The organism is Micromonospora sp. LZ34, from assembly GCF_052981855.1.
Genome location: NZ_JBRIQN010000017.1, coordinates 1 through 57,120, shown reverse-complemented (window position 1 = coordinate 57,120; position 57,120 = coordinate 1). Strand labels below are relative to the sequence as shown.

52 protein-coding genes (1 of these 52 only partly in view) are annotated in these 57,120 nt (G+C 74.0%); 31 read left to right on the top strand and 21 right to left on the bottom strand.

The window, feature by feature from the left end; genetic code table 11:
• Positions 1–340, bottom strand: partial view of an ABC transporter substrate-binding protein gene (locus ACVCAH_RS19240; protein ID WP_447137548.1) — the beginning only. The gene continues 950 nt to the left of window position 1, outside the view; 340 of the gene's 1,290 nt are visible here — the first part of the coding sequence; the start codon lies at positions 338–340; its stop codon lies beyond the left edge, outside the window.
• 135 nt (positions 341–475) lie between these two features.
• Here ACVCAH_RS19240 and ACVCAH_RS19235 point away from each other — a divergent pair, with 135 nt between their 5' ends.
• From ACVCAH_RS19235 to ACVCAH_RS19220, 4 genes are all read left to right on the top strand, one after another.
• A complete protein-coding gene (locus ACVCAH_RS19235; RefSeq protein WP_447137547.1) occupies positions 476–1,237 on the top strand; it encodes a FadR/GntR family transcriptional regulator in 762 nt (253 codons plus the stop codon).
• Positions 1,238–1,458: 221 nt separating this feature from the next.
• Positions 1,459–2,253: a hypothetical protein gene (locus ACVCAH_RS19230; protein ID WP_447137546.1), complete on the top strand. Its 795-nt coding sequence runs from the start codon at positions 1,459–1,461 to the stop codon at positions 2,251–2,253.
• Positions 2,250–2,636 (top strand): VOC family protein, encoded by a 387-nt coding sequence (locus ACVCAH_RS19225; RefSeq protein ID WP_447137545.1) that lies wholly within the window; start codon positions 2,250–2,252, stop codon positions 2,634–2,636. Before ACVCAH_RS19230 ends, ACVCAH_RS19225 begins: the two co-directional genes overlap by 4 nt.
• 104 nt (positions 2,637–2,740) lie before the next feature.
• Positions 2,741–3,169 (top strand): PPOX class F420-dependent oxidoreductase, encoded by a 429-nt coding sequence (locus ACVCAH_RS19220; RefSeq protein ID WP_447137544.1) that lies wholly within the window; start codon positions 2,741–2,743, stop codon positions 3,167–3,169.
• A gap of 78 nt (positions 3,170–3,247) precedes the next feature.
• Here the strand turns inward: ACVCAH_RS19220 and ACVCAH_RS19215 are convergent, their stop codons facing one another.
• The 4 genes from ACVCAH_RS19215 to ACVCAH_RS19200 all read right to left on the bottom strand — a co-directional run bounded on the left by ACVCAH_RS19215 (position 3,248) and on the right by ACVCAH_RS19200 (position 7,702).
• Entirely contained in the window at positions 3,248–4,033 is a 786-nt protein-coding gene (locus ACVCAH_RS19215) for a maleylpyruvate isomerase family mycothiol-dependent enzyme (protein ID WP_447137543.1), read from the bottom strand.
• A 9-nt stretch (positions 4,034–4,042) separates the two neighbouring features.
• Positions 4,043–5,326 (bottom strand): MFS transporter, encoded by a 1,284-nt coding sequence (locus ACVCAH_RS19210; protein ID WP_447137542.1) that lies wholly within the window; start codon positions 5,324–5,326, stop codon positions 4,043–4,045.
• Between the two features lie 195 nt (positions 5,327–5,521).
• Positions 5,522–6,469: a membrane protein gene (locus ACVCAH_RS19205; protein ID WP_447137541.1), complete on the bottom strand. Its 948-nt coding sequence runs from the start codon at positions 6,467–6,469 to the stop codon at positions 5,522–5,524.
• 96 nt (positions 6,470–6,565) lie between these two features.
• Complete coding sequence (locus tag ACVCAH_RS19200; RefSeq protein ID WP_447137540.1) at positions 6,566–7,702, bottom strand: hypothetical protein; 1,137 nt, start codon at positions 7,700–7,702, stop codon at positions 6,566–6,568.
• A gap of 3 nt (positions 7,703–7,705) precedes the next feature.
• Between ACVCAH_RS19200 and ACVCAH_RS19195 the strand changes: the two genes are divergently transcribed.
• On the top strand, positions 7,706–9,229 hold the full coding sequence (locus ACVCAH_RS19195; RefSeq protein ID WP_447137539.1) for a sensor histidine kinase: 1,524 nt from the start codon (positions 7,706–7,708) through the stop codon (positions 9,227–9,229).
• A gap of 37 nt (positions 9,230–9,266) precedes the next feature.
• Here ACVCAH_RS19195 and ACVCAH_RS19190 read toward each other — a convergent pair whose 3' ends face one another.
• Positions 9,267–10,127 (bottom strand): SPFH domain-containing protein, encoded by an 861-nt coding sequence (locus ACVCAH_RS19190; RefSeq protein ID WP_447137538.1) that lies wholly within the window; start codon positions 10,125–10,127, stop codon positions 9,267–9,269.
• Between the two features lie 154 nt (positions 10,128–10,281).
• On the opposite strand from ACVCAH_RS19190, the gene ACVCAH_RS19185 reads away from it, so the two are divergent.
• From ACVCAH_RS19185 to ACVCAH_RS19110, 16 genes are all read left to right on the top strand, one after another.
• Complete coding sequence (locus ACVCAH_RS19185; protein WP_447137537.1) at positions 10,282–10,824, top strand: YbaB/EbfC family nucleoid-associated protein; 543 nt, start codon at positions 10,282–10,284, stop codon at positions 10,822–10,824.
• Positions 10,716–10,991, top strand: a complete 276-nt coding sequence (locus ACVCAH_RS19180; protein ID WP_447137536.1) for a type VII secretion target — start codon at positions 10,716–10,718, stop codon at positions 10,989–10,991. The genes ACVCAH_RS19185 and ACVCAH_RS19180 overlap by 109 nt, the downstream gene beginning before the upstream one ends.
• A gap of 128 nt (positions 10,992–11,119) precedes the next feature.
• Positions 11,120–12,130 (top strand): WXG100 family type VII secretion target, encoded by a 1,011-nt coding sequence (locus tag ACVCAH_RS19175; protein ID WP_447137535.1) that lies wholly within the window; start codon positions 11,120–11,122, stop codon positions 12,128–12,130.
• Positions 12,131–12,140: 10 nt separating this feature from the next.
• Positions 12,141–12,332, top strand: coding sequence for a DUF4926 domain-containing protein (locus ACVCAH_RS19170; RefSeq protein WP_447137534.1), 192 nt, complete (start codon positions 12,141–12,143; stop codon positions 12,330–12,332).
• A gap of 136 nt (positions 12,333–12,468) precedes the next feature.
• Positions 12,469–13,161 carry an RraA family protein gene (locus ACVCAH_RS19165; protein WP_447137533.1) on the top strand — a complete coding sequence of 231 codons (693 nt, stop codon included), beginning with the start codon at positions 12,469–12,471 and terminating at the stop codon, positions 13,159–13,161.
• A gap of 199 nt (positions 13,162–13,360) precedes the next feature.
• On the top strand, positions 13,361–14,494 hold the full coding sequence (locus ACVCAH_RS19160) for a peptidoglycan recognition protein family protein (protein ID WP_447137532.1): 1,134 nt from the start codon (positions 13,361–13,363) through the stop codon (positions 14,492–14,494).
• A 128-nt stretch (positions 14,495–14,622) separates the two neighbouring features.
• Complete coding sequence (locus tag ACVCAH_RS19155; protein WP_447137531.1) at positions 14,623–15,036, top strand: VOC family protein; 414 nt, start codon at positions 14,623–14,625, stop codon at positions 15,034–15,036.
• 286 nt (positions 15,037–15,322) lie between these two features.
• Positions 15,323–16,402: an endonuclease/exonuclease/phosphatase family protein gene (locus ACVCAH_RS19150; RefSeq protein ID WP_447137530.1), complete on the top strand. Its 1,080-nt coding sequence runs from the start codon at positions 15,323–15,325 to the stop codon at positions 16,400–16,402.
• An 80-nt stretch (positions 16,403–16,482) separates the two neighbouring features.
• Positions 16,483–17,703: a PP2C family protein-serine/threonine phosphatase gene (locus ACVCAH_RS19145; protein ID WP_447137529.1), complete on the top strand. Its 1,221-nt coding sequence runs from the start codon at positions 16,483–16,485 to the stop codon at positions 17,701–17,703.
• Between the two features lie 53 nt (positions 17,704–17,756).
• Positions 17,757–19,331 carry an FMN-binding glutamate synthase family protein gene (locus ACVCAH_RS19140; protein ID WP_447137528.1) on the top strand — a complete coding sequence of 525 codons (1,575 nt, stop codon included), beginning with the start codon at positions 17,757–17,759 and terminating at the stop codon, positions 19,329–19,331.
• Between the two features lie 56 nt (positions 19,332–19,387).
• On the top strand, positions 19,388–19,912 hold the full coding sequence (locus tag ACVCAH_RS19135) for a GNAT family N-acetyltransferase (protein WP_447137527.1): 525 nt from the start codon (positions 19,388–19,390) through the stop codon (positions 19,910–19,912).
• Positions 19,913–19,950: 38 nt separating this feature from the next.
• On the top strand, positions 19,951–20,322 hold the full coding sequence (locus ACVCAH_RS19130) for a hypothetical protein (RefSeq protein ID WP_447137526.1): 372 nt from the start codon (positions 19,951–19,953) through the stop codon (positions 20,320–20,322).
• A gap of 113 nt (positions 20,323–20,435) precedes the next feature.
• A complete protein-coding gene (gene dinB / locus ACVCAH_RS19125; RefSeq protein WP_447137525.1) occupies positions 20,436–21,623 on the top strand; it encodes a DNA polymerase IV in 1,188 nt (395 codons plus the stop codon).
• Positions 21,624–21,776: 153 nt separating this feature from the next.
• Positions 21,777–23,633 carry a GH39 family glycosyl hydrolase gene (locus ACVCAH_RS19120; RefSeq protein ID WP_447137524.1) on the top strand — a complete coding sequence of 619 codons (1,857 nt, stop codon included), beginning with the start codon at positions 21,777–21,779 and terminating at the stop codon, positions 23,631–23,633.
• Between the two features lie 241 nt (positions 23,634–23,874).
• Positions 23,875–25,434: a GH39 family glycosyl hydrolase gene (locus tag ACVCAH_RS19115; protein ID WP_447137523.1), complete on the top strand. Its 1,560-nt coding sequence runs from the start codon at positions 23,875–23,877 to the stop codon at positions 25,432–25,434.
• Entirely contained in the window at positions 25,431–26,963 is a 1,533-nt protein-coding gene (locus ACVCAH_RS19110) for an alpha-amylase family glycosyl hydrolase (protein ID WP_447137522.1), read from the top strand. Before ACVCAH_RS19115 ends, ACVCAH_RS19110 begins: the two co-directional genes overlap by 4 nt.
• A 58-nt stretch (positions 26,964–27,021) precedes the next feature.
• Here the strand turns inward: ACVCAH_RS19110 and ACVCAH_RS19105 are convergent, their stop codons facing one another.
• The 5 genes from ACVCAH_RS19105 to ACVCAH_RS19085 are packed head-to-tail and all read right to left on the bottom strand — an operon-like array spanning position 27,022 to position 33,631.
• A complete protein-coding gene (locus ACVCAH_RS19105) occupies positions 27,022–28,911 on the bottom strand; it encodes an ABC transporter ATP-binding protein (protein ID WP_447137521.1) in 1,890 nt (629 codons plus the stop codon).
• Between the two features lies 1 nt (position 28,912).
• On the bottom strand, positions 28,913–29,842 hold the full coding sequence (locus tag ACVCAH_RS19100) for an ABC transporter permease (protein ID WP_447137520.1): 930 nt from the start codon (positions 29,840–29,842) through the stop codon (positions 28,913–28,915).
• A 31-nt stretch (positions 29,843–29,873) separates the two neighbouring features.
• A complete protein-coding gene (locus ACVCAH_RS19095; protein ID WP_447137519.1) occupies positions 29,874–30,869 on the bottom strand; it encodes an ABC transporter permease in 996 nt (331 codons plus the stop codon).
• A 60-nt stretch (positions 30,870–30,929) separates the two neighbouring features.
• Complete coding sequence (locus tag ACVCAH_RS19090) at positions 30,930–32,603, bottom strand: ABC transporter substrate-binding protein (RefSeq protein WP_447137518.1); 1,674 nt, start codon at positions 32,601–32,603, stop codon at positions 30,930–30,932.
• Positions 32,600–33,631 (bottom strand): LacI family DNA-binding transcriptional regulator, encoded by a 1,032-nt coding sequence (locus tag ACVCAH_RS19085; RefSeq protein ID WP_447137517.1) that lies wholly within the window; start codon positions 33,629–33,631, stop codon positions 32,600–32,602. The genes ACVCAH_RS19090 and ACVCAH_RS19085 overlap by 4 nt, the downstream gene beginning before the upstream one ends.
• A gap of 119 nt (positions 33,632–33,750) precedes the next feature.
• Between ACVCAH_RS19085 and ACVCAH_RS19080 the strand changes: the two genes are divergently transcribed.
• A complete protein-coding gene (locus ACVCAH_RS19080; RefSeq protein ID WP_447137516.1) occupies positions 33,751–36,159 on the top strand; it encodes a beta-galactosidase in 2,409 nt (802 codons plus the stop codon).
• A gap of 6 nt (positions 36,160–36,165) precedes the next feature.
• Here ACVCAH_RS19080 and ACVCAH_RS19075 read toward each other — a convergent pair whose 3' ends face one another.
• Positions 36,166–36,405, bottom strand: coding sequence for a hypothetical protein (locus ACVCAH_RS19075; RefSeq protein WP_447137515.1), 240 nt, complete (start codon positions 36,403–36,405; stop codon positions 36,166–36,168).
• 179 nt (positions 36,406–36,584) lie between these two features.
• Here ACVCAH_RS19075 and ACVCAH_RS19070 point away from each other — a divergent pair, with 179 nt between their 5' ends.
• Positions 36,585–37,457: an alpha/beta fold hydrolase gene (locus tag ACVCAH_RS19070; RefSeq protein WP_447137514.1), complete on the top strand. Its 873-nt coding sequence runs from the start codon at positions 36,585–36,587 to the stop codon at positions 37,455–37,457.
• Here the strand turns inward: ACVCAH_RS19070 and ACVCAH_RS19065 are convergent.
• Genes ACVCAH_RS19065 through ACVCAH_RS19055 form a run of 3 tightly spaced genes read right to left on the bottom strand, consistent with a single transcriptional unit; the run spans position 37,454 to position 39,521 of the window.
• Positions 37,454–38,176 carry a class I SAM-dependent methyltransferase gene (locus ACVCAH_RS19065; RefSeq protein WP_447137513.1) on the bottom strand — a complete coding sequence of 241 codons (723 nt, stop codon included), beginning with the start codon at positions 38,174–38,176 and terminating at the stop codon, positions 37,454–37,456. The two genes, ACVCAH_RS19070 and ACVCAH_RS19065, sit on opposite strands and share 4 nt — an antisense overlap.
• On the bottom strand, positions 38,173–38,850 hold the full coding sequence (locus tag ACVCAH_RS19060) for a TIGR04282 family arsenosugar biosynthesis glycosyltransferase (RefSeq protein WP_447137512.1): 678 nt from the start codon (positions 38,848–38,850) through the stop codon (positions 38,173–38,175). Before ACVCAH_RS19060 ends, ACVCAH_RS19065 begins: the two co-directional genes overlap by 4 nt.
• Positions 38,847–39,521, bottom strand: a complete 675-nt coding sequence (locus tag ACVCAH_RS19055) for a glycosyltransferase family 2 protein (RefSeq protein ID WP_447137511.1) — start codon at positions 39,519–39,521, stop codon at positions 38,847–38,849. The genes ACVCAH_RS19060 and ACVCAH_RS19055 overlap by 4 nt, the downstream gene beginning before the upstream one ends.
• Positions 39,522–39,667: 146 nt before the next feature.
• Here ACVCAH_RS19055 and ACVCAH_RS19050 point away from each other — a divergent pair, with 146 nt between their 5' ends.
• The gene (locus tag ACVCAH_RS19050; RefSeq protein ID WP_447137510.1) at positions 39,668–41,062 is read left to right on the top strand and encodes a hypothetical protein; all 1,395 of its coding nucleotides are present in this window, start codon (positions 39,668–39,670) and stop codon (positions 41,060–41,062) included.
• 47 nt (positions 41,063–41,109) lie between these two features.
• Here ACVCAH_RS19050 and ACVCAH_RS19045 read toward each other — a convergent pair whose 3' ends face one another.
• The gene (locus ACVCAH_RS19045; protein ID WP_447137509.1) at positions 41,110–42,171 is read right to left on the bottom strand and encodes an NAD-dependent epimerase/dehydratase family protein; all 1,062 of its coding nucleotides are present in this window, start codon (positions 42,169–42,171) and stop codon (positions 41,110–41,112) included.
• Between the two features lie 164 nt (positions 42,172–42,335).
• On the opposite strand from ACVCAH_RS19045, the gene ACVCAH_RS19040 reads away from it, so the two are divergent.
• The 7 genes from ACVCAH_RS19040 (at position 42,336) to eccCb (ending at position 53,649) form a co-directional block, all read left to right on the top strand.
• Positions 42,336–43,697 carry a molybdopterin-dependent oxidoreductase gene (locus ACVCAH_RS19040; RefSeq protein WP_447137508.1) on the top strand — a complete coding sequence of 454 codons (1,362 nt, stop codon included), beginning with the start codon at positions 42,336–42,338 and terminating at the stop codon, positions 43,695–43,697.
• The gene (locus ACVCAH_RS19035) at positions 43,690–44,154 is read left to right on the top strand and encodes a hypothetical protein (protein WP_447137507.1); all 465 of its coding nucleotides are present in this window, start codon (positions 43,690–43,692) and stop codon (positions 44,152–44,154) included. Before ACVCAH_RS19040 ends, ACVCAH_RS19035 begins: the two co-directional genes overlap by 8 nt.
• A 158-nt stretch (positions 44,155–44,312) precedes the next feature.
• Positions 44,313–44,705: a hypothetical protein gene (locus ACVCAH_RS19030; RefSeq protein ID WP_447137506.1), complete on the top strand. Its 393-nt coding sequence runs from the start codon at positions 44,313–44,315 to the stop codon at positions 44,703–44,705.
• 1 nt (position 44,706) lies between these two features.
• Positions 44,707–47,148, top strand: a complete 2,442-nt coding sequence (locus ACVCAH_RS19025) for a DUF4132 domain-containing protein (RefSeq protein ID WP_447137505.1) — start codon at positions 44,707–44,709, stop codon at positions 47,146–47,148.
• A gap of 10 nt (positions 47,149–47,158) precedes the next feature.
• A complete protein-coding gene (locus ACVCAH_RS19020) occupies positions 47,159–48,772 on the top strand; it encodes a hypothetical protein (RefSeq protein ID WP_447137504.1) in 1,614 nt (537 codons plus the stop codon).
• Positions 48,773–48,852: 80 nt separating this feature from the next.
• A complete protein-coding gene (locus ACVCAH_RS19015; RefSeq protein WP_447137503.1) occupies positions 48,853–49,302 on the top strand; it encodes a hypothetical protein in 450 nt (149 codons plus the stop codon).
• A 3-nt stretch (positions 49,303–49,305) separates the two neighbouring features.
• A complete protein-coding gene (gene eccCb / locus ACVCAH_RS19010; RefSeq protein WP_447137502.1) occupies positions 49,306–53,649 on the top strand; it encodes a type VII secretion protein EccCb in 4,344 nt (1,447 codons plus the stop codon).
• Positions 53,650–53,659: 10 nt separating this feature from the next.
• On the opposite strand, the gene ACVCAH_RS19005 is transcribed toward eccCb, so the two are convergent.
• From ACVCAH_RS19005 to ACVCAH_RS18985, 5 genes are all read right to left on the bottom strand, one after another.
• A complete protein-coding gene (locus tag ACVCAH_RS19005; protein ID WP_447137501.1) occupies positions 53,660–54,145 on the bottom strand; it encodes a hypothetical protein in 486 nt (161 codons plus the stop codon).
• Positions 54,135–54,449, bottom strand: a complete 315-nt coding sequence (locus ACVCAH_RS19000) for a hypothetical protein (protein ID WP_447137500.1) — start codon at positions 54,447–54,449, stop codon at positions 54,135–54,137. The genes ACVCAH_RS19005 and ACVCAH_RS19000 overlap by 11 nt, the downstream gene beginning before the upstream one ends.
• Before the next feature lie 147 nt (positions 54,450–54,596).
• The gene (locus ACVCAH_RS18995; RefSeq protein WP_447137499.1) at positions 54,597–55,376 is read right to left on the bottom strand and encodes a MerR family transcriptional regulator; all 780 of its coding nucleotides are present in this window, start codon (positions 55,374–55,376) and stop codon (positions 54,597–54,599) included.
• 46 nt (positions 55,377–55,422) lie between these two features.
• Positions 55,423–56,184 (bottom strand): ABC transporter permease, encoded by a 762-nt coding sequence (locus ACVCAH_RS18990; RefSeq protein WP_447137498.1) that lies wholly within the window; start codon positions 56,182–56,184, stop codon positions 55,423–55,425.
• Positions 56,181–56,990 carry an ABC transporter ATP-binding protein gene (locus ACVCAH_RS18985; RefSeq protein WP_447137634.1) on the bottom strand — a complete coding sequence of 270 codons (810 nt, stop codon included), beginning with the start codon at positions 56,988–56,990 and terminating at the stop codon, positions 56,181–56,183. Before ACVCAH_RS18985 ends, ACVCAH_RS18990 begins: the two co-directional genes overlap by 4 nt.
• Positions 56,991–57,120 lie beyond the last annotated feature (130 nt).

Here is a 57,120-nt window from a genome sequence, read left to right as displayed (position 1 = left end):
TGTCGGTCAGGTCGGCGAGGTACTTGTTCTTGGCGAACAGCTTCCCCTCCTGCAGCGGCCGGTACATCATCACGTCCAGGTCGCTGGACCCGGCGTTCAGCTTGACGTTGTACTGGTCGGAGAGCTGGTCCTCGCCGAGCTGGGTCACCTCGACCTTGAGGCCGGTCTGCTTCTCGAACTCCGGCAGGGCCTTCTTGATGTTCTCGGTCCAGACGTGGTTCACCAGCGTCACGCGCAGGGTGTTCGACCCGCTGCCGCCGTCGTCGCCGCCGCCGCAGGCGGCCAGACCCATGGCGGCGACCACGGCCAGAGAAGTGCCGATTATCGATCGACGTCGCACGCTTGTCTCTCCTTCTGTCCCGGTCGCTGCCCGGAGTGGGCGCTACCTCGGTGTTTACATCCGCTTAACGTCGGGATGCTAGGCCGAAAAAGCGGATTTATTCAAGAGGTTGATCTAACTGATATGATCCGTGGCGTGGAACGGTACTCCTCCGGGGGCGCAGCCGCCCAGAACGCCCCTGCTGAGGCCGGGCTGCACGCACGTGTCCTCGACCACCTCGGCACGGCCATCTGCGGCGGCGACCCGGCCCCCGGGGCGGTCCTCAACATCGACGAGCTGGTCGAGCGCTACGCGGTGTCCCGCTCGGTGATCCGCGAGGTGCTCCGGGTCCTCGCCTCGATCGGGTTCATCGAGACCCGCCGTCGGGTCGGGGTGATGATTCGCCCGGCGCACGACTGGAACGTCTTCGACCCGCAGGTGATTCGCTGGCGGCTCGCCTCAGCCGGCCGGATCACCCAGCTCCGGTCGATCACCGAGCTGCGCACCGCCGTCGAGCCGCACGCCGCCTGGCTGGCCGCCAACCGGGCCGGTCACGACGAGGCGAGCGATCTCGTCGGGCTCGCGGCGAAGATGTGGGCCGCCGGCAAGGCCGGCGACGAGGAGCGGTTCCTGCGCCTCGACATCGAATTCCACCGCCAGGTCCTGGTTGCGTCCGGCAACGAGATGTTCGTCCGGTTGCAGGACCTGATCGCGGAGGTGCTCACCGGCCGGCACAAGCACCACCTCATGCCGCACCACCCCAGCGACGAGGCCCTCCAGCTGCACGCCGACGTCGCCCAGGCGATCCAGCGGCACGACGGCGAGCGCGCCCGGCAGGCGATGGTGCAGCTCATGGAGCAGGCGTTCGACGAGATGAAGTCGATCTGGGAGCAGAGCGCCGAGCCGGACGGAGCCTGACCCCCCACCGCCTCCGCGCGTCCTTCCCCGAAGTCCCCCCGCCCGGCGTATGCTGGTGGCGGCGCCGTCCCGCGCCCCACCTCCTTTCCGGTGCTCACGCCGCCGGCGTCGCGGAGGCAAAGGGAACCAGGTGTTCTCGGGATGCCGTGCCACATGCCTTCTCCGGCGCGGTCGACGGGAGCGTGAGTCCCTGCGGCCGTGCCGTTGACAGGGAGCATGTGATGACGCATCAGCGCACCTTCAAGTCCCGGGTCCGCACCCGGATGGCCAAGACCGGCGAGAGCTACACCACCGCCCGCCGGCAGCTGCTCGCCCGCGCCCAGACCACCGCGACCGAGCCCGACACCGCAGCTGAGCCGACCGCACCCGCCGAGCCCGTCGCCCCGACCGGGTCGGCCGCCGGCCCGGCCGGCCAGCCGCCGGCGGCGGCCCCCGCCCCGACCGCCGGGGGCACCGCGGAGCAGACCGAGCGGATCTCCGACGCGCTGCTCGGCGAACGCACCGGCCGCGGCTGGGCGCAGTGGTTCGCCCTGCTCGACGACTGGGGCGGCACCGGGCGTACGCACACCGAGATCGCCCGCTGGCTGGTGACCACCCACGAGGTGCCCGGCTGGTGGGCGCAGACGATCACCGTCGGGTACGAGCAGGCACGCGGCCTGCGGGCCCCCGGCCAGCGGCGCGGCGGCGGGTTCTCGGCCAACGGCTCGCGCACCGTCGCGGTGCCGGTGCGGCGGCTCTTCGACGCCTTCGCCGACGACACGCTGCGCCGACGGTGGCTGCCCGACGGGGTCTCGGTCCGTACCGCCACCGCGCCGAAGACGTTCCGCGCGGACTGGGCGGACGGGTCGACCCGGATCGTGGTCGGCTTCGCCGCGGTGGGCGAGTCGAAGTCCCGGGTGGCGGTGCAGCACGAGAAGCTCGCCGGCGCGGAGGAGGCGGCGCGGTTGAAAGCGTACTGGCGGGAGCGGCTGGCCGCGCTGAAGCAGCTCCTCGAATCGGACGGAGACCCGCGATGACGACGACCTTCATCAACCTGCCGGTCCGCGACCTGACCACCTCCACCGAGTTCTTCCGGATCCTCGGCTTCACCGCCGGCGACCTGTCGCCGGACGGCGCCAGCATCCAGCTCGCCCTCACCGACACGACGCAGCTGATGCTGCACACCACGAGCACCTTCGCCGGATACACCGGCGTCGGCGTCCCGGACACGGCGACCGCCCGGGAGGTGATCGTCGGCCTCGCCCTGGACAGCCGGGAGGAGGTCGACGACCTGATCGGCCGCGTCATGGCGGCCGGCGCCGAGCCGCTCGCCGAGACGCAGGAGCAGGGCGGGCTCTACATGCGCGGCTTCCGCGACCTCGACGGCCACCAGTGGTCGTTCCTGCACGTCACCGGCTGACCGGGCGGATCCGGCGGCGGTCCACCGACCGCCGCCGGGCCGGGCCGTGGCGGGAAGATCCGCACCCCGGCGCGTCCGTCGGGAAGATCGACCAGAATGGCCCCATGGCCCAGAAGATGACCGACGAACAGTGGCGGGCGTTCGTCAGCCACGGCACCCGGACGGGCAAGCTCGCCACCGTACGGGCTGACGGCTCTCCCCACGTGGCACCGGTCTGGTTCGTGCTGGACCGCGACGATCTCGTCTTCAACACCGGAGCGACCAGCGTCAAGGGGCGCAACCTGCGGCGCGATCCGCGGGCGGCGCTGACGGTCGACGAGGAGCACCCGCCGTACGCCTTCGTCTCCGTACGCGGGCGGGTCACCGTGAGCGAGGACGTCGACGAGATGCTTCCCTGGTCGATCCGGATCGCCGCCCGCTACATGCGCGGCGACCGCGCCGAGGAGTACGGCCGACGCAACGCCGTGGCCGGGGAGCTGCTGGTGCGGCTCCGGGTGGAGCAGGTGGTGGCGTTCACCGGCGTCGCGGACTGACCCGTCGCCGGCGTCGCCGCCGTGACCGGCCCTCGGCCGAGGGCCGGTCACGCCTCTCCGCCGAAGACCGGTCGGCCGTCACCCGAAGGCGACGGCCGCCAACCAGCGGTCGAGCAGCTCACCGTCGCCGAGGACCTCGACGCCGCCACCGCGGGGTGACCGGCGCCGGTAGACGATCAGCAGCAGTTCGGTGAGCGGGCCACGGACCGCGACGGCGGCCTTCTCGTGGGCGCGGCGCCAGGCGATGACGTCGCCGGTGAGGTCGACCAGCCACTCGGCGGCGGGCGCGGCATCGGTGGCGTGCAGGTGCACGGTGCGGCCGGGGCCGAGCAGCTCCCGCCGCTGCGGATAGAAGTCGAACATCACCGGCAGCGAGCCGAGCTCCAGCCACTCGTCGACGGCGTCGACCGCCACCGCCTCGCCGGCGGTGAACGGCAGGCCCAGCGCCAGGGCCGCGTCCGCCCGGTGCAGCAGGGTCTCGTGGCAGAACCGCCGGGCGTAGAAGGACGCCGACACCGTGCCCGGGACCGGCGTCCACACCCGGGCCTGCGGCCCGGCCGCGCGCAGGGTGTCGGCCAGCTGGGTCGCGCCCTCGGCCAGCCAGGGACCGAGCACGGCCGAATCCTCGTCGGTGTAGCCGGCGAGGTCGCGCAGGGCGTCGTCGGGCAGCGGACCGGCCGCGCGGGTGCGGACGATCTCCTCGGCCCAACGGTGACCGTGGCCGAGGTGCCGCGCCAGTTGCCCGACCGTCCAGCCGGGACAGGACGGCACCGGCGCGCGCAGGTCGGCGCCGGCCAGGTGCGATCGCAGCAGGTCGGTCTGGGTCACGATCTCGTCGGCCCAGCTGTCGTACGTCGACGTCACCCGGCCACCCTAGGCCGCACCACCGACGTCGTCGGCGCTCACCGGCTGGCGCGTCGCCCGCCGGGCCCCTCGTCGCCGGCCCCGGCCGGCCGCCAGCGGCAGCGCGACGAGCAGGTACGCCGCTGCGGCCACCGCGAAGGCCACCCCGTTTCCGGCGGCCGTGGCGACCAGGCCGTAGCCGGCGTAGACCACGATGATCGTCAGGTCCGTGCCCATTCCGGCCAGCGAGGTGACGGTGGCCCGGCCGGGTCCGGTGATCCGGGCCTGCAACCGCGCCTCGGCCAGCACGCTGGCCAGTTGGAAGCCGCAGAACGCCAGCCCGACCAGGACGAAGCCGACCGGCCGGCCGAGCAGCGCCCCGACGGCCAGGGCCAGGGCGGCCAGCACCAGCAGGGCGGCGTAGCCGCGCCGGGTGAGCCGCTCCCCCGCCGGGGCGAACAGCCCGCCGACGCTCACCCCGACCCAGGTCAGCAGGAGCAGCAGCGGCACGGTCTCGGCGGCGACGCCGGTGTCCCGGGCCAGCAGCGGGGTGTACTCGTCCAGCGCGCCCCACACCGCGGTGACCGCGGCGACCAGCAGCACCGCCGCGCGGACCGCCGGATCGGCGTGCGCCTCGGCCAGCCCGGCGCGCAGGCTGGCCCACCAGCCGAGGTCGGCCTCCTCCGGCTCGGGCGCGCCGGCCGGGTCGGCGGGGCCGGTCGCGGCGGCGCGGTGTTCCGGGAACCGGGTGGCGACGGCGGCGGCGAGCAGGCAGGCCAGCACGCTGGCCGCGCCGACCGCCGGATAGCCGCCGGCGGCGAGCACCGGGGCGGCCAGCACGATCGAGGCGAGCACGGCGAGCGTCTCGGCCGTCCGTGCCCGGCCGATGATCCGGGCGTACCGGCCGGCCGCGCCGCAGCGGTCGAGTTCGGTGAAGATCAACGCCTCCAGCGCCCCGGAGGCCAGGGCACCGCCGGCGCCCCAGAGCACGAAGCCGACGGCGAAGGCCGGATAGGACGGGACCAGTACCCAGAGGGCGAAGGCGGCCGCGCTGACCAGCGGCGCGAGGCAGAGCAGCAGCCGCCGGGAGACCGCGTCGGCCCAGGCGCCGGAGGGCACCTCCAGCAGGATGCTGCTGGCCGACCAGATCACGAACAGCGAGCTGATCTGCCAGACGGAGAGGCCGGTGTCACTGAACAGCAGCGCGTACACCGGGTAGAGCAGGACGAGTTCACTGAGGAACGCGTACCCGTAGAGGGTGGCCGCCAGCCGGCGGACACGCGGGTCGGGCACGCGTGCGGAGATGGGAGTCATGAGGCCTTCCCGGAGGGACGAAACGGACGCCGGACGTACGGCGACCGCGGCGGCCCACGGCAGCGACCTCTAGCAGTGCATCAACATCGCCACGTCATGCGGCGATGGTAGACGGGCCGACCCGGCTCGGTCACGCCCTTCCCCGGACACGCGCCGGGGTGGGGCCCGGCGGACCCCACCCCGGGCGGCGGTGTGTCAGCGCCGGTCGCGGTCCACCGGCGGGATGACCATCGTGGCCTCGGCGTCGTCGCCGCTCGGCTGCGCCGGGATGGTGGCGCCACGCGGAGTGGGCTGGGTCGCGTCCGGGTCGGTGTGCACCGGCGCGGCCGGGCCGGGCTGGCCGGACGCGGCGGGCACCACCTGGGTGGCCTCCGGGTCGGCGCCGACCACCTGGGTCGGCTCCGCGCCGGTGCCCGCCCCGGCCAGCCCGGCCTCGGTGTCGCGGCGGCCGGCCTGGTACGCGCGGGCGTGCGTGGCGATGAGCTGGGACTCCTGCTCGGCCCGGGCGAGCCAGGACTCCCACCGGCTCTGCATCGGCCGGACCAGCCCGCCGCCGACGCCGACGACGAGGATGCCGCCGGCGGTGGCCAGCACGGCGATCAGCACCGGGGTGGTCACCGCGGTGGCCACGCCGATCTGGTTGAGCGCGGCGATGACGCCCAGGCCGAGGATGAACACCGAGGCGATGGTGGCCAGGATCCGGCCGTACGACAGGCCGCCGAGGGCACCGCTGATGATGTCCTTGACCGCGTTGGCGATCGCCGCGGCGACCACCACGATGACGATCGCGACGAAGGCGCGGGGCAGCCACGCGATGACCCCGGCGATCAGGTCCGAGATGGGGTTGGGGCCCCAGATGCCGAACGCGAGCTGCAGGGTCACCAGCAGCACCGCGTAGTAGGCGAGCTTGGCGACTATGTCGCTGGCGTCGTACCGGGACCGGGCCAACGCCCGCCGGATGCCGCCGCGCTCGACGGCCCGGTCGAAACCGATCCGTTCGAGCACCTTGTCCACGATCTTCAGCACCGCCTTGGCGATCAGCCAGCCGACCACCAGGATGGCCAGGAAGGCGACCGCCTTGGGCAGAAAGAGCAGCACCGAGCGGAGGGTGTCTCCCACCGCGTCACCGAAGTTGTCTCGCATCGGAAATCCTCCACATGGGGCACCGGTTCGTCCGGGCCGACCTACCCCGTGGGGATCCGCCGGAAACCCGGACCCGCCAGCACCGCGGGCGGGAGGTCAGCCGCGGCAGTCGTATGCCACCTCGGTCTGCGCCTGCAGCGGGGCCGGGGAGATGATGTTGACGGTGGCGGTCTGCCGGGTGCTGCCGACCCCGCTGAACGTCCATTCCAGGGTCAGGTCGACGCTGCGCTGCCCCCGGCCGACCCGCTCGGTCAGCATGCTGCTCGGCGGGCTGCCGGAGCGCAGCCACTGGTACTCGACGACCCCGCGCCGGCCGTTGGTGCGCACGGTCGCGACCACCTCGACGGTGACGTCGCACCGGTCGCCGGCCGGCTCGGGCACCGCGACCGTCACCCCGCTGATCTCCAGCGGGCTGATCCGCTGCCACAGGTACACCCCGACGGCGGCGAGCAGCGCCACGGTGAGCAGGGCGGAGAGCACCGAGGTGACCGTCCGCCAGACCGACCGCCGGCGCGGCGGGGGCGTCGGCCAGGCCGGCGCGGCCGGGGGCGTCGCCGGGACGCCCGGCCCGAACCGCACCTCCGCGCCGCGCGGCGCGGCCGCCCCGGAACCGGCGGCCGTGCGGTGCCCGCCGCCGGCCGCGGTGTGCGCGCCGTAGACCGTGCCCGTCCCGGCCGCGGTGGTACGCCCGGCGTCGGGCGCGGCTGCCGTCGACGTCGGATCGGCCGCGCGGCCGGTCGGCCGCCCCGGCACCGGCCACGTCGTCATTTCGGCGGTCGGCGGCCCGGTCGGCACGGTCGCGCCGGATCCCACGGTCCCGCTGTCCGCCGCCAGGTGGGCCGTCGGTTCGGCCGCGCCCACCGTCGGGCCTGCCCCGCCCAGCTCCGCTGTCGGCTGCGCTCCACCCAGCTGGACCGTCAACTCCCATGCGCCAGGGTGCACCGTCGGCTCGGCGGTCCCGAGCTGCGCCGCCGGCTGCGCTCCACCCAGCTGGACCGTCAGCTCCCCCGCGCCGAGGTGCACCGTGGACTCCCCCGCGCCGAGCTGGACCGTCGGCTGCGGCGGACCCCACTGGACGGTCGGCTCGACCGGATCCGGGCGGGGCGTGGGCTGGGCGGGGGTGAGCCGCGCGGTGGGCTCGGCCGGGCGCGGGGGCGGGCCGGGCCGGCCCGTCGCGTCGTCGTGCAGGGCGCGGGTGGGCACCGCCTCGGTCGGGTCGTTCGGCTGGGTCACGGCATGGCCGCCCTCGTCGTGCTCGGCGCGGCGGTGGGCGCCGCCGCCCTCGCGCACACCGCGACCGTCTCCGACCGGCTGGCGGACCGGATCGCCCCGGCCCGTACGGCAGTGGGGCAGCTCGACAACGAGCTGGCGAGCCAGGGGGCGGCCGTGCACGCGTACGCCCTCGCCGGCGAGGAGCGCCTCCTCGCCCCGTACCGGCAGAGCGTGGCGGCCGAACGCGCGACCACGCTGCGGCTACGCGGCCTGCTCGCCGACGAGCCGGCGGCGCTGCGCGACCTGGAGCGGGCCGGCGGACTCGCCGACCGGTGGCGCGCCGAGGTCGCCGAGCAGCTGATCCGGGACCGGCAGACCGGCGCGACCCCGGCGGAGCTGGCGGCGGTGGCGACCCGCGGTTCGGCCGCCTTCGACACGGCCCGGGCGGAGCTGACCGGCCTGGAGGGACGGCTGGACCGGATCCGCGACGCCGGCCGGGCGGACCTCGACCGGGCCCGCGCCCTGCGGGACCTCACCTTCGTGGCGATCCTCGCCGCGCTGCTGCTGGCCAGCGTCGTCAGCTCGGTGCTGGTGCGGATGACGGTGCTGCGGCCGCTGGAACGGCTGGGCGTCTCGGTACGGCAGGTGGCCGGCGGCGACTTCGGCCACCGGCTGCGCCCGCAGGGGCCCGCCGACATCGCCCGGCTCACCGACGACGTGGAGACGATGCGGCAGCGGATGGTGGACGCGCTGGAGCGCAGCCAGCACGACCGGGACGCCCTGGAACAGCAGGCGGCCGAGCTGCGCCGGTCCAACGAGGACCTGGAGCAGTTCGCCTACGTCGCCTCGCACGACCTGCAGGAGCCGCTGCGCAAGGTGGCCTCGTTCTGCCAGATGCTGCACCGCCGCTACGCCAGCCAGTTGGACGACCGGGCCCAGCAGTACATCGGGTTCGCGGTCGACGGGGCCACCCGGATGCAGGAGCTGATCAACGACCTGCTGACGTTCTCCCGGATCGGCCGGGTCTACGGCGACCTGCGCGAGGTGGACCTGGCTGAGGTGTTCGGGCAGGCGGAGGCGAACCTGTCCCACGCGGTCGAGGAGGCCGGCGCGGAGATCACCCGCGACCCGCTGCCCACCGTGCAGGGCGACCCGACGCTGCTGACCATGCTGTGGCAGAACCTGCTCGGCAACGCGGTCAAGTTCCGCAGCCCGGACCGGGCGCCGCGGATCCGGGTGACGGTGACCGACACCCCGGACGGCTGGTCGTTCACGGTCGAGGACAACGGCATCGGCATCGACCCCCGGTACGCCGAGAAGATCTTCGTCATCTTCCAGCGGCTGCACCCGCGCGGCTCGTACCCGGGCACTGGGATCGGCCTGGCGGTCTGCAAGAAGATCGTGGAGTACCACGGCGGCACGCTGAGCCTGGACGAGACGTACACCGGCGGCGCGCGGTTCCGGTTCACGCTGCCCCGCCCGCCGGCGCCCGCCGTGCCGGAGCAGGCGGGCGAGCCTGCGGCGGAGGAGTCCGTGGTCCCGGCCTGAGTGGCGCGGCCGGGACTGCACCCCCGGTCCACCTCGATCAGCCAGGGGGCGAACCCCCGTCGGGCTCGGCGGCCGCCGCGACGGTCCCGGTGACCGGCCCGAGATCCGGCACACCCGGCCCGCTCCGCTCCGGCCCGGTACGGCTGAACTGGTCGAAGAAGCGCAGCAGCTCGACCGGGAACGGCATCACCAGGGTGCTGTTCTTCTCCGCCGCCACGTCCACCACCGTCTGCAGCAGGCGTAGCTGGTACGCCCCGGGCGTGGCCGCCATCGCCCGGGAGGCGTCGGCGAGCCGCCGGGACGCCTGGAACTCGCCGTCGGCGGCGATCACCCGGGCTCGGCGCTCCCGCTCCGCCTCGGCCTGGCGGGACATCGACCGCTTCATCCCCTCGGGCAGCGCCACGTCCTTGACCTCGACCCGCTCGATCAGCAGCCCCCACGGCTTCTCCGTCGGCGCGTCGATGACCGCCTTCAGCTCGGCGTTGACCCGTTCCCGGTCGCCGAGCACCGTGTCCAGGTCGGCCTTGCCGATCACCGACCGCAGCGCGGTCTGCGCCACCTGGAGCACCGCCGACGGGTAGTCGTGCACGTTGACCAGCGCCTTCACCGGGTCGACCACCCGGTAGTAGACGACCGCGTCGACGGTGAGCGTCACGTTGTCCCGGGTGATGGCGCCCTGCGGCGGCACGCCCATCACCACGGTCTGCATGCTCACCCGCACCATCCGGTCGGCGACCGGCACGATCAGCTGCAGGCCCGGCTGCCGGACCCGGTCGAGCACCCGGCCGAACCGGAAGACGATGCCGCGCTGGTACTGCTGCACCAGCCGGACACTCAGCGTCCCGAGCAGCGCCAGCAGCGCGAGCACGATCACCACGCCGACCACGGTGGCCTCCATGGCACCTCCGATCCCGGCGGCCACGGCCGCCGCCCGCGACGCCGGATACCCGTTGCGCCGGCGGACACGCCTGCCCGCCGTCACGGGGCGGCACGGATCGACTTCGGTTGGTAACGTGACGCGGGCTCGCACCGGCGGAACGGGGGGCTCCGGCGTGTGGAGGGATGAGGCGGCGCTGGACGCCGTACGACGACGGGTCGACGACTGGGAGTCCGCCATCGCCGACCGGGCGGCGCGCACCGCCGCGCTGACCCGGGAACTGACGACGCTCACCGTGACCGCGCGCAGCGCCGACGGTGCCGTCGCGGCGACCGTCGACGCCGCAGGCGCCCTGGTCGACCTGCGGCTCGACGAACGGGTGCGCGGGCAGTCGGCCGCGCGGACCGCCGAGCAGGTGCTGGCGACCGCCCGCGCGGCGCAGGCGGAACTGGTCCGCTGGGCGGTCGCGGCGGCGGAGGCGGCGCTCGGCGTGGACGACCCGACCGCGCGCTGTCGTCGAGTCGTACGCCCGCCGGCTGCGCCGGCCCGACGACGGAGGCGCTGGTGCCACCCGGTGAGGGCGTCCGGGTCCGGCCGGAGGATCTCGACGTGCACGCCGGGCATCTCGACGCCGTCGCCGACGCGGTCGACCTCGCTGCGGGGGCCGGTCGGTCCGGGCGGCTCGGCGGCGACGCGTACGGCCAACTCTGCGCGCTGATGCCGGTGCTGCTCGACCAGGTGCAACAGGTGCTGGTCGACGGCGTCGACGGCGCCGCCGGCTCGGTGCGGCACACCGCCGGGCGGTTGCGGACCGCCGCCGACCGTTACCGGGGCGCCGACGCCCACGCACAGGCCGCGCTGGACAGGCTGCGCGGGCGGCGGTGACCGGCAACCCGCTCGTCGCCACGCCCGTCGACACCACCAGCCCGTGGAGCGGGGTGTGGATCGCCGAGGACATCGAGCTGATCGGGCAGGGCATCCGCGACGGCAACTGGATCGACGGCAGCCTCGGCGTGGTCGGCGCCGGCCTCGACGCGCTGGCCTTCGTCTCCGACCCGGTGGGCTCGCTGCTGCAGTACGGCATCGCCTGGATCATCGAACACGTCCGCCCGCTGACCGAGGCGCTCGACTGGCTGGCCGGTGACCCGGCGCAGATCGCCGCCCACGCGCAGACCTGGCGCAACGTCGCCGGGTCGCTGCGTACCGAGGCGGAGGCGCTCACCCGGGCGGTCCGGCTGGACCTCGCCGAGTGGGGCGGGGCCGCCGGCGCCGCGTACCGGTCGTGGGCGGCCGAACAGCAGGGCGCGCTCGTCGGCCTGAGCCGGGCCGCCGACACCATGGCCGCGCTCACCGAGGGCGCCGGCTGCCTGATCGCCGCCGTGCGGCTCATGGTCCGCGACGCCATCGCGCTCTGCGTCTCCCGCCTCATCGTGTACGCGGCCGAGGAGGCCCTCAGTCTCGGGCTGGCCACTCCCCTCGTGGTGGAACAGGTCGTCACGACGGTGGCCGCGTTCGCGGCGAGGATCGCCCGGTGGCTGCGCGGGCTGCTGGCCAGCCTCCGGCGGTTGATCCCCGAGGCGCGCCGCCTCACCGAACTGATCGACCTCCTGAGACGACACCTTCAACGACACGGCAGGCCGAAGGATCCCGAGCCGTCATCGGGCGGGCAGGGCCCTCACGTTCCTCATGGTCCGGACACACCGGACTTCAGTCATCCGGAGATCGATTCTCGGAAGATCACCGACTATGCGATGAACCCCGATCACCCGGTCGGAAGGAACAAGTACCGAGTGATCAATTCGGCTACCGGATTGAATGTCGGCGATGCGAGCCTCATCGAAAGCCAGATCCGGAACGGCGTCCGTGACGGCACGCCGATGCCGGGCAAGGCCGATCAGTACGGACAGCGATGGTCTGTCGACCTCCCGCTGACGGGGCCCAAGGGCACTATCATCGTCCGAACCGCCTGGCTGCTCGAAGAGGCTTCGGCCACGCCTCGACTCGTCACCATCTCGTTCCCGTGAGGATCTCAACGTGGACCTGTACGACCTTGTCGAGCTGACGACCGACCTGCCCGACGAGCGGATTCCCGCGGGGTCGGTCGGCACGATCGTGCACGTCTTCCAGCGGCCGGAACTCGCCTATGAGGTGGAGTTCGCCGACGACGACGGCAGGACGCTCGCGACGGTCGCGCTGACGCCGGACAAGCTCCGGCCATCTCGTTAGCCTCACCGCGCCCGCGGCCTCGTCGCGGAATCCCGGGAGCCGGGCGCGGGCCAGCCGATCGGGATTGGACCGGTTGGTCCGCCGGTCGGCGTCCCTACGATGGCGGCCCACGGTCCAGAGTCACCCGGAGGACGCCATGGTGGAGCACATCGCCGACCTGCCCACGCCGCTGCTGGCCGACGCCTGCGTACGGCTGGACGTGCCGCTGCGGGCGGCGCCCGTGGGTGTCCGGCCGGTCGTGTCGGGCCAGCGGGTGGCCGGCCGGGTGCTGCCGGTACGGCACCACGGCAGCGTGGACGTGTTCCTGGAGGCGTACGGCTCCGCCGCGCCGGGCGACGTGCTGGTGATCGACAACGGCGGCCGGACGGACGAGGCGTGCGTCGGTGACCTGGCGGTGCTGGAGGCCGCGGCGGCCGGGGTCGCCGGCCTGGTGGTGTGGGGGTTGCACCGGGACACCGCGGAGCTGGTGGAGATCGGCCTGCCGGTGTTCAGCTACGGCAGCTGCCCGCTCGGGCCGACCCGGCTGGACGGTCGCGACCCGGAGACGTTGACCAGCGCGCGGATCGGCCCCCACCTGGTCACCGTCGACGACCTGGTCTGCGCCGACGACGACGGGGTGCTCTTCCTGCCCGCCGCCCATGCCGGGGAGATCGCGGCGACCGCGACGAGGATCCGGCGGACCGAACGGACCCAGGCCGCCCGGATCCGCGCCGGTGAGACGCTGCGCCAGCAGACCGCGTTCGACGAGTACCTGGCCCGGCGCGACGAGGATCCCTCCTACACGTTCCGGCGACACCTGCGCCGGATCGGCGGCGCGATCGAGGAGTGAGGCGCGTGGCCGGCGTAGGGCCGATGGGCCGAGGCGCCCCGGGCGTCGTCGATCCAGGGCGGACGGTGCTGGCGGCACCGGCGGCGATTGACCCCTAGCGCGGGCCTGAGTCTTGGCAATATCCTCCACACGACGCGCGGCCTCTGGAGCTACTTTTCACCCGCTCCGCCCTTCCCCCGTCGGCCGCAGAGGAGATGCCATGCACGTCGACCATTCCGAACTGGACCGTCGCACCCTGTTGCGGGCCGGTCTCGGCGCCGCCACGGTCGCGGTCGTCGGGAGCGAACTCGCCTTCCCGGCGGCCGCGCAGGCCGACCCGGGCGCGGACCTGGACTGGATCTACAGCTGCGACGAGTGGGGGGCGCGCCCGCCGGCCGACCCGCTGTCGGTCAGCGCCATTCCCACCAACAAGATCATCGTGCACCACATGGCGTTCCCGAACGTCACCGACTACTCCGAGGCGCAGGCGATCAAGCTCGCCCGCGACTGCCAGAACCTGCACATGGACGGTAACGGCTGGTCCGACACCGGCCAGCACTTCACCATCAGCCGGGGCGGCTACGTTATGGAGGGCCGGCGCGGCAGCCTGGAGCGCCTCCAGGCCGGCGACCGGCAGATGATCTCCGCGCACTGCCCGGGCGAGAACGGCCGGGCCATCGGCATCGAGAACGAGGGCACCTACGTCACCGAGACGCCGCCGGAGGTCCTGCTCGATTCGCTGGTCAAGCTCTGCACCACGATCTGCCAGCAGTACGGCCTCAAGGCCCACGACATCTTCGGTCACTGGGACTTCCGCACCACGCTGTGCCCGGGCGCGGCGTTCTACCGGCAGTTCCCGATGTTGCGCCGGCGGGTCTTCCGGGAGCTCGGCACCGACCTCGCGGACGTGCCGGCCCGCCGCTGGCCGGACCTCTGGCGGTTCGTCGGCTCGCCGTCGGTCCGGGTGGTGCAGTACCTGCTGACCCACCGCGGCTACACCGTGCCGGTGAACAGCGTCTTCGACGCGGCGACCGTGGCGGCCGTGCAGGACTGGCAGTTCCGCAACGGCATCCCGGTCGACGTGGACGCCACTCTCACCGCCCCGACCTGGGAGACCCTGGTGCCGGAGCTGGACAAGGACGCCAGCGGCGTCCCGGTCAGCGCGGTGCAGTTCATGCTGAACTTCAAGGGGTGGACCGACGTCGCCGTCACCGGCGAGTACGACTACGCGACCAAGAAGGCGGTCAAGGACCTCCAGGCCCTGCACAACCTGCCCGAGGACGGCAAGCTCACCACCAGCACCTGGTGCGTACTCGTCGGCGGCTCGGTCCGCCAGTCCTACCGGCAGGCCTGACGACGCCGGCCCGCGGTGGGGGTGGCCGGGCCACCCCCACCGCCTCCGGGTGAGCGCTGGGCGAGTCTCGTTGTCCGGCACCGAGTCGTCTGCGACGATGGCCCCTGGTCAGGACCAAGGAGGGTGCCATGACGTCGCGACTCAATCCGTACCTCAGCTTCGCCGGCAATGCCCGCGAGGCGATGGAGTTCTACCACCAGGTCTTCGGCGGCAACCTGACGCTGAGCACCTTCGGGGAGTTCGGCACCGACGATCCGACGCTGGCCGACAAGGTGATGCACGGCATGCTGGAGACGCCGGCCGGGTACACCCTGATGGCCTCGGACACCGCCCCCGGCATGGAGCACGTACCCGGCAACAACGTCTCGGTGAGCGTCAGCGGCGACGACGCCACCGAGCTGCGCGGCTACTGGGACAAGCTCTGCGTCGGCGGCACGGTGAGCGTCCCGCTGGAGAAGCAGATGTGGGGCGACGAGTTCGGCATGTGCGTCGACCGGTTCGGCATCGGGTGGTTGGTGAACATCGGCCAGCCCCAGGGCTGACGGGCCGCGTCGGCGGCCGACAGGTGTAGCGGGGGCGGCGGCGCCGGTGGGAACGCCGGCGCGCACCGTCCGGAACCTGCACGTCCGCCCGGACCTGATCTCCTCGGCGACCGGATCGCGGCGATCCGCCGCCCCACTTCCAGGCGAGCGCCGCCCGCCGCCGCTGACCGCCCGCCGCCGGCGATCCGCAAACCGGCCGATCGGGCGTATCCGGGACGGCCGTCGTGGCGCTACCGTACGGCAGGCTTCCGCTACGCGGATCTCCGGCGAGGATAGGACCGGCGCGATGGACGTTACGGCACGCCTGCACCGACTGACCCGGCTGCTCATCGCCGCCGCCCTGGTGGCAGCCGGCCTGGGCCTGGTCGCCCCGCCCGCGCAGGCCCAACCGGGCGCCAAGATCACGGTGATGACCCGGAACCTCTACCTCGGCGGCGACCTCACCCCGTCGATGACGGCGCCCAGCCTGCCGGCGTTCCTGGCCGCGAACGCGGCCCTGCTCAGTCACGTCGACCTGGTCGACTTCCCGGCCCGGGCGAAGCTGATCGCGGCGGAGATCCGCGAGCACAAGCCCGACCTGGTCGGCCTGCAGGAGGTGGCGCTCTGGCGGACCGGTCCGTTCGGCGACCCGGCGCCCGCCACCACGGTGCGCTACGACTACCTCACGCTGCTGATGGCCGAGCTGAATGCCGACGGCCACCGCTACGACGTCGCCGTGGTGCAGGACGAGGCGGACCTGGAGGCACCGGCCGGGGCACCGCACACTGTGGACGTTCGACTCACCATGCGGGACGTCATGCTGGTCCGCCACGGCGGCCGGGTGAAGGTGACCGGGACGTCCTCGGGGAACTTCGTCGCCAACATGGTGACCCAGCTGCCGGCCACCGGCGGCAGCGTGACCAGCACGCGGGGCTGGACGGCGGTGGACGTGGTGCACGGCCGGCGCGCCTTCCGCGTGGTGAACACCCACCTGGAGGCGTTCCACCCCGGCGTCCGGGTGCTGCAGGCCGAGGAACTGCTGCGCGGCCCGCTGGCCGTCCCGGGCCGGGTGGTGCTGATCGGGGACCTCAACACCGGGCCCGAGCTGCCGGTGCCGGCGAACCGGCTCGCGTACTTCGCGCTGGTCGCCGGCGGCATGGTCGACACCTGGCCGATCCTGCACCCCGGCGACCCGGGCTACACCGCGGGTCTCGGCGACGACCTGACCGAACCGGCCGACGACGTCGAGCACCGGATCGACATGGTGCTGGTCCGCGGCCCGGTGGTGCCGGTGGCCAGCGAGGTCTTCGGCACCGACCGGCGGACGGCGGACGGCCGCTGGGCCTCCGACCACCTGGGGCACGTGGCGATGCTCGCCCTGCCGTGAACCAGCCCGCCGGGCCCTCGCGGCTCCCGGCGCAGCAGGTCAGACGCGTCGCCGTAATGCCGCGAGACTAGGATCCTTTCGTGGTCGACACAGGGCTCATCCAGGACGACGAGCGGCTGCGCCGCATCGAGGCGGTGACGGACGCAACGCTGTCCCGGCTCGACGTCGCCGACCTGTTCGACGAACTGCTCGAGCGGGTCCGGGACCTGCTGGGCGTCGACACCGCCGCGATCCTGCTGCTGGACGCGCACGCCCGGCAGCTGGTGGCCACCGCGGCCAAGGGGTTGGAGGAGGAGGTCCGGCAGGGTTTCCGGGTCTCCATCGGGCGGGGGTTCGCCGGCCGGATCGCGCTGACCCAGCGGCCCGTGGTGATCGCGGACGTCACCCCGGGCGAGGTGGTCAACCCGGTCCTCCTGCAGATCGGCCTGCGGTCCCTGCTCGGCGTGCCGATGTTCGCCCGGGGTCAGGTCGTCGGCGTGCTGCACGTGGGGACGCTGCAACCGCGCAACTTCACCGACGACGACGTGCGCCTGCTCGAACTGGTCGCCGACCGGGCCAGCCTGGCCAGCCTGGCCCGCTCCGACAACCTGGACCACAACGCCGCCCTCGCCCTGCAACGCAGCCTGCTGCCCACCAAGCTGCCGGAGGTGCCGGGGCTGGACATGGCGGCCCGGTACGTGCCCGGCCACGTCGCCGGCATCGGCGGCGACTGGTACGACGTGTTCCCGCTCCCCTCGGGCTGGCTCGGACTGGTCATCGGCGACGTGTCGGGCCACGGGCTGCAGTCCGCGGTGGTGATGGGCCGGGTCCGCAGCGCGCTGCGCGCGTACGCGCTGGTCTGCGACGAGCCGGCGGAGGCGTTGAGCCTCCTCGACCGCAAGGTCGCTCACTTCGAGGCGGGCAGCCTGACCACGGCGCTCTACGCGATGATCTCGCCGGACCGGTCGACCGTCCACCTCTCCACGGCCGGGCACCTGCTGCCCGTACTCGCCGCTCCCGGTGCGCCGGCCACGCTGGTGACGGCACACGTCGACCCCCCGCTGGGCACCGGCCGGCGGCCGCCACCCCGGCGGCAGACCACGATGCAGCTGCCGCCCGGGGCGGTGCTGGTCTGCTACACCGACGGGCTGGTGGAACGGCGCGGCGAGCTGATCGACGCCGGGGTCGAGCAGTTGATCGGCGCGGTCCGGCCCGCACCGGCCGAGGAGGTGTGCTCCACCATCATGAGCAGCTTCGGCGTCGAACGCCCCAGCGACGACATCGCCGTGCTGGCCGTCCGCCGCAACCCGACCGGAGGCTGACCCGGGCACGCCGGGCCGTTTGACCGGCCGCGATCGCGGAAAGAGTGGCGGGCATGAAGTGGGCCAGTCGAGCCGTACCCGCCGTCGCCGCCGCCGTCGCCGCCCTGGCCGCGCGGGACCTCCTGCAACGCGACCACGCGCTGCTGCGCAACTTTCCGGTGCTCGGGCGGGCCCGTTACCTGCTCGAGGCGATCGGGCCGGAGCTGCGCCAGTACATCGTGGCCGGCAACAACGAGGAGCGGCCGTTCACCCGGGATCAGCGGCGCTGGGTGTACGCGTCGGCGAAGGGGCAGAACAACTACTTCGGCTTCGGCACCGACAACGACATCGAGTTCACCCCCGGCTACCCCATCATCAAGCACCGCACGTTCGGTCGGGCCGTGCCGCCGTCCGCGCCGGCGGCCGGGCACGACGTACGGCTGCCGTGCGCCAAGGTGCTCGGCGCCGCGCGGGGCCGGGCCCGCGCCTTCCGGCCGGAGTCGGTGGTGAACATCTCCGGGATGAGCTTCGGGTCGCTGTCCGGCAACGCGGTCGAGGCGCTGAACCGGGGCGCGGCGCTGGCCGGCTGCCTGCAGAACACCGGCGAGGGAGGGCTGTCGCCGTACCACCGCAAGGGCGGTGACCTGGTCTTCCAGATCGGCACCGCGTACTTCGGCTGCCAGGACGAACACGGCCGGTTCAGCCTCGAGCGGCTCAAGGACCTGGTGGCCGGCGCGCCGGTGCGGGCACTGGAGGTGAAGCTGAGCCAGGGCGCGAAGCCCAGCCTCGGCGGGCTGCTGCCGGGGGCCAAGGTGTCGGCGGAGATCGCCGCCACCCGCGGCGTCCCCGAGGGGCAAGACTGCGTCAGCCCGTCCCGGCACGCCGAGTTCTCCGACTGCGACAGCCTGCTCGACTGGGTGGAGCTGCTGGCCGCCGAGACCGGGCTGCCGGTCGGCATCAAGTCCGCGGTGGGCGACCTCGACTTCTGGGAGGAGCTGGCCACGCTGATGCGCGACACCGGCCGGGGCGTCGACTTCGTCACCGTCGACGGTGGCGAGGGCGGCACCGGCGCAGCACCGCTGATCTTCACCGACTCGGTGTCGCTTCCCTTCCAGCAGGGATTCGCCCGGGTCTACCGGGTCTTCGCCGAGCGCGACCTGAACGAGCAGGTGGTCTTCGTCGGCGCCGGCAAGCTCGGCCTGCCCGACAACGCCGTGGTGGCCTTCGCGCTCGGCTGCGACCTGGTCAACGTCGGCCGGGAGGCGATGCTGGCCATCGGCTGCATCCAGGCGCAGAAGTGCCACACCGACACCTGCCCGACCGGCGTCGCCACCCAGAACGCCTGGCTCGCCCGGGGCCTGGATCCGGCCCTGAAGTCGGTGCGCGCGGCGAACTACGTCCGGACGTTGCGCCGGGACCTGGTGAAGGTGGCCGAGGCGTGCGGGGTGGAACACCCCGGGCTGATCTCCACCGAGGCCGTCGAGGTGCTCGACGGGCGCACCGCCTCCACCCCGCTGCGCGAGGTGTACGGGTACCGGCCGGAGTGGGGCCTGCCGTCGCCGGCGGACCAGGCGGAGATCGTCCGGCTGATGACCCCGGAGGCGCCGCAGGGCGACTCCGCCCCGCCCTCCGCCACCGCCGTCGGCTGACCGGCCGGGCGCGGAAATCCGTCGCGCCCGGCCGACACGAGCCCTATGGTGGCGCGGTGTTGATCAGACGCGAGAGCCCCGACGACGCCGCGGCCGTACGGGCGGTGCACACCGCCGCCTTCGCCAAGGCGGACCAGCCCGACGCCGTACCGGTGGAGGCGACCCTCGTCGACGCGCTGCGCGCGGACGACGGCTGGCTGCCGCCGCTGTCCCTGGTCGCGACGGACCCGGACGGACAGGTCGTCGGGCACGTGGTGTGCAGCCGCGGTCGGGTGGCCGGCGAGCCGGTGGCGCTGGGGCTCGGGCCGCTCGGGGTGCTGCCGGCCTGGCAGCGCCGCGGCGTGGGCAGCGCGTTGATGCACGCCGTGCTCGGCGCGGCGGACGCGCTCGACGAGCCGCTGGTGGTGCTGCTCGGCCACCCCGACTACTACCCCCGGTTCGGTTTCCGGCCGGCGGTGGAACTCGGCGTCACCCCGCCCGGACCGTGGGGGCCGCCCTACTTCATGGCCCGCCCGTTGAGCGCCTGGCGGCCGTCGATCCGCGGCGAGTTCCGGTACGCGGCACCGTTCGAGGATCTCTGACCTTCCGCCCGGTGACCGATTGTTGCATTCTGGTTGCCATGGGAGAGGTGCTGCCGATGCCCGGCTTCGGTGACCTGTTCGCCGACACCCGGGGCGACGACCGGACGATGCGGGTCAGCTACCACCCCGACCGGGGCGCCGTGGTGGTGTCCCTGTGGAACGGCACGGTGTGCCGGGGTTCCTTCCGGATGGCGGTCGGCGACGTGCCGAAGCTGCTGTCGCTGCTCGCCGAGATCAGCGCGGCCGCGGCGCCCCGGCCGCACCGGGGCGGCCCGGCCATCGGCGACGGCGCCCACGCGACGGCGGTGGTGCCCGCCCCGAGCCCCGCCTCCGTCGAGCAGACCGGCGAGATCGCCGGCCCGGCGCACCGCGCGGCGCTGCCGATCGTCCCGGCGCCGCGGGTCGCCTGAGCCGGGCCGCCCGGCGGCCGGCGAGCCGCCCGGTGACCGGGCGCCCACACCGAACTCGTCGATGTTCCGGCAGGTCAGTGCCGGATTCGCGGCGCCCGTGCGAACATATGTTCGTGTCGCCCGAGGCCACCATCCTGCACGCCGACCTCGACGCGTTCTACGCGTCGGTCGAGCAGCGGGACGACCCGCGCCTGCGCGGCCGGCCGGTGATCGTCGGCGGTGGGGTGGTCCTCGCCGCCAGCTACGAGGCGAAGGCCCGGGGCGTCCGCAGCGCGATGGGCGGCCGGCAGGCCCGCCGGTTGTGCCCGGAGGCGATCGTCGTGGCGCCGCGGATGTCGGCGTACACGGCGGCCAGCCGGGCGGTGTTCGAGGTCTTCCGGCAGACCACCCCGCTGGTCGAGGGGCTCTCGGTCGACGAGGCGTTCCTCGACGTGGGCGGCCTGCGCCGGCTGGCCGGGCCCCCGGCCGACATCGCCGCGCGCCTGCGCCGCGAGGTGCGCCACCGGGTGGGCCTGCCGATCACGGTGGGCGTGGCCCGGACGAAGTTCCTGGCCAAGGTCGCGAGCGGGGTGGCCAAACCGGACGGCCTGCTGGTCGTCCCGCCCGACGGTGAGCTGGCCTTCCTGCATCCGTTGCCGGTGGAGCGGCTGTGGGGTGTCGGTCCGGTCACCGCGGCGAAGCTGCGCGAGCGCGGGATCCGCACCGTCGGCCAGGTCGCCCGGCTCGGCGAGGCGACCCTGGTCTCGCTGCTCGGCTCGGGCGCCGGCCGGCACCTGCACGCGCTGGCGCACAACCGCGACCCGCGGCCGGTGCAGGTGGGCCGCCGGCGCGCGTCGATGGGGGCGCAACACGCCCTCGGCGGCGCGGCGCACTCGCCGGCCGACCTGGACGCCGTCCTCGCCGGTCTGGTCGACCGGGTGACCCGGCGGATGCGCGCGGCCACCCGCAGCGGGCGGACGGTGACGCTGCGGCTGCGCTTCGCCGACTACACCCGGGCGACCCGCTCGCACACCCTGCCGAAGCCGACCGCGGACACCCAGCCGCTGCTGGCCGCCGCCCGGGCGTTGCTGCGCGCGGCGCTGCCGGAGATCGACCGGCGGGGGATCACGCTGATCGGCGTCTCGGTGGCCAACCTGGACGGCGGGCACGTGCAGCCGCCGTTGCCCTTCGAGCGGAACCCGGGCGCGGATCTCGACGCCGCGGTCGACGCGGTGCGGGACCGGTTCGGATCCAGCGCGCTCACCCGGGCGGTGCTGCTCGGGCGCGAGCCCGGGCCGGAGATGCCGCGCCTGCCGGACTGACCCCCGCGGCGGCACCGGCGCTGCGGCGCCCGCCCCCGGCGACCGAACCTGATCAGCGGGCCGGAAAAAGTGCCGATCGCGGGGGCGCGACCGTCGCAGAAACCGGTTACAGTGCTCGGACCGGACCACACGACACACCTGGAGGTGCCCCCGGTGACGAGCACCAGCGACCACCAGCCGGCGAACGCCCGATCCGACTGGGATGCGCGGATCGCGTTGCGCAGCGACGAGGAGGGCACCTCGAGCGGGACGCCGGCCCTCGCGCCGCCCGACGGTCTGACCGCGGTCGCCGGGGTCGGTCACGTCCGGCTGTCCTGGTCGGCGGTGCCCGACGCGATCGGCTACCTGGTGCACCGGGCGCCGCTGCGCGACGGCGTCCCGGACGGCGAGTTCGCCCCGGTCGACCACCTCGGCGGTGACGTCCTCTCGGTGCCCGACACGTGGTACGTCGACACCACCGGCGAGCCCGGCCGGCCGTACGCCTACGCGGTGGCCGCCGTCCCCGAGGTCACCGTCACCGGCCCGCTCAGCACACCGGTGACCGCGGCGTCGCTGCCGCCCGGCGACGCGGCGCCGACCGTCGCCCTGCGCGTCGACGCGAGCGCGGACGGCGTGCCGCTGCCGCGGCCCTGGCAGCCGATGATCGGCAGTGAGCGACTGTCCCAACTGCTGTGCACGGACACCTCCGGCGGCCGGGAGATCGGCGGTGAGCTGCTCGCCGCGCTGCGCCGCATCCGCGACGAGATCGGCGTCGAGGCCGTCCGGGCACACTCGATCCTCCATGACGACCTCGGTGTCTACCGGGAGGTGGACGGGGAGCCGGTGCACGACTTCACCGGCGTCGACCGGGTCTACGACCTGGTCCTCGCCGTCGGCCTGCGGCCGGTCGTCGAGATCGGCTTCATGCCCCGCGACCTGGCCAGCGACCCGGAGCGGACGGTCTTCGAGTACCGGGGGGTCATCTCCCCGCCGAAGGACTGGCAGCGCTGGGCGGAGCTGGTCCGGGCGCTGGTCCGGCACCTGCTGGACCGGTACGGCGAGGCGGTGCTGGGCTGGGACTTCGAGGTGTGGAACGAGGCCAACCTCGAGGTGTTCTGGTCGGGCACCCGCGAGGAGTGGATGCGGCTGTACGACGTGACCGCCCAGGCGGTCAAGGACGTCGACCCGCGCATCCCCGTCGGCGGGCCCTCGTCGGCCGCCGCCGGCTGGGTCGACGCGCTGCTCACCCACGCCCGGCGCTCCGGCGCGCCGGTCGACTTCGTCTCCACGCACACGTACGGCAGCCCGCCGCTGGACCTGCGCCCCACCCTGCGCCGGCTCGGCTTCCCGCAGGCGAGGATCCTGTGGACCGAGTGGGGCGTCACCCCCACCCACTTCCACCCGGTCAACGACGGCACGTCGGCGGCGACCTTCCTGCTCACCGGGATGCGCTCGGCCGCCGGCCGGGTCGAGGCGCTGTCCTACTGGGTGGCCAGCGACCACTTCGAGGAGCTGGGCCGCCCGCCGCGGCTGCTGCACGGCGGGTTCGGCCTGATCACCGTTGGCGGCATCGCCAAGCCCCGCTACCACGCGCTGCGCATGCTCAGCCAGCTCGGCGAGACGGAGCTGCCGGTCCGGGCGTCCGGGGACGGCGCCGACGGGCTGGTGCAGAGCTGGGCCAGCCGACGCGCCGACGGCAGCCTGGCCGTCCTCGTCTGGTGCGCCACCCTCGACCAGTCCAAGCGGGACGGTGACCCGGCCCTGGCCCGGCAGGTCCGGCTGGTCGTCGAGGGAGCGGCCGGCCGGACCGTCACGGCGACCCGGCTCGACCGCGAGCACGGCGACATCACCACGCTGGCCGACCGGCTCGGCGTCACCGGATGGCCGGCCGACGAGCAGTGGGACGCGCTGCGCGCCGTCGACACGCTCCTGGTGGAAAAGGTCGACGCCGGCACCGAGGGCGGGGCCGCAGTGGTGGAGCTGCGCCTGCCCCAGCCGGGCGCCGTGCTGGTCGAGGTGGCCGGGAGCTGAGCGTGCCCTCCTCGCCCGCACCCGGAACGCGCGTGTCCACCGCGGTCGGCGGCGGGGTCCGGGTACGGGCCGGCCGCGGCCAGGTCGACGTGGACTGGGATCCGGTGCCCGGCGCCGCGGGCTACCTGGTGCACCGCGCCGACGGCGACGGGGCGTACCGGGTGGTCGACCATCGCGGCGGTGACCTGCTGGCGGTGCCCGGCCGCCGTACGCCGACACGACGGTGGACCCGGGACGGACCGTGCGGTACGCGGTGCGCCCGGTGTTCGACCCGGACCGGCCCGACGACGCTCCGCTCGGGCAATCGTCGGCGCCGGTCGCCGCGCTCGCCGGCGGGGACGGCCTGGTGACGGTGACCGTCGACGCCGCCCGCCGGGTCGGGCCGGTGCACCGGCCCTGGCGCGACATGGTCGGCTCCGAGCACCTGAGCCTGCTGCTCAGCACCGACCGCGTCGGCGGGGAGCGGATGGGCGACGGCCTGGCCGCCGCACTGGGCCGGGTGCACCGCGAGCTGGGCGTGCGGCGGGTCCGCGCGCATGGCATCCTCGGTGACGACCTGGGCGTCTACCGGGAGGTGGACGGCCGGGCGGTGCACGACTTCACCGGCGTCGACGCGGTGCTCGACGCGCTGGCGCCGACCGGGCTGCGGCCGGTGCTGGAGCTGTCGTTCGTGCCGCGGGCGCTGGCCCGCGACCCGTCCACGGAGATCACCGCGGCGGGCGTGGCCAGCCCGCCCCGGGACTGGGACCGGTGGGCGGCGCTGGTCGGTGACCTGATCCGGCACCTGCGAACCCGGGTGGGCGACGCGGAGCTGCGCAGGTGGGCGGTCGAGGTGTGGAACGAACCGGACCTGGACTGCTTCTGGACCGGCACCCGCGAGGAGTACCTGCGGATGTACGACGTGACGGCCCGGGCGGTGCGCGCCGCCTGCCCCGGGCTGCCCGTCGGCGGGCCGGCCACCGCGGCGACCAGGTGGATCGAGCCGTTCCTCGCCCACGTCGACGCCTCGGGCGCCCCGCTGGACTTCCTCTCCACCCACGTCTACGGCAGCCCGCCGCTGGACCTGCGCCCGGCCCTGGCCCGGCACGGCCGGGCCGACACCCCGCTGCTCTGGACCGAGTGGGGCCCCTCCCCCACCCACTTCGCGCCGGTCAACGACTCGGTGCTCTCGGCCGCCTTCGTGGCGACCGGGATGCGGGAGGCGGCCGGCCGCGTGGAGGCGCTGGCCTGCTGGGTGGCCAGCGACCACTTCGAGGAGCTGGGCCGCCCGCCCGCGCTGCTGCACGGAGGGTTCGGGCTGCTGTCGGTCGGCTGCCTGGCCAAACCCCGGTTCTGGGGGCTGTGGATGCTGGAACGGCTCGCGCCGGTGCAGCTGGCCACCCGACTCGACGGCGACGGTGCCGGCACGCTGGTGCGCGCCTGGCCGTCGGTGGATCCGGAGACCGGACGGGTCGCCGTGCTGCTCTGGAACGGCACGCTGGACCAGGGCGTGCTGGACCGGCCGGCGCAGCGCGAGCGGCTGGGCCGCGCGGTCCGGCTGCGCATCGACAGGCTGCCGGCGGGCGCGTACCGGGTGCGGCACCGGCGGCTGGACGACGAGACGTCGAGCCTCGCCGCGACCGCCCGGCGGCTCGGCGTCCGCGACTGGCCCACGCCGGCGCAGTGGGCGGCGCTGCGGGCCGCCGACCACCTCGCCGACGCGGAGCCACCGCGGACCGCCGCGCCCGACGGCGGGACCCTGCGCCTGCCGGTGACCCTGCCCATGCCGTCGCTGTCCCTGCTGGAGCTGACCCCGCGATGACCGGCACCGCACCGTGGTGGCGCGAGGCCGTCACCTACGAGGTCTACCTGCGCTCCTTCGCCGACGCCGACGGCGACGGCCTGGGTGACCTCGCCGGTCTCCGCGCCCGGCTGCCCTACCTCGCCGCGCTCGGCGTGGACGCGGTGTGGGTGACGCCGTTCTATCCCAGCCCCGACCACGACGGCGGCTACGACGTCTCCGACCACCGCGCCGTCGACCCCCGCCTGGGCACGCTGGCCGACGTGGACGCCCTGCTCGCCGACGCGCACCGGCTCGGCCTGCGGGTGCTGGTGGATCTGGTGCTCAACCACGTCTCCAGCGCGCACCCGTGGTTCGTCGCCGCCCGCGCCGCCGGCCCCGGCGCACCGGAGCGCGGCCGGTTCCACGTCCGGCCCGGGCGCGGCCCGGGCGGCGCCGAGCCGCCGACCAACTGGCCGTCCATCTTCGGCGGCTCGGCCTGGTCGCCCTTCGGCGACGGCGAGTGGTACCTGCACCTGTTCGACGTCGAGCAACCCGACCTGCGCCACGAGCACCCGGAGGTGGCCGCCGACGCGCTGGCCACGCTGCGGTTCTGGCTGGACCGGGGGGTCGACGGGGTGCGCTTCGACGCCGCCGGCTCGCTGTCCAAGGACCCGGCCTACCCGGACCTGCCACCCGGCTGGCGGCCCGGCGACCCGTCGCCGTACAGCGACCGGGACGAGGTGCACGAGCTCTACCGGGGCTGGGCGCGGGAACTCGCCGACTACCCCGGCGACCGGCTCGGAGTGGCGGAGACCTGGGGCGGGCCGGATGTGCTCTCCCCCTACCTGCGCCCGGACGAGCTGGGCCAGGCGTTCGCGATGGATCCGCTCTACTGGCCGTTGCGGGCCCGGTCGTGGCGGGACGGCATCGAGGCGCTGCTCGCCGCCACCACCCGGCACGGCCGGCTGCCGACCTGGGTGCACGGCAGTCACGACGTGTCCCGGGCGGCCGAGCGGTGGGGGCCGGACGGGGCGCGGGCGGTGCTGCTGCTGATGCTCGCGCTGCCCGGCGCGGTCTACCTGTACGCCGGCGACGAGCTGGGCCTGCCCGAGGTGCCCCTGGCCGACCACGAGATCCGCGATCCGGTGTTCCGCCGCTCGGAGGGCGCGGAGCGGGGGCGCGACGGTGCCCGGGTGCCGCTGCCGTGGACGCCGGGCCCCGCCCCGTACGGCTTCGGGCCGGCCGGTTCGACGCCCTGGCTGCCCCAGCCGCCCGGCTGGGGCGCGCAATCGGTGGCCCGCCAGCGCGGCGACCGGGCCTCCACGCTGTGGCTGACCCGAGCGGCGTTGCCGCTGCGCGAGGCCTGGTGGCGGGGGCGACCGGCCGAGCTGACCTGGCGGGACGCGCCGGCGGAGTGCCTGGCCTTCCGGCGCGGCGGGCCGACCTGCCTGGTGAACCTGGGGCAGGTGCCGGTCGACTGGCGCCCCTACGGCGAGCGGCTGCTGCTGGCCAGCGCCACCGTGGCCGACGACAAGCTGCCCGGCCGGTCGACCGCCTGGCTGGCCTGACCGGTCCGGGCCGGTCCCGCGGTGAGGCGGGCTCGGCCCGGCCGGGCGGCCGTGGCGCTCAGGCGGCCGACGAGGTCTCGCTGCCGGCGGCCTTCGCGAACGGGTTCGGGATCGAGTCGAGCAGCAGGCGGGTGTAGTCGTCGCGGGCGGCCCCGATCACCTCCCGGGTCGGGCCGCGCTCCACCAGGACACCCTGGTTGAGCACCAGCACCTCGTCGGCGAGCAGCCGGGCGCTGAGCAGGTCGTGGGTGATGTAGAGCATGGCCAGCCGGCGGGTGCGGACCAGTTCGCCGAGCAGCTCCAGGATCTCCGCCCGGATCGACACGTCCAGCATGGAGATCGGCTCGTCGGCGATCAGCACCCGCGGGTCGGGCGCCAGCGCCCGGGCGGTCACCACCCGCTGGCGCTGCCCGCCGGAGAGCTGGTGCGGCAGCTTGTCGAGGAACTGCCCGGCCGGGGCGAGCCCCACGCTCTCCAGCAGCTCGGCCGCCCGGTCGCGCACCGCGCCGCCGCGCAGGCCGGCGAAGTTGACCAGCGGGCGGGACAGGGCGTACGCAACCGTGCGGGTCGGGTTCAACGCACTGAACGGGTCCTGGAACACCATCTGCACGTGCCGGCGGTAGGCGCGCAGGGCCCGGCCGCGCAGCCGGTCCACCCGGGTCGGGCCGTCGTCCCCGCCGGTGAACCGGACCTCGCCGGCGGTGGGCCGTTCCACTCCGGTGACGATCCGGGCGATCGTCGACTTGCCGCTGCCGCTCTGCCCGACCAGGGCGGTCACCGTGCCGGGGCGCAGCTCGAACGACACGTCCCGGACCGCGACGACGGTGCTGGTGCGCAGCCCGCGCCGGCTGGTGTAGCGCTTGCTCACCGCGTCGACGGTGAGCACCGCGGGGGCGCTCTCGGGCGCGGACGCACGGGCTGGCGCGGCGGTGGCCGGGAAGTGGCTGCCCAGGGTGGCCGGGGCGTCGGCCGCGCCGGGCGCCACCACCGGCAGCCGGTCCTCCTGGGCGACCAGGCAGCGGACCAGCCCGCCGTGGTCGGGCAGCAACTCCGGGTGGACGTCGCGGCAGGCGTCCTCGGCGTGCGGGCAGCGCGCGGTGAACAGGCACCCGGCGTGCGGCCGGGACAGGTCCGGCGGGCGGCCGGGGATGTAGCTGACCCGCACGTCGGGCAGGCGCGGGTCGGCGTACGAGCCGAGCAGGCCCCGGGTGTAGGGGTGGCGCGGCTCCCGGAGCATGCCGGCGGCCGGCCGGTCCTCGACGATCTCGCCGCCGTACATCACCATCACCCGGTCGGCCATGTCGAGGACGGTGCCGAGGTCGTGGCTGATGAACAGCACCGCGAAGCCGAGTTCGCGGCGCAGCTCGGCCAGCCGGGTGAGGATGCCGCGCTGCACCACCACGTCGAGGCCGGTGGTCGGCTCGTCGAGGAGGACGAGCTTGGGTCGCAGGGCGAGGGCCAGGGCCAGGGCGACCCGCTGCTTCATGCCGCCGGAGAGCTCGTGCGGGTACGCCTTGAGCACCCGCCGGTCCAGGGCCACCAGGTCGAGCAGTTCGGTGGCGCGTTCGGTGACGTCACCGGGCACCTTGTGCGCGGCGAAGGTGTCGGCGAACTGCGCCTGCACCCGGATCACCGGGTTGAGCGAGTTCATGCTGCTCTGGAACACCGTGGACAGCTTGGTCCAGCGCAGGGCCCGCAACTGCTCCTCGTCCGCGGCGGTGACGTCGACGCCGTCGAAGGTGACCCGGCCGCCGGTGATCCGGGCCGGCGGGGACAGCAGCCGCAGCACGGCGTTGCCAAGCGTCGACTTGCCGCACCCGCTCTCGCCGAGCAGGCCGACGAACTCGCCCTCGGCGATCCGGAACGAGACGTCGTGCACGGCCCGGTTGGCCGGCAGGTCGCGCGGGGTGTAGGTGACGGAGAGGCGGTCCACCTCGAGCAGGGTCATCTCAGTCCTCCCGCAGGTGGGGGTTGCTCAGCGCGTCGATGCCGAAGTTGATCAGCGTGAACGAGGTGATCAGCAGGGACAGCGCCAGACCGGGGGCGACCAGCCAGGCCCACTGGCCGGTGAGCAGCGCGCCGCCGAGGCTGGCCTGGTTGAGCATGGTTCCCCAGCTGACCGTCTGCGGGTCGCCGAGCCCGAGGAAGGCCAGGCCGGCCTCGCCGCCGATCGCGCCGAGCGCGGCGCCCATGAAGCCGACCACGATCAGCGAGGTCATGTTGGGCACGATCTCCCGGGCGATGATCCGGGCGGTGCCGTCGCCGGCGAACCGGGCCGCGGTGATGTAGTCGCGGGTGCGCAGCGTGATGATCTGCGACCGCTTGATCCGGGCGCCGTAGGCCCACCCGGTCACGCTGATCACGATGATGATCAGCCACAGCCCCCGCACCGGGGCGTACGCGGCCAGGGTCACCATCAACGGCAGCGCCGGCACGACCAGGCCGAGGTTGATCAGGAAGGACAGCACCTCGTCGACCCAGCCCTGCAGGTAGCCCGCGGTCAACCCGATGACCAGCCCGATCAGCGTGGAGAGCGTACCGGCGGCGAGGCCGACGACGAGCGAGGTGCGGGCGCCGACGATCAGTTGGGAGAAGACGTCCTCGCCCTGGGCGGTGGTGCCGAGCCAGTGGCGGCCGGTGGGGCCGAGCGAGGTCGGGAAGCCGTCGTCGCGCGGGTCGTACGGCGCGACCAGCGGAGCGAAGAGCGCGACCAGGATGAACGCGGCGAGCATCAGCAGCCCAATCCGGCACTTGCGGTTGCGCCAGAGGATGACGAACCAGCCGGGCAGGCGGCTGCCACGGGCGAGTTCCGTGGCGGCGGTCTGGACGCCCTCGGTGTCCGTACCCGGTGCCGGTACGGCGGGAGCGGGCGTGCTCACGCGACCTCACCCCGTTCGTCGTGGCCCGTTCTCATACCGACTCCACCTTTCGCACCCGGGGGTCGAGGAACCCGTACAGGAGATCGGCGAGGAAGTTCGCCACCAGCACACCGACGGTGGTGAACAGGAAGATCGCCTGCATCAGCGGGTAGTCCCGGCTGGACACCGACTCCAGCAGCAACCGGCCCATGCCGGGATAGTTGAAGACCGTCTCGACCAGCACGGTGCCGCCGAGGATGCTGCCCAGCGCGATGGCGAAGCCGGTGACGTTGGGCAGGATCGCGATCCGCGCGCCGTAAGTGATGGCGATCCGTCGCCGGGGCAGGCCGCGGGCGACGGCGAGCCGGGTGTGGTCCTCGCCCAGGCTCTGCACCATGTTGTTGCGCATCCCGATGATCCAGCCGATCGGTCCGGTGATCAGCAGCGCCACGGCGGGCAGCACGCTGTGCTGGAAGGCGTCGGAGATGAAGATCCAGCTCCAGCCCGGTGTGCTGCCGCCGCCGTAGCCGCCGCGCTCGGGGAACCAGCGCAGCGTGATGGCGAAGACGTAGATGAGCAGCAGGGCGAGCCAGAAGAACGGCAACGTGCCGAGGAAGGTGGAGCCCAGGGTGATGACCGAGTCGACCCGGCTGTTGCGGCGGTACGCGGCCCAGGTGCCGAGCAGGGTGCCGACCACGAACGAGATGATCTGGGTGACCCCGACCAGGATCACCGTCCACGGCAGCGCCTGCCCGATCATGTGCGTGACGCTGTACGGGAAGTAGGTGTAGGAGACCCCGAAGTCACCCTGCACCACCGCGCCGAGGTACTGCACGTACTGCTCGAAGAGGTTGCCGTCGGGAGCGCCCAGCATGGTCCGCACCGCCGCCACCTGGGCCGGGTCGACGCTCTCGCTCTGCCCGGCCAGCCGGGACACGATGGCTTCGGCCGGGTCGCCGGGCTGCAGCCGGGGGATCAGAAAGTTGAGGGTGACGGCCGCCCACAGGGTGCCGAGGAAGAAGGCGAAGCGTCTGGCGAAGTAGGCCACCCGGGCCATCCCTTCCGGGGACGGGGCCGGCCGGCGCCCGGGGCGCCGGCCGGCCGTCGGCTACTTGGCGGTGGTCCCGGCGGGCTGCAGGTTGGTGATGATCAGCAGGTTGTCGCTGGGCGCGGCGTACGGGTTCTGCTCGTTCGGCCAGCCGGTCGCCTTCGCGGTGCGGTACTGGAACCACTTGGCGCCGTACCAGAGCGGGATCATCGGCACCTGGTCGATCATGACCTTGGTCAGCTCGGCGACGGCCGCCTTCTGCGCCGCCTCGTCCGTGGCGGTGCGCAGGGTGTCGATGAGCTGGTCGGTACGCGGATCGTTCCAGCGGACGAAGTTGCTGACCGCCTTCTTCCCCACCGGCGCGGACTGGTCGCTGGCCAGCGGCTCCTGGAAGTTGCGGAACATGTTGCAGCTTCCGCCGTGCACGCCGAGCACCATGTCGTAGTTGCCGATCGCCCGGTCGTTCTCGTACGCCTCGGGGGTGGGCGTCTCGGCCCGTACGGTGAAGCCCAGCGCCGTCAGGTTCGCCACGATGATCCGCTGCGCCTGCACCCAGTCGGTCCAGGAGCCGGGCACCCGGAAGCTGAACTCGATCGGCTTGCCGTCCTTGCCCACCCGCTTGCCGTCGCCGTTGCGGGGGTAGCCGGCCGCGGTCAGGTCGGCGTCGGCCTTGGCCGCGTCGTAGCCGACCACGCCCTGGTTGGGAATGTCCTCGGGCAGCCAGTCGGCCTGCCCGGGCACCACCAGACCGGTCTGGCTGGCGGGCTTGACGTAGCCGAGCTGCGCCTTGTCCACGATCTCCTGTCGGTTGAAGGCGGGCACCAGGGCCTTGCGGAAGGCCGTGTCGTTGAACGGCGCCCTGGTCAGGTTCATGTAGACGCTGATGGAGCCGCCGGAGGGGTACCAGTACTTGTTGTGCTCCGGGTCCCGGTCGACGTACGCCTTCTTGATGTCCGGCACGAACATCGCGTTGGTGTCGTACTCGCCGCGGCTGAGTTTGAGCTGGTCGATCTGCCCGCCACCGTCGGCCTTGTGGAACCGGAGTTCGTCGACCTTGACCTTGTCGGCCTGCCAGTAGCCGGGGTTGCGGCCGAGCGTCAGCTGCTGCGGGTTGAACGCCTTGACGGTGAACGGCCCGGTGCCGACGGGCTTGTCGGCGTTGGCGAAGGTCACCGGGTCGGCCACGGTGGACCAGACGTGCTTCGGCACGACCTTGATCTCGCTGAACAGCGTGAACGCCGCCGCGCCGGGCTGGGTGAACCGCATCGTGACGGTCCGCGGGTCGGTCGCCTCGACCGCGCTGAGGTACCGCCAGATGCCCTTGACGTCCAGCGCCTTGTGCTGGCGGAGCATGTCGTAGGTGAAGACGACGTCGTCGGCGGAGAACGGCTTGCCGTCGTTCCACGTCACCCCGTCCCGCAGCTTCCAGACGAGCGTCTGCGGGTCGGTCCAGCTCCACTCCGTGGCGAGCCAGGGCTTGGCCTGGCACCCGTAGTTGTCGTAGGTGATCAGCTGCTCGAAGAGGTACTCGGTGGCGCCGAGTCGGCTGGCGTCCAGGTAGGGGTTGTAGTTGGCCTGCGGGTTGCTGCCGCCGCCGAAGTCGCCGTAGTCGAGGAAGGCGATCCGGCCGTCGGTGCCGGGGCCGGACTGCTGCTCGGTGCCGGTGCAGGCGGTGGCGGCCAGGGTGACCACCGCCGCCAGCGCGCCGAGCCGGACGAGTTTCGATCTCTTCACTTGCCGGTACCTCCAGTGGGGGTGCTCGTCGGGCAGCCGCAGCTGCGCCGCACGACGAGTTCGGTGGGGAGGACGATGCTGTCGGGCGCCGGGGCGCCGGGGGAATCGACGGCCTGCAGGATCAGCCGGGCGGCCTCCGCGGCCAGGTCGCGCACCGGTTGACGGACGGTGGTGATCGGGGGCGAGACGAGCGCGGCCATGGGCGCGTCGTCGAAGCCGGTGATGACGAGGTCCTCGGGTACCCGCAGGCCCCGGCCGAGGGCGCCGACGAGGGCGCCGAGCGCGATCTCGTCGTTGGCGCAGACGACGGCCTGCGGGGCGACGCGGTCGCGCAGCAGCAGCTCCGCGGCGAGCACCCCGTCGGGTTGCTGCATGGCGACCCGGACCGGCTCGTCGGGCGGGGTGAGGCCCAGCTCCCGGTGGGCGGCGAGGAAGCCCGCCCACCGCTCGCTGACGTCGGGGGACCCGTCCGGGTTGCCGACGAAGGCCAGGTCGCCCAGGCCGTGGTCGACCAGCAGGTGCCGGGTCAGCCGGGCCATGGCCGGGCCGTTGTCGACGCTGACCGAGGGCACGGTCGCCGGGCCCCGGCCGGCCAGGACGACGACCGGGACCATCTCGGCCAGGCGCAGCAGCGCCGGTTCGGAGATGGTGCCGCCGATGACCGCGACACCGTCGACGCGCCGGGCCATCTCCAGCACCTGGTCGTCGGAGTCCTCGCGCAGGTGGGTGCAGAGGATGTGCACGCTGGCCCGGGCCGGCACGGCTTCGGATTCGAAGCCCTGGATCAGCTCGGTGAAGTAGGGACCGGACAGACCGGGGAAGACCAGGCCGAGCGCGCCGTGCCGGCGGGCGGCCAGGGCCCGGCCGAGGTGGTCCGGCCGGTAGCCGTGCTTCTCGATGGCCTCGAGAACCCGGCGGCGCATCTCCTCGGACACCTGGCCGGTGCCGTTGGAGACCCGGGACACCGTGGCGACCGAGACCCCGGCCAGCCGGGCGATCTCCCGAACCGTGACCCGACTGTTGCCCATGGCTCCCTCGATCCGTAACGTGCGGTTAACAGAAACCGGTTTCAGGCACCATAAGCAGGCGCGTGCCAGATCACAAGAGGGCCGCCCGAGAAGTCGGCCGAGAGGGAGAGACGCACCGCATGTCGCGAGTTGTTCTGCAGGACCGCAGGATCGTCGTCGACGGCCGGCCCCGGCTGCTGCTCGCCGGGGAGGTGCACTATTTCCGACTACCCGGGGCACAGTGGGCGAACCGGCTCGACCGGCTCCGCGAGTGCGGCGCGGACACGGTGGCCACCTACGTGCCGTGGCTCTGGCACGAGCTGCCCGACCGCGGCGTCGACCTCACCGGTCGTACCCACGAGCAGCGCGACCTGGCCGGTTTCCTGGACCTCGCGCACGCCCGCGGCCTGCACGCGGTGGTCCGTCCCGGCCCGTTCGTGATGGCCGAGCTCAAGAACGAGGGCATCCCCTACCGGGTGTACGACGAACACCCCCAGCTGCTGCCGACCACCTGGGACGGCGCCCCGATCCCCAGCCGCACCGTCGACTACCTGGCCCCGGAGTTCCTGGCCGCCGCCGACGGGTGGTACGCCGAGGTGATGCCGGTGATCGCCGAGCGGCTGGCCGACCGGGGTGGGCCGGTGATCGCCGTGCAGCTGGACAACGAGGTCGGAATGCTCTCCTGGGTCACCAACTCCCCCGACCTCACCGACGGGCTCTGCGCCGACCTGAGCCGGTGGGCGGTCGACCGGTACGGCGCGGACGGTGCCGCCGAGCGGATCGGCGCCGACCCGGGTGACGCGGCAGCCTGGGCGACCGCGCTGCGGACGCCGGCCGAGCCGCGGTCACTCGCGGTCCACGACGACCTGGGCCGCTACATGCGCGACCGATACCGGCGCTACGTGGCGGCGCTGCGGGCCTCCGCCGAGCGGCACGGGGTGCGCGGGGTGCCGTTCCTGGTGAACGTGCACGGCACCGGCGGCGGACGCGGGCGCACCTTCCCGATCGGGATCAGCCAGCTCTTCGAGGCCTACCGGGGCCAGCCGCAGGTCACCTCCGGCTCCGACTACTACCTCGGCGACCTGACCGTCACCAACGTCGCCGACCTGTACGTCTGCAACGCCTTCCTGGCCGCCGTGCACGACGCCGACCAGCCGCTGACCTCGCTGGAGTTCGAGGCGGGCAACGGCGACTACGGCCAGGACCTGTCCACGCTCTATCCGCCGGAGGCGGTGGAGCTGAAGACCCGGCTCTGCGTGGCGCAGGGCAACCGGCTGCTCAACCTGTACCTCTTCACCGGCGGCTACAACCCCCCGCTGGCCGAGCCGGTGGGCGACGGCAACGACCGGATCGCGTTCACCGGCGAGCGGCACGGATTCGCCGCGCCGGTCGACCCGGAGGGTCGGCTCAACCCGACCTTCGCCGCGGCCCGGCGGGCGCTGCACGCCGTCCGCGGCGTCGCCGACCTGCTCGCCGACTCCGACGAGGAGGACGACGGGTTGGCGCTCGGCTTCGTACCCGATCACTACCTGACCGAGTACCGCCATCCGGCTTCGGCGTCGCGGGCCCGGCAGGTGGCCGACCTGGAGCGGTTCCGCGGCATGGGCCCGCGGGACGTGCTGGCCCGGGCGCTGCTGCTCGCCGGCTTCTCGTTCCCGGCGGTGGACCTCCAGTCGCCGCTGCCGCCCGCCACCCCGCCGGTGATCGCGCTCGGCAGTGCGGCCACGCTCGGCCGGGACGTGCAGCAGCGACTGGTCGACCACCTGCGTGGGGGCGGCCGGCTGCTGCTGCACGGGGTGCTGCCCGAGCGGGACCACGACGGCACGCCGTGCACCCTGCTGGCCGACGCGCTCGGGCTCACCGTCACCGGGCGGGTCGACGACGGGCCACACTCCTTCCCGTCGGTGGTCGGCCACGGCTGGGCGGCGGGCCGGGCCGAGGCCCGGGTCGGCTATGCCCAGCGGCTCGCCGGGGCGACCGCCGAGCCGGTGCTGACCGAGGTCGGCTCCGGGCAGCCCTGCGCGGTGGAGGTCGCCGTCGGCGCCGGCCGGGCCCTGGTGGTCGCCGCCGACGTTCCGTGTGACCTGGACTTCTGGCGCGGCGCGGTGGAGCGGCTCGGTGCCCGCCCCCGGCTCGCTCCCGCGGCGGACTCCCCCGGCCTGGTGCTGACCTCGACCGTGGACCGGGCCGGGCAGCGGCTGCTGCACCTGGTCAACGTGGCGCCCTCGGTGGTGACCGTCGCGTTGCGCTGGCACGGCACGCCGGTCCTGGCCGGCCGCCGGCTGCGGGTGCCGGCCCGGACCGGGCTGATCCTGCCGTACGGGGTGGATCTGGGCGCCGCGACGCTGGTGGAGTCGACCTGCGAGCTGGTGCGGCGCGACGGCGACAGCGTGCTGGTGCGCCCCACCCAGGGCGACGACGAGGTGGTGCTGGCCACCGAGCGGCCGGTGACCACGAGCCGGGGCACCGTGGCGGCGGCGCGCGGTCGGGTGACCGTGCGGCTGCCCGGTGATCCGGACGACGAGCCGGTCCGGATCACCGTGGGCTGACCGGCGCTACGACGCGAGCGGCGCCCGGTCGGTGGGCAGTTCACGCCAGCTCGGCTGGCTGCCCCGCCAGGCGCTGGCCAGGATCGCCGCGGCGGCCCGACTGGGGCAGCCCTGCACCCGGGACTTGCCGGAGGCCCCGCCGATCTGCGCCTGGACCTCCCAGCGCTGCCCGTCGGTGCGGATGTACACGTCCCGGCGACCGCGGGGGGTCGGGTCGCCGTTCCACCAATGCTGCTCGAGGTTCACAAGCCCGACGGTAGAGCACGCGGCGCATGAGCAGTAGTGGGGGCTGCCGGGATTCCCGCCCGTCGCGGCCCCGACGCGGCAGTACAAGCCGGCCCGACCCCGCCCGAGCGGCGCCGCGTCCCGGCGCCCCCGCGATCGACGCCGGGTCGCCGTCCTGGGCGTTGCGTCGTTGAACCGGCGTGTTTGACGGTTTCGAGGAGCTGGACGTCGCCACCGCGGACGGCAGCGTCCACGTCCGCCGGGGTGGCGACGGTCCGCCGGTCCTGCTGCTGCACGGCATGCCGGAGACCCACCTCATGTGGCACCGGGTCGCGCCGCGGCTGGCCGAGCGCCGCACCGTGGTCGCCACCGACCTGCGCGGCTTCGGCGACAGCGGCACCCCGCCGAGCGATGCGGACCACGCCCCGTACGGCATGCGCGCGATAGCCCGCGAACAGGTGGAGGTGATGCGGGCCCTGGGGCACGACACGTTCGCGGTGGTCGGGCACGACCGCGGCGGCCGCTGCGCGTACCGGATGGCGCTGGACCATCCGGACGTCGTCACCCGGCTCGCGGTGCTGGACATCGTGCCCACCGGCGACGCCTTCGACCGCGCCGACATGGAGTTCAGCCTCGGGTTCTGGCTCTGGTCGTTCCTCGCGGCGCCGGAGCCGGTGCCCGAACGACTCGTCGCCCGGGCCCCGGAGGTGATCGTCGACCACATGCTCGACGCGCTGTCCGAGGTGCCCGACGCGTTCCCGGCCGAGGTCCGCGCCGAGTACGTCGCGAAGCTGAGTGACCCGGCGCGGATCCACGCCGTCTGCGAGCAGTACCGCGCCGCCGCCACCCTGGACTACCGGCAGGACCAGGCCGACCGCGGGCAGCGGCGGATCACCTGCCCGGTGCTGGTGCTGTGGAGTCACGCCGGCCCCGTCGCTGCCTGGTATGAGCCGCTGGAGGTGTGGCGGGCGTGGGCCGACGAGGTGACCGGCTGCCCGGTGCCGGCCGGGCACTTCCTCCCCGAGGAGGCACCCGACGAGACGGCCCGGCACCTGCTGGCCTTCCTCGACTAACGCCCGATCCGTCCGTCCGGCACGGCGAGTTCGGCGAACCAGCGCCGGCCCGCCGCGAAGGTGTCCCGCACCGCGAGGTCGGACGCCCCGGCCACGCCGTGCACCGCGACCGTGTCCAGCCGGGCCCACCGGAACACCCCGCCGCGGCGCAGCACTCCGTCGGTCGACCGGGACGTCAACCGGGCCTGCCCGCGCCACAGGCCCGGCCCGGGCGGCTCGAGTTCGACCACCACCGTCCCGGTCGGGTGGACCAGGGTCCGGCACCGCCGCAGCAGCGCGACCGGGTCGCCACCGATGCCGATGTTGCCGTCCATCAGCAGGACGTGGTGCCACCGGCCCTCGGCGGGGAGGGCGGCGAAGACGCTGCGCCGGACGGCGACCGCGCCGCGGGCCCGGGTGAGCCGTACCGCCTGGGCGGAGACGTCCACGCCGAGCGCGCTGCGTCCGGCGCGGGCCAGCGCGATGGTGAACCGACCCGGCCCGCAACCCACGTCGAGCGTGGGGCCGTCGCACCGGGACACCACCGCCGCCGTCGCCGGCTCGGGCGGACCGTGCCACCGGCGTACGGGCAGCGGGAAGCGCCGGCCGTCGCTCTGCTCCAGCCAGTGGCTACCCGGGTGGCGGCGCAGGGCGGCGGCGAAGGCGGCACCGTCGGGGTCGTCCGCAACGGTGCCCGGGTCCACGTCGCGGGTGGGCGGCCCGACGGCGTGCACCGTCATCGGCGGCCGCCGGGAAGCAGCGGGCGCAGCGTCGCCACCTGGCGGGCGAACCGGCTTCCGCTGGCCTCGGCGGCCACCGCCAGCGCGTCCGGCCACTCGTCGACGTCGCGCAGCACGGGCAACGGCGCGGGTCGCAGCCCCCGCGCACCGAGGGCCGCCCGGGTGTGTCGCGCGGTGCGCGCGGTGGACATCGGCACGGTGCGCAGGGCGGCGGCGTGCCGCGGGTCGCGCAGCGCGAGCGCCCACCAGCCGCCGTCGACCGCGCGGCCGAGCGCCGCGTCGGCCGAGGCGAGCCGGCGGGCCGCGGCGTGCAACCGGGCGGGGGTCAGCTGCGGGGTGTCCATGCCGATCTGCACCACGGCGTGTCCCGGAAAGGACGCCGCCACGTCCGCGTGGGCGTTGGCCAGCCGGTCGCCCAGCCCCCCGCCCCGCTGGGCGAGCACGGTCCAGCCGGCCAGGGCAGCCGCCAGGTCGGTGCCGTGCTCGGCGTCGTCCAACCGGCCGGACAGGGCCAGCACGGGGATCGCGCCGGGCACGGCGCGGACCGCGTCGAGGGTGTCCAGCAGGGCCGCCGCGGCGATCCGGGCCGCCTGGGCCGGGGTCGCCGGCGGCGCCAGCCGGGTCTTCACCGCGCCCGGCACCGGCGCCTTGGCCATCACCAGCAGCACGGTCATCGCGGCCGGCCCACGGTACGCAGCACGCCGGCGAAGTCGCGGGTGGCGCGCAGGGTACCGCGTACCGACCCGGACACCTTGGAGCGGGTGCCGACGGCGCGCGGGGCGTAGCGCACGTCCTGCTCGTGGATGCGCCAGCCGGCGGCGGCGGCGCGGATCAGCAGTTCGAGCGGGTAGCCGAAGGCCCGGTCGGCGACGCCGAGGTCGAGCAGCGCGTCGCGGCGGGCGGCGCGGATCGGGCTGAGGTCCCGCAGCGGCACGCCCCGCTGCCGCAGCAGCGCCGCGATCAGGGCGGTGCCGGCGCGGGCGTGCCACGGCCACGCCCCGGCCGAGACCGGCCGGCGCCGTCCCACGCTCAGGTCGGCCGCCCCGTCGGCCACCGGCGCGACCAGGGCGGGCAGCTCGCCGGGGTCGAAGGAACCGTCGGCGTCGAGCACGCAGACCAGCTCGGCCTCGGCCGCCTCCAGCCCGGCGTGCACCGCGGCGCCGTAGCCGCGGCGGGGCTCGTGCACCACCCGGGCGCCGTACCGGGCCGCTACCTCCGGGGAGCCGTCCCGCGAGCCGTTGTCCACCACGATCGCCCGGTATCCCGGCGGGAGCGCAGTGAGCACACCGGGCAGGGCGGCCGCCTCGTCCAAACAGGGCAGCACCACGTCGATCCGTGTCGGCATACCGCCGACGCTAGGACGCCACCCGGACCCCGGTGGGCAGATCGGGCCTTACGGATCTGTTACCACCGGAACGGTTCTTACCGGACGATGACATTCCGGCCGTTCGCCTGTCACCGGTCCGGTGGACGCCGTACCGTCCGGTCGGCATGAGAACGACCACGAGGCCGCCGGACGCGCCCGGGCGGGCGCCGACCCGCCGGTGGCGCGGCGACCTGACCGTGCTCGGCGTCGAGGCGGCGCTGCTGGTCCTCGCCGTCGCGGTCGGCGCGGTCCTCAACGCCCGCGACGCGGGCCTGTACGCCGACGCCGCGCCGCTCTACGCGACCTGGCGTCCGCACCTCGGTTGGGGTACGCCGGTCGCGGTGCTGGTGGCCGTCGCGGTGGTCGGATCGGGGGTGCGGTGGGCGGCGGTCGCCCGCTGGGGCCCGCTGCTCGGCACCGCCTGGCTGGCGTCGACGGCCTGGACGCTGGCGCTGGCGCTGGTCGACGGCTGGTCGGCCGGACTCACCGAGCGGCTCACCGCGCAGGCGGAGTACCTGCACGAGGTGCCCGGGATCCGGGACGTCCCCGCGACGCTGGCCGGGTTCACCGGACGGATCCTGGACTTCCAGCCCGCCTCGTGGTCCACCCACACGGCCGGGCATCCGCCCGGCGCGCTGCTGTTCTTCGTCGGGCTGGACCGGGTCGGGCTCGGCGGCGGCACCGCCGCCGCGCTGGCCTGCGTGCTGGTCGGCACGACCGTCACCGTCTCCGTGCCGGTGGCGCTGCGGGCGCTCGGCGCCGAGCCGGCCGCCCGCGCGGTGCTGCCGTTCCTGGTGCTGCTGCCGGGTGCGGTGTGGGTGGGCGCCTCGGCCGACGGCGTCTTCACCGGCGTGGTCGCCGCCGGCCTGGCCCTGCTAGCGGTCCGCGGCCGGCTGGCGCCCGCCGCCGGTGGACTGCTGCTCGGCTGCGCGCTGTACCTGTCGTACGGCTTCGTCCTGGTCGGCCTGCTGGCGCTGGCGGTGCTGGCGCTGCGGCCGGCGGGCCGGGTCGCCGCCCTGTCCGCCGGGCTCGCCGGAGTTGCGGCCGTGGTGGTCGGGTTCACCGTGGCCGGCTTCTGGTGGTGGGACGGCTACCGGCTGGTGGTGGAGCGCTACTACCAGGGGTGGGCGGCCGAGCGGCCGTACGGCTACTGGGTCTGGGCGAACCTGGCGGCGCTGCTGCTCTGCGCCGGCCCCGCGGTCGGCCCGGCGCTGCGCCGGGCGGTGCGGGCCGGCGTGGTGGCGGTCCGGCCCGCGCTGCGCGGCGCCGGGCTCCGGCCCGCCGTGCGGGTGGTCGCCGCCCGGCCGACCGTGCTGCTGCCGCTGACCGCGGCGGTCGTGGTGCTCGCGGCGGACCTGTCCGGGTTGAGCAAGGCGGAGGTGGAGCGGATCTGGCTGCCGTTCGCGGTCTGGCTGCTGGTCGCCACCGCGCACCTGCCGGCCGCGAGTCGCCGCTGGTGGCTGGCCGGGCAGGCGGCGACCGCGCTCGCGGTCAACCACCTGCTCTGGACGGTCTCCTGACCCGGTCCGGTCGCCGGGTGGCCGCTCAGGCGGGCAGAGCCGCCCGCTCAGGCGGGCAGGGCCGCCGGCTCGCGCAGCGGGTCGGTGGCGAACGCCGCCACCCCGGCGGCGAACCGGACCCGCGCGGTGTAGCCGAGCAGGTCGGCCGCGCGGGCCGGGTCGGCGACCACGTGCCGCACGTCGGCCGGGCGGGCGCCGCCGACCACCACCGGCGCCGGTCCACCCATCGCCGCGGCGAGGGTGGCGGCCAGGTCGCCGACGGTGCGTGGCTCACCGGAGCAGACGTTGACGGCCACCAGGGGCTGTGGCGGCGGCGTGCCGAGCGCGAGCAGGTTGGCCCGCGCCACGTCGGTGACGTGCACGAAGTCCCGCCGCTGCCGGCCGTCCTCCAGCACCGTGGGGGGCCGCCCGTCCGCCAGCGCGGACCGGAAGAGCGAGGCCACCCCGGCGTACGGGGTGTCGCGGGGCATCCGGGGCCCGTAGACGTTGTGGTACCGCAGCGCCCACACCTGCCCGCCGGTCTGCCGCGCCCAGGCGCCGGCCAGGTGTTCCTGGGCCAGCTTGCTGGCCGCGTACGTGCTCTGCGGCTCCAGCGGCGCGTCCTCGGGCACCAGCAGCGGGGTAAGGGTGGTGGCGCAGCGCGCGCACGTCGGGTCGTAGCGGCCGGCGGCCAGGTCGGCGGCGCGCCGCAGGGCGGGGCGGACGACGCCGTGGCGGGCGCACTCGTAGCGCCCCTCGCCGTAGACGACCATCGAGCTGGCCAGCACCAGGCGGCGCACACCGGCCCGGTGCATGGCAGCGAGCAGCACCGCCGTGCCGTAGTCGTTGTGACTGGCGTACGCCGGGGCGTCGGACGGGTCCAGCCCGTGCCCGACCATCGCCGCCTGGTGGCAGACCGCGTCGACCCCGGGCAGCAACCGGTCGAGCAGGTCGGGGTCGCGGACGTCGCCCACCACCGGGTCGTGCCGCCGCGACCACCCGGGCAGGTCGGCGCCGTGCGCCTGGGGCAGCAGCGCGTCCAGCGCCACCACCTCGTGCCCTGAGTCGGCGAGCAGGTCGGCGACCTGCGACCCGATGAACCCGGCCGCGCCGGTGACCAGTACCCGCATGCGGTCAGGGTAGGTCGGTGGGAGGCGGTGGCGGGCCGGGTCGGCGCGGCCGTAAGCACCTCGCAACATCGTCCCGCCCCGGTGGTGGGAGCGGCCGGGTCGGTAAGGCTCCCGTAATCGGGCAACCGGGGCTCGACCACCATCGCCGCCTCTAGCCTGCGGGAGTGAGCACCGACAGCAGCTCTCCGGACGGGCCGGCCGAGCCCGACCGGGTCGGGTACGGCTGGCCCCGGCGGTGGTGGCGCTTCCTGGCCGAGCACCCCCCGCCCGGCGCGTCGACGGCGAACCGCCGCTGGCGCAGCCCGCTGCGCGGACCCTGGCTCACCGCCGTGTTCGGCGCGGTGCTGCTGGTCACCCTGCCCCTGGTGATCATCACCGGGCTGCTCGACTACCTCGCCTACAGCCCGCAGTTCGGCCAGGCCTTCCCGCGCGACGTGGGGTGGCTGCAGCTGCCGCAGTTCGACTGGCCTACCCGCCCGTCCTGGCTGTTCCGGCTCACCCAGGGGCTGCACGTGACGCTCGGGATCATGCTGATCCCGGTGGTGCTGGCGAAGCTCTGGTCGGTGATCCCGAAGCTGTTCGACTGGCCGCCGGCCCGCTCGGTCGCGCAGGTGCTGGAACGGCTGTCGCTGCTCCTGCTGGTCGGCGGCATCCTGTTCCAGACCGCCACCGGGCTGCTGAACATCCAGTACGCGTACCTGTTCGGATTCGACTTCTACACCGCCCACTACTTCGGCGCCTGGGTGTTCACCGCCGCCCTGGTCGCGCACGTGGGGCTGAAGCTGCCGCGGCTGGTCTCCGCGCTGCGGTCCCGCCCGCCGCGCAGCGAGCTGAGCACCTCCCGGGCTGCCACCCGTCCCGAGCCGCCGGACCCGGAGCGGCTGGTGCCCGCCCACCCCGGGCCGGCGACGATCAGTCGCCGCGGCGCCCTCGGCCTGGTCGGCGGCCTCTCCCTGCTGCTCGGGGCGCTCACCGTCGGGCAGAGCCTCGACGGGGCGTGGCGGCGCACCGCCCTGCTGCTACCCCGCGGGCGGGAGCCCGGTGCGGGGCCGAGCGGCTTCCCGGTCAACCGCACCGCCGTCGCCGCCGGCGTCCGCGCCGCCGACACCGGGGAACGGTGGCGGGTGACCCTGCGGGCCGGCGGGCGGACCCTCGCGCTGGACCGCGCCGCGTTGCTGGCCATGACCCAGCACACCGCCCGCCTGCCGATCGCCTGCGTGGAGGGCTGGTCGACGCTGCAGACCTGGACCGGCGTACGCCTGCGCGACCTCGCCGCGCTGGTCGGGGCGGGCGACCTCGCCTCGGCGCAGGTGCGTTCGCTGGAGCGGGCGGGACTGTTCAACCAGGCGACCCTGCAGGCCAACCAGGTGCTGGACGGCGACTCGCTGCTCGCGCTGACGGTCAACGGGGCCGACCTCTCCCCCGACCACGGCTACCCGGCGCGGATCATCGTCCCCGCACTGCCCGGGGTGCACTGCACCAAGTGGGTCAGCGAGATCGAGTTCCGGGCGCGTACCGATGACTGAGGTGCGGTCCCGGTTCCGCGCGACGTACGGCGCCGGCGGGCGGCACCTGCTGCTGATGGCGACCGCCTTCGCGGTCACCGGGTGGGTGGCGCTCCGGCTGGCCGGCGAGCCGACCGCCGGGCCCATGCTGGTCTGGTTCGTCGGCGCCGTGGTCGCCCACGACCTGGTCCTGTACCCGGTCTACGCGCTGGCCGACCGGGTGTTGCGGCGGGCCGCCCGCCCCCCGACGGCCGGACCGTCGCTGGTGAACCACGTCCGGGTGCCGGCGCTGGCCGCCGCGTTGCTGTTCCTCGTCCACCTGCCCGGCATCCTCCGGCAGGGCCGGCCGACCTACCTCGCCGCGACCGGCCAGGACCAGCAGCCCTTCCTCGGCCGCTGGCTGCTGGTCAGCGGCGTCCTCTTCCTGGCCAGCGGCGCGGTGTACGCGCTGCGCCGGCTCCGCGCGCGACGCCGCTGACCCGGCCCTCGCCGCTGTCGGTGGGTGCCGGTGCCGGTCGCACCGCGCCGCCGGGCGCGCGGTCGCCGTAAGTCGCGTCCGGCGTCGCGGACGCGGGCGGCAAAGCGTCGGACGGTGCTGCCATGATGCCGGCCACACCGAGACGAGGAGTAGCACGGATGGCCACGGTGACGGTCCGGGACGAGACAGCGACAGGGAAAGCGATCGACTGCTGGCCGATGCCGGGCCTGCCCGACCGGATCACCGCCCGGGAGCTGGTCCGGTTGCGGGTCCGCGAGGAGGTGGCCCGGTTCAACGCGAACCGTCCCGAGCACTTCCGTGGGCTGGTGCAGCCGACCGACACGGAGGCGACGTTGAACGGCTACCGGGTCGCCCGCGACCGGCGGCTGGACTGGGAGAACCAGGCGGATGCGGCGTGCGTCGCGTTCGCCCGCAACGGTTTCGTGCTGCTGGTCGGTGACCACCAGGTCGACGACCTGGACGAGGAGATCGACCTGCGCGCCGACCCGGACGTGGCGTTCGTGCGGCTGGTGCCGCTGGTGGGCGGCTGAGGTGGGCGGCTGGCAGGCCCTGCTGCCCGACCTGACGCCGTCGGAGCGGGAGCAGGTGGAAGCCGGGCTGGCCGAGGCGGACGCGCGGATCCGGGAGGTGCTCGGCAGGGCGTCCGGCTACTACTGGGGGCCGGTCACCCGGATCCCGGAGTGGGCGTCGGTGGTGGCCTGGCCGGCGCCGGAGCGTCGACTCGGCGCCCTCGCCCTGCACCGGGCGGTCACCATCGCGTCGCTACCGCTCGGGCTGAACTCCGCGGTTCGCGCTCTCGCCGACGGTGGCCTGCCCTGGCGACGGGCGGACCTGCTCTGGTGCCTGCACACCATCGCCGATGGCGGGGCCTGGGAGAACGGAGTCCACCTGGAACTGCCGACGGTGATCGCCGTCAGCCTGGCCCCGGCGGACCTGGTCGACCTGGCGCCGGCGCTGTCCGGGCTGCTCACGGAGCTCACGAACGATCCCTTCGTGGCCCGGGAGCCGCGGCGTCGGGCCGTCCAGCTGATCGGCGGGGCGGTCGACCGCGCGGTCGACCGGCGGGTGCCGTACTGGCTGCTGCACGACGGCGACGCGTTCGGCCCGCGGGTCCGCGCCGAACTGGGCGACGTGCTCGCCGCGCCGGGTGTGGCGGAGCTGCTGGTGCACTGCGCCGCACTGACCCGGCCCAGTCCGTCGGCGACCTGGCTGCGCCGGCTCGACGAGCACCTCGCGACCGCACCGGACGGTCCCGATGTCGTTCGCGCGGTCCTGGAGATCTTCGTCGCGCACGGCCGGTCCGTGCACGACGACACCGACCCGCTGCTGCGCGGGCTGGTGTGGGCGCTGTCGCGGGCCGGCGACGACGCCGCAACCGACCTGTTGGCGCGGGTGACCGCCGTCGCGTCGGCGGCGCCCCGGGAGGCCCCCGGCTACCCGCACGCCCAGCGGACGGCGATCGCCGCCGTGCAGTTGCTGGCGGAGCGCCGGGGCGAGGCGCCGGTGCGGACCCTGGCCCGGCTGGCCGTGACGGTGAAGAACAAGGCGGTGCAGAGCCGGGTCCGGACGGCGCTGACCCAACTCGGCGCGTTGCGCGGGTGGTCGTTCAGCGAGGTGATGGAGCTGGCGGTCGACGACCACGGGCTCGACCGTGACGGGCGCCGGCGCAGCCGGGTGGGGGCGTACGACGCGACGGTCGAGGTGGTGGGCGAGAAGGCCCGGCTGACCTTCGCCCGGGACGGCCAGCCGTTGAAGGGCGTTCCCGCTGCGGTCAAGCAGGAGCACGCAGACCAGCTCAGGCAGTTGCGGGAGCTGGTCAAGAGCGTCGGCGCGACGCTGACGGCAGAGCGCCAGCGGGTGGAGGGGTTGTTGTCCGAGGAGCGCACCTGGGCGTACCCGGACTGGGTGTCCCGGTTCCTGGAGCACCCGGTCACCGGGACCTACGGGCGGCGGCTGCTCTGGGAGACCAGCACCGACGGGCGCCGGTGGGCGGCCGGCCTGCCCCGGCGCGACCCCGACGGTTGGGCGGTGGTGGGCCTCGACGGCCGGCCCGTGCGCGGCGACGAGGTCCGGCTGTGGCATCCGATCCGGGCGGCGGTGCCAGAGGTCGCGGGGTGGCGTGAACACGTCCTCGCCGCCGCGGTGCGGCAGCCGTTCAAGCAGGCCTTCCGGGAGGTCTATCTGCTCACGCCGGCCGAGGAGGAGACCCGCGGCTACTCCAACCGGTTCGCCGCCCACATCCTGCGCTACCGGCAGGCGAACGCGCTCATGCGGGTTCGTGGCTGGCAGGCCGGCTACCTCGGCTACTGGGACGGCGGGTACGAGAGCGAGGCGACCAAGCTGTTCGGTGGCGGCCTGTGGCAGGCGTCCTTCCACCACCAACTGGTGGAGGAGGTGGACGGACGCGGCTACGACGTCCAGTACTGCTCGACGGACCAGGTGCGCTTCGCCCGGCGCGACGGGGCGATCTGGGAGCCGGTGCCGGTGGTCGACGTCCCACCGATGGTGTTCACCGAGGCGATGCGGGACGTTGACCTGTTCGTCGGGGTCACCTCGATCGCCGCGGATCCGCAGTGGGCCGACCGTGGCGAGGACCGGTTCCACGCGTACTGGCGGCGCAGCGTCGTGGCCGAGCTGACCCCGTCGGCGGAGATCCGCCGGGACGCGCTGGCCCGGCTGCTGCCGCGGATGCGGATCGCCGACCGGGTGGAGCTGTCCGAGCGCTTCCTCCACGTCCGGGGCAACCTCGGCAGCTACCGAATCCACCTCGGCTCCGGCAACATCCTGATGGACCCGAACGACGCCTACCTCTGCATCGTCCCGGCGCGGGACCGGACCGGCCGGCTGCACCTGCCGTTCGAGGACGATCCGATGCTGTCCATGATCCTGTCCAAGGCGATCATGCTGGCCGCCGACGACACCATCACCGACCCCACCGTGCTCCGCCAGCTCGGCGTGCCGGCGGGCTACTGAGGAGGCTCTGGTGAAAGCGGACGACGGCTTCATGCCGGTCTTCGTGTCGCACCACCAGTTCCAGATCGGCGACGGGACGGAGCGCGGCGACCACCTGGATCTCTACACGGTCGGCGACGACCTGCTCCAGGTCACCGGCCGATCCCAGCTCACGGTGCTGACCGGGCCGCACACCGCTGATGTCGGGGTGCGGCTCGTGGTGCTGGCGTCGCCGCCGCCGGCGGACATCCAAGGTTGGAACGCCGCTGCCGAGGCGACGGTGTGGCTGCCGGACGGCCGGATCAGCGTCTGCGGGCTGATGGGCGACTGCCCGGCGCCCTTGCGGCGGGTGGAGGTGGGCCGGCCGGGGCTGTTCCGGGTGCGGGTCCAGTCGCGTGACCGCACGCCGGAGGGCGCCCCCGCCGTACCGGACGCCCCGGAGCGTTACCAGGTCACCGTGTGGCCGGTGGACGAGGATCCGGGCTTCCGGACGTTACGCCGCGACGACCTGCCGTCCCCGGGGTGGACGCCGAAACCGGCGCGCGCCGCCGGCTGGGCGATGCTGCGGCTGGTCACCCTGGCCGATCCCGACCCTCGGGAGGTGGCGCTGCGCCGGGTGGCCACCGGGAACGGCGAGACGCCGGTCCACCGGCCGGCCGGCCGGGTGGCGGTACGACGGCACCGCACGATGCCCGTCAGGCGCGCGACGGACCTGCTGCGCCGTCCGGCCGACCTGCTCGGCGCGACCGTCCACGGCGACGAGTTGATGCTGCCCGCGGGCGGGCTGGAGATCCGCCTGCGCGCCGCTCCCACGACCGGCGGGCTGGACGCCCAGTGGCGGTGGGCGCCGAAGCCGGGATCGGCGAGCCGGGTGCCCGACGCCCGGAGCAGCACGGTCGAGGTCCGCGTGACACCGGCTTCCGGTGACGGCACCGCGGACCTCGCCGTCGTCCACCGCTCCGTCCAGGCGCCGGACGCCATCCTGCTCGGGCTGATCTGGGACCACCTGCTCGACCGCCTCCTGGAGTCCCCGACCGGGGGCGGTGACCCGCCGCATCCGTGGGAACCAGTGTTCGCCGAGCTCGCCGCCAGGGCCGCGGCCGCCACCGCCAAAGACCGTCGTCGCCGCCTGGAGTACGAGGCCCGTCGGTGGAGCGGAGCACCGCCGTCCGAACGCCTCCGCCGGTTGCCCGCCAACACGATCGGTCTGGCCCGCCTGGATCGAGCGTTCCTCGACGCGCTGGCGGAGGCTGCGTCCGACGTCCAGCGGGCCGTCGCCCGATGGGGCGCCCGCCGGGCGTGCACCCTCGCGGGGCTGGCCGGCATCGACTGGATCGCCCGGGCGTTGACGGCCCTCGACCGGGGCGAGCCGCTGCCGCCACCCTTCGACGACGACCACCAGGCATGGGCGCGCCTGTGGGCCGACGACCGGGTCCCGTCCACCGCGGTCACGACACCGGACGGCACCCCCAACTGCTCCCAGCAGGCGATCGCGCTACCGGCGATCCACGCCGCGGCCCACGAGGACGCGCTGGCCGGCGCCGTCGACACCGTCTACTTCGCCGCGCTCGCCGCCGGCGCCGGCCACCCGGAGGTGCTCGCCGAAGCGAACGTCACCCTCGCCGACCTCTCCGCCGGAGGGTAGAAGGCCGTCCTCGCGCCGGGCGACGACCATCGGGGTCGCGGCGGTGGTGTTGAATGTAGACACTCGTACGGAGGTGTGCTGTGACCGAGCTTCTGCTGTCGATCCAACCGCGACCGTCGACGCCCGCCGAGCGGGTGGACGAGTTCGCCCGCCAGCTGGCGGACGACCTGCGCACGGTGCCGGGGCTGCGGGTCGCGCACGCCCAGTCGGCGGCCGACGGACCCGGCAAGTCGCAACAGGCGTGGGAGCTGGGGATGCTGGCGGTGGGCGGCCTCTTCTCGGCCGCCAGCCTGCGCGCCCTCGCGTACGTCGCCGTCGCCTACGCCAACCGGGTCAAGGCCCGGTCGATCACGTTGCGCAGCGGCGACAACGAGTTGGTGATCACCGGATCGACCCGGGTCGACGCGCGTCTCGTCACCGAGCTGACGCAGCTCCTCGGCGGCACACCGGCGACCAGCGCCGAGCTTCCGGCCCAGCCGGAGCGGCGGCCGGTGGCCGGCCAGCACGGTGGCGGCGCCGCCGGGAGCTGACCCGTGGGAGAGCGCCGTGCCCTGCTGATCGCCAACGACCGCTACATCGACGAGTCGCTGACCGACCTCTACGCGCCGCGGGAAGAGGCGCGTGACCTGCTGAGCCTGCTGGCCGACGCGGACGTCGGCGCCTTCGACCAGACCGTGCTGCTGGAGAACGAGTCGAAGAGCTCGATCGAGCGGGCGATCGAGTCGATGCTCCGGGCGGCGGGCCCGGAGGACCTGGTCCTGCTCTACTTCTCCGGGCACGGGGTGCGCAGCAGCAAACGGGGGCGGCTCTACCTCGCGGTCGCCAACACCGAGGTGGACCACCTCTCCTCGACGGCGGTGTCCGCGTCCTTCGTCCGGGAACTGCTCGACGAGTCCGACGCGGCCAGCTCGGTGATTCTGCTCGACTGCTGTTACAGCGGCGCCTTCGAGGGGCATGGCCTGAAGACGACCGACGACCTGGCCATCGACGGCGAGCTGCGCACCGGCTACGGCCGCTACGTCATCACCGCGACCAACTCGGTGGAGCGGGCCGACGACGGCCGGCCGGCCTCCGAGACCACGTCGCGGCTCCGCTCGGCCTTCACCGAGACCATCATCCAGGGGTTGAGCACCGGCGCGGCCGACATCACCGGGCAGGGCCGGATCACCCCGGACGACCTGTGGCGGTACGTGCGGCTGGAACTGCCGAAGCGCACCTCCTCCCAGTCGCCGTGCCAGTTCGGGCAGGCGAGCGACGAGGTGCACATCGCGCTGTCCCGGGAGGGGCACCACCGCCAGCGCCGCCGGCGGGACCAACGCGAGCCACGACTCGGCGACCTGCTGGGCCCGCTGGAACCCGGCGGGGACGTGAAGCTCTGCGCCACCGACTGGCGGCGACGGGGGCTGTTGAAGGTGCCGATCGGTCAGGCCCAGCGGATCGACCAGCCGGCCGGCGAGCTGGTCTGGCTCGACCTGGCCGCCTCGGAAGGGCATCTGCTCGTCGTCGGCCGGACCGGCACCGGCAAGACCACGCTGTTGTGCTCCCTCATCGCCGGGCTGGCGCTCACCCACTCCGACCGCGAGATCGCCTTCTACTGCCTGGAGTCGGGCGGGAACCTGCTCGGGCCGATGCGGCGGCTGCCGCACGTCCGCGCGGTCGTCGGCGACGACGAGGTGGGTGAGGTCCGGACGCTGCTCGACCTGCTGGAACAGGAGGTCCTCGACCGCAAGCAGCTGTTCCGGAGGCACGAGCTGGAGTCACCGGCGAGCCTGCGGGCCTGGCGGGCCGGCGTCGAGGGCAACCCCTATCCGGACGTGTTCCTGGTCGTCGACCGGTGGCAGGACTTCGCCACGCTGCTGCCGGACTTCTCCCCGCGGATGGTGGACCTCGCGAACAAGGGGCTGGGCTACGGGCTCCACGTCGTGGTGCTCGAACGCAGCTGGCGGGTCATCCCGGAGGAGTTGCTGGAGCTGCCCCAGGCCCGGATCGAGACCCGGTTGTCGCAGCCGCACGAGTCGCGGGTCAACCCGGACCAGGCCGCCCGCCTGCCGATGAACGTGCCGGGCTGGGCCATCTACGGCCGGCGCACCTTCCGGGTCGCGCTGCCCGACCTCACCGTCAGCGGGACCGATCCGGAGACGGAGATCGAGACCGAGGGCCGGCCGACGGGCGGGGCCCGGGCGATGGTGTCGCTGATCGCGGAGGCCTGGGGGATGCCCCGGATCGACGCCGGGCGGGTCGCGCGCCCCGACGCGACCAAGGCGCAGGACGAGTCGTTGGCCGTCCTCGACATCCCCGACTACGCCGCGCTGTGGAGCTTCACGGGGCACCGGACGCCGCTCGGACCGGACTACCTGCGGGTGCCGATCGGCGTCGACGACGGCGCTGCCCCGGTGCTGCTCGACCTGAAGGAGTCGGCGCAGGACGGGATGGGCCCGCACGGGCTGCTCGTCGGCGCGACCGGCTCGGGCAAGAGCGAGCTGCTCCGTACGATCGTCGTGGCGCTCGCGGCGCGGCACTCGTCGGCCGACCTCAACCTCGTCCTGATCGACTTCAAGGGCGGCGCCACCTTCAGCTCGCTGGAGGGACTCCCGCATACCAGCGCGGTCATCACCAACCTCGCGGACCAGCTGCCCCTGGTCGAGCGGGCGCGCGAGGCGCTCACCGGCGAGATGGTGCGGCGGCAGGAGCTGCTGCGGACGGCCGGCAACTACGTCTCCCGGCTGGACTACGAGCGGGCCCGGGACGCCGGGGCGCCGCTGGCGCCGCTGCCCAGCCTGCTGATCATCTGTGACGAGTTCAGCGAGCTGCTCGCCGCGCAACCCGACTTCATCGACCTCTTCGTGATGATCGGCCGGCTGGGCCGGTCGCTCGGCGTGCACCTGCTGCTGGCCAGCCAGCGGCTGGAGGAGGGCAAGCTGCGCGGGCTGGACACCCACCTGTCGTACCGGATCGGGCTGCGCACCTTCTCCGCGTTCGAAAGCCGCACCGTGCTCGGCGTGCCGGACGCGTACGAGCTGCCCAACGCTCCCGGCCACGGCTACCTGAAGACGAGCGCCGCGATGACCCGGTTCCGGGCCACGTACGTCTCGGCACCGCCGGCCCTCACCGGCGCCGACGCCGGTGCGACGGTGTCGCCGGAACTCGCCGGTCGCAGCCTGCTCCACGTCGTGGTGCACCAGTTGCGCGACGGCGGGCCGCCCGCGCACCAGATCTGGCTGCCGCCGCTGGCCGAGCCGCCCACCCTGGACGAGCTGCTGCCGCTGACCCGGGACCCCGAGCGCGGCCTCACCTCGGCCGTCGGCGCCGGCTCGCTGACCGCGCCGGTCGGCGTCGTGGACCGGCCGTACGAGCAGCGCCGCGACCCGTTGCTGGTCGAACTCGCCGGGGCCGGCGGCAACGTGGCCGTCGTCGGCGCCTCGCTCAGCGGCAAGAGCACCATGCTGCGTTCCCTGATCGGCTCGCTGGCGCTGACCCACACCCCGCGCGAGGTGCAGTTCTTCTGCCTCGACTTCGGCGGTGGCGCGCTGCGCAGCCTCGCCGCGCTGCCGCACGTCTCCGGGGTGGCCGGCCGGCGCGACACCGAGGCGGTCCGCCGCACGGTCGCCGAGGTGGTGGCGCTGCTCGACGGGCGGGAGACCCGCTTCACCGAGCGGGCTGTCGAATCGATGGCCAGCTACCGCCAGCGGCGCGCGGCCGGCGAGTTCACCGACGACCCGTTCGGCGACGTCTTCCTCGTCGTGGACGGCTGGAACATTCTGCGCCAGGAGTACGCCGAGCTCGAGGAGACCGTCACGCTGCTCGCCCAGCGCGGGCTCCAGTACGGCGTGCACGTGGTGCTCACCGCCATCCGCTGGTCGGAGCTGCGGCTCAGCATGCGTGACCTGCTCGGCACCAAGCTGGAGCTGCGGCTCGGTGATCCCAGCGAGTCGGAGTTCCAGCGGCGGATCGCGGCGAACGTCCCGGAGGCGTCGCCGGGACGCGGCCTGACCCGGGACCGGCTGCATTTCCTCACCGCCCTGTCCCGCGTCGACGGCAGGCACGGCGTCAACGACCTGGCCGAGGCGACGGCCGCGCTGGCGGACCAGGTCGCCGAGGCCTGGCGGGGCCCGTCCGCTCCGCCGGTGCGGATGCTGCCGCGCCGCCTCTCCCTGGTCGAGTTGAACGAGGTGAGCGACCCGTCCGCCGCGGGCCTGCCGATCGGCGTCGACGAGGCCTCGCTCGCGCCGGTCTACCTCGACCTGGACAGCGACCCGCACCTGACCGTGTTCGGGGACGCGGAGTGCGGCAAGAGCAACCTGCTCCGGCTGGTCGCCCAGCAGCTGGTGGCACGCCGCACGCCGGCGCAGGCGCGGCTGGTGGTCGCCGACTACCGCCGGAGCCTGCTCGGCGCGGTGCCGACCGAGCACCTCCTCGAGTACGCGCCGTCCAACCAGGGCTTCGCCCAGGCGCTCGCCTCGATCCGGGAGGCCATGACGAACCGGTTGCCCGGCCCGGACGTCACGACGGAACAGCTGCGGAACCGCAGCTGGTGGCGGGGGCCGGAGCTGTTCATCCTGGTGGACGACTACGACCTGGTGGCGTCGGCCGGCAACAACCCGCTCAGCGTGCTGCACGACCTGCTGCCCCAGGCCCGCGACGTCGGCCTGCACCTGATCCTCGCCCGCCGGGTCGGCGGCCTCGCCCGGGCGCTCTACGAGCCGGTGCTCCAGCGGCTGCGCGAGCTGGACTCCCCCGGGCTGCTGATGTCGGGCAACCGCGAGGAGGGGCAGGTGCTGGGCAACCTCCGGCCGCAACCGATGCCACCCGGTCGCGGCACGCTGGTACGCCGCCGCGACGGCGCCCGGCTCATCCAGACCGCCCTCGCCGAGCCCTGATCTCCCGGCGTCAGCGGGACGCCGCCAGCGAGGCGAGGACGTCGGCCGTGCGGGCCCGCGCCGCGTCGGCGTGGGCCATCGCCTCGGCGAGGGTGGCGGAGAGCCGCCGGGCGAGCGCTCGCACCGCCATCGGCGCGGCGCCGGCGGCCGGCGGAACGACCTCGCCGTCCGGCGTGACGACGAGCCCCAGCTGGTGCGCCTCGGCCACCGTCCGGCTGATCAGCTGTCCGGCCCTGGCCACCTCCCGGTCCCGGACCGCCAGCGCCTCGGCGACGGCCCGGTAGGTGTCGTGGGCTTCCTCCAGCCGCCGGACCAGGCGGCGCAGCGTCTCGTTGACGTTGTCGAGCCCGACCCCGGTCCGCCAGTGCTCGGGCAGGTCACGGTGCACCCGGTGAAGCTCGTCCGCGGCCTGCCCGGCGGCACGTGCCGCGTCCGCCCAGCGGTCGGCCGCGTCGGTGGCGGCGACGGCCAGGCGCCGGTGGAGGTCACCGGCCATCGGAGACCTCCCGGAGCAGGCGGGTCAGCCGGGCCGCCATCTCCTCGTCGACCGTCCGCACCGAACCGGCGACCTGCCGGACGATGCCGGCGAGGTCCTGCAGCTCGCGGGCGGCGCGGGGCAGCTCGTCCAGCCAGCGCGTCGCCGTCTCGTGCAGCGGTCGGCCGTCCGGGCCCGCCGCCGCCGGCAACTCGCCGCTGTCGGGCAACTCGACCGCCGCCAGGCGCTCCGCGACACCGGTCATCCGGTCCGCCAGGCCCGTCAGGCCCGCCGGATCCACGTCGAGCCAGCTCTCCCTGCCCACGGTCGCCTCCCGCCACCGTCGCCGTGCCGAAAGCCTAGATGAGTCAATGCCAAGCATGACGTGCGGTCTCAGTGGGCGTAGGCGGTCAGGGACCGTGGGACGGGTGCTTCGGTTCGGTCGTCGTGCCAGAGAACGCCGTGCCGGAGGTTAGTCGGGCGGCTCTGCCAGCCGCTCCATTCGGTTCCAACCGGACCAGCCGCGCTCACGCATTAGCTCCCGCATCCGCTCCACCCGCGGGTCGGCCTCGTCGGCAAGGTCGTCCAAAAGGTCATGCGGTAGATCGTCGTAAGCCTCCTCGCCGAGGTTGATCTCGCCGGAGATGTATGCCTGCTCGGCCAGGCAGGCCATGATGTCGGCAGCTTCCTCCAGACGCGGGTCGTCACCTGCGTCACTTTCGAAGATCGCCGACAGCACCCGATAGAGCCGGACGACTTGCGGGTCATCGAGCTGCGCGAGTTTCGCCGGCATCCACTCGCGGACCCGATCGGGCCAGCGGGCCGTAACCAAGATCCACCCGTCCCGCTCAGCTTCTACCATCCGCTCTGACGCCCCGATCTCCCGAAGCCGATCGAGATAGGAGACCACCTCCGGTGGGAGCGCCAGACCGTCCCCGGCAGCGAGCTGCGCGATCTGCTTGCGGCTGGTCTCAAGCCGTTCGATCTCGTCGCCCAGCTGGCTGTCGATCCTTCGGATTGCTTTGGCAAAGGTCGATGCGTCGGCTTCGAGCATCTGACCGATCTGGGACAGCGGCACGCCAGCGTTGGCGAGGGTGCGGATCTTGATGAGGGACACGACTGCCGTTGCAGCATACCGCCGGTAACCCGAAGCATCCCGTTCCGGCTCGGGCAGTAGTCCGATCTGGTGATAGTGCCGCACCGCCCGCACCGTGACGCCGGCATACGCCGCCAGTTGACCGATCGTCAGCATGCTGTAGATCCTGCCCTCAACTCGCCCAGACCCGGTCGACGCCGGCTCAGGAGATCCGGCGCCGGTAGGAGCTGTTGGCGAACATGTAGGCAACGACGAGGATGCCGACGCACCAGGCGAGGGCGGTCCAGATGTCGGTGCCGACCGGCTGCTGGGTGAACAGGTTTCGGATCGCGTTGACGATGGAGGTCACCGGCTGGTGCTCGGCGAAGGCGCGCACCGGGCCGGGCATGGACTCGGTGGGCACGAAGGCCGAGCTGATGAACGGCAGGAAGATGAGCGGGTAGGAGAACGCGCTCGCGCCGTCGACGGACTTTGCGGTGAGGCCGGGGATCACGGCGATCCAGGTCAGCGCCAGGGTGAACAGGACCAGAATGCCGGCGACCGCGAGCCACCCCAGCACGCCCGCCCCCGTGCGGAAGCCCATGAGGAGTGCGACGAGGACGACGACCACGAGCGAGATCAGGTTGGCGACCAGCGAGGTCAGGACGTGCGCCCACAGCACGGAGGATCGCGCGATCGGCATGGACTGGAACCGTTCGAAGATGCCGCCCTGCATGTCCAGGAAGAGCCGGTAGGCGGTGTAGGAGATGCCCGAGGCGATCGTGATGACCAGGATGCCGGGCAGCAGGTAGTTCACGTACGAGTCGGACCCGGTCTCGATCGCGCCGCCGAAGACGTAGACGAACAGCAGCATGAAGGCGATCGGCATGATTGCGGTCGTGATGATGGTGTCCGGGCTGCGGGTGATGTGGCGCAGCGAACGTCCCAGGAGGACGGCGGTGTCGCCGAGGAAGTGCTTGTTCATCGTTGTTCCTTGTCCGTTCTGGCACCGACGAGGGTGAGGAAGACGTCCTCGAGGGTCGGCTGCTTCTCGACGTACTCGACCTCGGCGGGTGGGAGGAGCTGCTTGAGCTCATTGAGGGTGCCGTTCACGATGATCCGGCCCTCGTGGAGGATCGCGATCCGGTCGGCGAGCTGCTCTGCCTCGTCGAGGTACTGAGTCGTGAGCAGCACGGTCGTGCCGCCCTCGGCGAGCTCCTTGACGGCCTGCCACACCTCGATGCGCGCCTCCGGGTCCAGCCCGGTCGTCGGCTCGTCGAGGAAGATGACCGGCGGGTTCCCGATGAGACTCATCGCGATGTCCAGACGGCGGCGCATGCCACCGGAGTACGTCGCTACCCTCCGGGTGCCCGCCTCGGTCAGCGAGAAGCGCCTCAGTAGGTCATCCGCGATCGCGCCCGGGTCCTTGAGGTGCCTCAGCCTGGCGACCAGGACGAGGTTCTCCCGCCCGCTGAGGATCTCGTCGACCGCCGCGAACTGCCCGGTGAGACTGATGGACTCGCGTACGTCGGCGGCCTGTGTCGCGACATCGAAGCCGTTGACCCGGGCAGTCCCTGTGTCGGCCTTGAGCAGCGTGGACAGGATCTTCACCACCGTGGTCTTCCCCGCCCCGTTTGAGCCGAGCAGGGCGAAGATGGTGCCCCGCGCCACTTCGATGTCCACGCCGCGCAGCACCTTCAGATGCTTGAACGACTTCTCCAGGCCTTGCACGTGTATCGCGGGCTGCGCGACCTGATCGGTTGTTGGCGGGATGCTCATGACAGCCAGCATGGAGGGTTGACGCAGCGTCAAGGTCAAGCCGCAGGGCGGATTCGATTCGTGCACTGACCCGAAAATCGGTGAAGGAGTGGGCAGGTGGCAGCACCCGGCGGAGCGTCAGCGGAGCCGGGTGCGGGCGGCT

Excerpts from the sequence above, each read along its gene's own strand:
- ACVCAH_RS19230 (WP_447137546.1), top strand. The coding sequence starts at position 1,459 with ATGACGCATCAGCGCACCTTCAAGTCCCGGGTCCGCACCCGGATGGCC.
- ACVCAH_RS19225 (WP_447137545.1), top strand. The coding sequence starts at position 2,250 with ATGACGACGACCTTCATCAACCTGCCGGTCCGCGACCTGACCACCTCC.
- ACVCAH_RS19220 (WP_447137544.1), top strand. The coding sequence starts at position 2,741 with ATGGCCCAGAAGATGACCGACGAACAGTGGCGGGCGTTCGTCAGCCAC.
- ACVCAH_RS19210 (WP_447137542.1), bottom strand. The coding sequence starts at position 5,326 with ATGACTCCCATCTCCGCACGCGTGCCCGACCCGCGTGTCCGCCGGCTG.
- ACVCAH_RS19205 (WP_447137541.1), bottom strand. The coding sequence starts at position 6,469 with ATGCGAGACAACTTCGGTGACGCGGTGGGAGACACCCTCCGCTCGGTG.
- ACVCAH_RS19195 (WP_447137539.1), top strand. The coding sequence starts at position 7,706 with ATGGCCGCCCTCGTCGTGCTCGGCGCGGCGGTGGGCGCCGCCGCCCTC.
- ACVCAH_RS19190 (WP_447137538.1), bottom strand. The coding sequence starts at position 10,127 with ATGGAGGCCACCGTGGTCGGCGTGGTGATCGTGCTCGCGCTGCTGGCG.
- ACVCAH_RS19165 (WP_447137533.1), top strand. The coding sequence starts at position 12,469 with ATGGTGGAGCACATCGCCGACCTGCCCACGCCGCTGCTGGCCGACGCC.
- ACVCAH_RS19160 (WP_447137532.1), top strand. The coding sequence starts at position 13,361 with ATGCACGTCGACCATTCCGAACTGGACCGTCGCACCCTGTTGCGGGCC.
- ACVCAH_RS19155 (WP_447137531.1), top strand. The coding sequence starts at position 14,623 with ATGACGTCGCGACTCAATCCGTACCTCAGCTTCGCCGGCAATGCCCGC.
- ACVCAH_RS19150 (WP_447137530.1), top strand. The coding sequence starts at position 15,323 with ATGGACGTTACGGCACGCCTGCACCGACTGACCCGGCTGCTCATCGCC.
- ACVCAH_RS19140 (WP_447137528.1), top strand. The coding sequence starts at position 17,757 with ATGAAGTGGGCCAGTCGAGCCGTACCCGCCGTCGCCGCCGCCGTCGCC.
- ACVCAH_RS19130 (WP_447137526.1), top strand. The coding sequence starts at position 19,951 with ATGGGAGAGGTGCTGCCGATGCCCGGCTTCGGTGACCTGTTCGCCGAC.
- ACVCAH_RS19110 (WP_447137522.1), top strand. The coding sequence starts at position 25,431 with ATGACCGGCACCGCACCGTGGTGGCGCGAGGCCGTCACCTACGAGGTC.
- ACVCAH_RS19105 (WP_447137521.1), bottom strand. The coding sequence starts at position 28,911 with ATGACCCTGCTCGAGGTGGACCGCCTCTCCGTCACCTACACCCCGCGC.
- ACVCAH_RS19085 (WP_447137517.1), bottom strand. The coding sequence starts at position 33,631 with ATGGGCAACAGTCGGGTCACGGTTCGGGAGATCGCCCGGCTGGCCGGG.
- ACVCAH_RS19080 (WP_447137516.1), top strand. The coding sequence starts at position 33,751 with ATGTCGCGAGTTGTTCTGCAGGACCGCAGGATCGTCGTCGACGGCCGG.
- ACVCAH_RS19065 (WP_447137513.1), bottom strand. The coding sequence starts at position 38,176 with ATGACGGTGCACGCCGTCGGGCCGCCCACCCGCGACGTGGACCCGGGC.
- ACVCAH_RS19060 (WP_447137512.1), bottom strand. The coding sequence starts at position 38,850 with ATGACCGTGCTGCTGGTGATGGCCAAGGCGCCGGTGCCGGGCGCGGTG.
- ACVCAH_RS19055 (WP_447137511.1), bottom strand. The coding sequence starts at position 39,521 with ATGCCGACACGGATCGACGTGGTGCTGCCCTGTTTGGACGAGGCGGCC.
- ACVCAH_RS19050 (WP_447137510.1), top strand. The coding sequence starts at position 39,668 with ATGAGAACGACCACGAGGCCGCCGGACGCGCCCGGGCGGGCGCCGACC.
- ACVCAH_RS19045 (WP_447137509.1), bottom strand. The coding sequence starts at position 42,171 with ATGCGGGTACTGGTCACCGGCGCGGCCGGGTTCATCGGGTCGCAGGTC.
- ACVCAH_RS19035 (WP_447137507.1), top strand. The coding sequence starts at position 43,690 with ATGACTGAGGTGCGGTCCCGGTTCCGCGCGACGTACGGCGCCGGCGGG.
- ACVCAH_RS19030 (WP_447137506.1), top strand. The coding sequence starts at position 44,313 with ATGGCCACGGTGACGGTCCGGGACGAGACAGCGACAGGGAAAGCGATC.
- ACVCAH_RS19005 (WP_447137501.1), bottom strand. The coding sequence starts at position 54,145 with ATGGCCGGTGACCTCCACCGGCGCCTGGCCGTCGCCGCCACCGACGCG.
- ACVCAH_RS18995 (WP_447137499.1), bottom strand. The coding sequence starts at position 55,376 with ATGCTGACGATCGGTCAACTGGCGGCGTATGCCGGCGTCACGGTGCGG.
- ACVCAH_RS18990 (WP_447137498.1), bottom strand. The coding sequence starts at position 56,184 with ATGAACAAGCACTTCCTCGGCGACACCGCCGTCCTCCTGGGACGTTCG.
- ACVCAH_RS18985 (WP_447137634.1), bottom strand. The coding sequence starts at position 56,990 with ATGCTGGCTGTCATGAGCATCCCGCCAACAACCGATCAGGTCGCGCAG.